The 56,342-nt window shown below is 72.2% G+C and carries 52 protein-coding genes (2 of these 52 only partly in view); 19 read left to right on the forward strand and 33 right to left on the reverse strand.

Features of this window, described 5'->3' with window-relative positions:
* On the reverse strand, positions 1-86 hold the start of the coding sequence (locus ABZ862_RS21545; RefSeq protein WP_360960377.1) for a hypothetical protein. The gene continues 904 nt to the left of window position 1, outside the view; only the first 86 of its 990 coding nucleotides appear in the window; it begins with the start codon at positions 84-86; its stop codon lies beyond the left edge, outside the window.
* Entirely contained in the window at positions 83-517 is a 435-nt protein-coding gene (locus ABZ862_RS21550; protein ID WP_360960378.1) for an Rrf2 family transcriptional regulator, read from the reverse strand. Before ABZ862_RS21550 ends, ABZ862_RS21545 begins: the two co-directional genes overlap by 4 nt.
* A gap of 138 nt (positions 518-655) precedes the next feature.
* Here ABZ862_RS21550 and ABZ862_RS21555 point away from each other — a divergent pair, with 138 nt between their 5' ends.
* Positions 656-1,183: a cupin domain-containing protein gene (locus tag ABZ862_RS21555; protein WP_360960380.1), complete on the forward strand. Its 528-nt coding sequence runs from the start codon at positions 656-658 to the stop codon at positions 1,181-1,183.
* Between the two features lie 16 nt (positions 1,184-1,199).
* Here ABZ862_RS21555 and ABZ862_RS21560 read toward each other — a convergent pair whose 3' ends face one another.
* Positions 1,200-1,730 (reverse strand): nuclear transport factor 2 family protein, encoded by a 531-nt coding sequence (locus ABZ862_RS21560; protein ID WP_360960382.1) that lies wholly within the window; start codon positions 1,728-1,730, stop codon positions 1,200-1,202.
* 251 nt (positions 1,731-1,981) lie between these two features.
* On the opposite strand from ABZ862_RS21560, the gene ABZ862_RS21565 reads away from it, so the two are divergent.
* Together ABZ862_RS21565 and ABZ862_RS21570 are read left to right on the forward strand one after the other, a co-directional pair.
* Positions 1,982-2,818 (forward strand): alpha/beta hydrolase, encoded by an 837-nt coding sequence (locus tag ABZ862_RS21565; RefSeq protein ID WP_360960383.1) that lies wholly within the window; start codon positions 1,982-1,984, stop codon positions 2,816-2,818.
* Positions 2,819-2,840: 22 nt separating this feature from the next.
* Positions 2,841-3,374, forward strand: coding sequence for a TetR/AcrR family transcriptional regulator (locus tag ABZ862_RS21570; RefSeq protein WP_360960577.1), 534 nt, complete (start codon positions 2,841-2,843; stop codon positions 3,372-3,374).
* Positions 3,375-3,423: 49 nt separating this feature from the next.
* Here ABZ862_RS21570 and ABZ862_RS21575 read toward each other — a convergent pair whose 3' ends face one another.
* On the reverse strand, positions 3,424-4,233 hold the full coding sequence (locus tag ABZ862_RS21575) for an IclR family transcriptional regulator C-terminal domain-containing protein (protein ID WP_360960385.1): 810 nt from the start codon (positions 4,231-4,233) through the stop codon (positions 3,424-3,426).
* 156 nt (positions 4,234-4,389) lie between these two features.
* Between ABZ862_RS21575 and ABZ862_RS21580 the strand changes: the two genes are divergently transcribed.
* The 4 genes from ABZ862_RS21580 (at position 4,390) to ABZ862_RS21595 (ending at position 8,885) form a co-directional block, all read left to right on the forward strand.
* A complete protein-coding gene (locus ABZ862_RS21580) occupies positions 4,390-5,271 on the forward strand; it encodes a dioxygenase (protein ID WP_360960387.1) in 882 nt (293 codons plus the stop codon).
* Positions 5,272-5,362: 91 nt separating this feature from the next.
* Positions 5,363-6,874 carry an amidohydrolase family protein gene (locus ABZ862_RS21585; protein WP_360960389.1) on the forward strand — a complete coding sequence of 504 codons (1,512 nt, stop codon included), beginning with the start codon at positions 5,363-5,365 and terminating at the stop codon, positions 6,872-6,874.
* 3 nt (positions 6,875-6,877) lie between these two features.
* Entirely contained in the window at positions 6,878-8,065 is a 1,188-nt protein-coding gene (locus ABZ862_RS21590) for a CoA transferase (RefSeq protein ID WP_360960391.1), read from the forward strand.
* The gene (locus ABZ862_RS21595) at positions 8,058-8,885 is read left to right on the forward strand and encodes a citryl-CoA lyase (protein ID WP_360960393.1); all 828 of its coding nucleotides are present in this window, start codon (positions 8,058-8,060) and stop codon (positions 8,883-8,885) included. Before ABZ862_RS21590 ends, ABZ862_RS21595 begins: the two co-directional genes overlap by 8 nt.
* Before the next feature lie 127 nt (positions 8,886-9,012).
* Here ABZ862_RS21595 and ABZ862_RS21600 read toward each other — a convergent pair whose 3' ends face one another.
* Together ABZ862_RS21600 and ABZ862_RS21605 are read right to left on the reverse strand one after the other, a co-directional pair.
* Positions 9,013-9,459: a hypothetical protein gene (locus ABZ862_RS21600; RefSeq protein ID WP_360960395.1), complete on the reverse strand. Its 447-nt coding sequence runs from the start codon at positions 9,457-9,459 to the stop codon at positions 9,013-9,015.
* 170 nt (positions 9,460-9,629) lie between these two features.
* On the reverse strand, positions 9,630-9,875 hold the full coding sequence (locus ABZ862_RS21605) for a hypothetical protein (protein ID WP_360960397.1): 246 nt from the start codon (positions 9,873-9,875) through the stop codon (positions 9,630-9,632).
* Between the two features lie 1,000 nt (positions 9,876-10,875).
* Here ABZ862_RS21605 and ABZ862_RS21610 point away from each other — a divergent pair.
* Positions 10,876-12,207: an IS701 family transposase gene (locus ABZ862_RS21610; protein ID WP_360960399.1), complete on the forward strand. Its 1,332-nt coding sequence runs from the start codon at positions 10,876-10,878 to the stop codon at positions 12,205-12,207.
* Here the strand turns inward: ABZ862_RS21610 and ABZ862_RS21615 are convergent.
* The 3 genes from ABZ862_RS21615 to ABZ862_RS21625 form a co-directional block, all read right to left on the reverse strand.
* Complete coding sequence (locus tag ABZ862_RS21615) at positions 12,192-13,286, reverse strand: Hint domain-containing protein (RefSeq protein WP_360960401.1); 1,095 nt, start codon at positions 13,284-13,286, stop codon at positions 12,192-12,194. The two genes, ABZ862_RS21610 and ABZ862_RS21615, sit on opposite strands and share 16 nt — an antisense overlap.
* Before the next feature lie 187 nt (positions 13,287-13,473).
* Complete coding sequence (locus ABZ862_RS21620) at positions 13,474-17,022, reverse strand: LamG-like jellyroll fold domain-containing protein (RefSeq protein WP_360960403.1); 3,549 nt, start codon at positions 17,020-17,022, stop codon at positions 13,474-13,476.
* 505 nt (positions 17,023-17,527) lie between these two features.
* Complete coding sequence (locus ABZ862_RS21625; protein ID WP_360960404.1) at positions 17,528-18,016, reverse strand: MarR family transcriptional regulator; 489 nt, start codon at positions 18,014-18,016, stop codon at positions 17,528-17,530.
* 164 nt (positions 18,017-18,180) lie between these two features.
* On the opposite strand from ABZ862_RS21625, the gene ABZ862_RS21630 reads away from it, so the two are divergent.
* Positions 18,181-19,341 (forward strand): PP2C family protein-serine/threonine phosphatase, encoded by a 1,161-nt coding sequence (locus tag ABZ862_RS21630; protein WP_360960406.1) that lies wholly within the window; start codon positions 18,181-18,183, stop codon positions 19,339-19,341.
* A 58-nt stretch (positions 19,342-19,399) separates the two neighbouring features.
* On the opposite strand, the gene ABZ862_RS21635 is transcribed toward ABZ862_RS21630, so the two are convergent.
* The 4 genes from ABZ862_RS21635 to ABZ862_RS21650 all read right to left on the reverse strand — a co-directional run bounded on the left by ABZ862_RS21635 (position 19,400) and on the right by ABZ862_RS21650 (position 25,100).
* Positions 19,400-19,849 (reverse strand): response regulator, encoded by a 450-nt coding sequence (locus ABZ862_RS21635; RefSeq protein ID WP_360960408.1) that lies wholly within the window; start codon positions 19,847-19,849, stop codon positions 19,400-19,402.
* Entirely contained in the window at positions 19,846-21,447 is a 1,602-nt protein-coding gene (locus ABZ862_RS21640; protein ID WP_360960579.1) for a CHASE3 domain-containing protein, read from the reverse strand. Before ABZ862_RS21640 ends, ABZ862_RS21635 begins: the two co-directional genes overlap by 4 nt.
* 181 nt (positions 21,448-21,628) lie before the next feature.
* Positions 21,629-22,852, reverse strand: a complete 1,224-nt coding sequence (locus tag ABZ862_RS21645; RefSeq protein WP_360960410.1) for a fused response regulator/phosphatase — start codon at positions 22,850-22,852, stop codon at positions 21,629-21,631.
* A gap of 124 nt (positions 22,853-22,976) precedes the next feature.
* Entirely contained in the window at positions 22,977-25,100 is a 2,124-nt protein-coding gene (locus ABZ862_RS21650; protein WP_360960411.1) for an MMPL family transporter, read from the reverse strand.
* 175 nt (positions 25,101-25,275) lie between these two features.
* Between ABZ862_RS21650 and ABZ862_RS21655 the strand changes: the two genes are divergently transcribed.
* Complete coding sequence (locus ABZ862_RS21655; protein ID WP_360960413.1) at positions 25,276-25,839, forward strand: MarR family transcriptional regulator; 564 nt, start codon at positions 25,276-25,278, stop codon at positions 25,837-25,839.
* A gap of 99 nt (positions 25,840-25,938) precedes the next feature.
* On the forward strand, positions 25,939-28,398 hold the full coding sequence (pepN, locus tag ABZ862_RS21660) for an aminopeptidase N (RefSeq protein ID WP_360960415.1): 2,460 nt from the start codon (positions 25,939-25,941) through the stop codon (positions 28,396-28,398).
* A 13-nt stretch (positions 28,399-28,411) separates the two neighbouring features.
* On the opposite strand, the gene ABZ862_RS21665 is transcribed toward pepN, so the two are convergent.
* Complete coding sequence (locus tag ABZ862_RS21665; RefSeq protein ID WP_360960417.1) at positions 28,412-29,200, reverse strand: MBL fold metallo-hydrolase; 789 nt, start codon at positions 29,198-29,200, stop codon at positions 28,412-28,414.
* A 14-nt stretch (positions 29,201-29,214) separates the two neighbouring features.
* Complete coding sequence (locus ABZ862_RS21670; RefSeq protein ID WP_360960419.1) at positions 29,215-29,760, reverse strand: ester cyclase; 546 nt, start codon at positions 29,758-29,760, stop codon at positions 29,215-29,217.
* Between the two features lie 188 nt (positions 29,761-29,948).
* Here ABZ862_RS21670 and ABZ862_RS21675 point away from each other — a divergent pair, with 188 nt between their 5' ends.
* Entirely contained in the window at positions 29,949-30,641 is a 693-nt protein-coding gene (locus ABZ862_RS21675; RefSeq protein ID WP_360960421.1) for a TetR/AcrR family transcriptional regulator C-terminal domain-containing protein, read from the forward strand.
* A gap of 103 nt (positions 30,642-30,744) precedes the next feature.
* Positions 30,745-32,595 (forward strand): glycoside hydrolase family 76 protein, encoded by a 1,851-nt coding sequence (locus ABZ862_RS21680; RefSeq protein ID WP_360960423.1) that lies wholly within the window; start codon positions 30,745-30,747, stop codon positions 32,593-32,595.
* Here the strand turns inward: ABZ862_RS21680 and ABZ862_RS21685 are convergent.
* From ABZ862_RS21685 to ABZ862_RS21715, 7 genes are all read right to left on the reverse strand, one after another.
* Complete coding sequence (locus ABZ862_RS21685) at positions 32,579-33,310, reverse strand: 3-keto-5-aminohexanoate cleavage protein (RefSeq protein ID WP_360960425.1); 732 nt, start codon at positions 33,308-33,310, stop codon at positions 32,579-32,581. The genes ABZ862_RS21680 and ABZ862_RS21685 overlap by 17 nt on opposite strands.
* 65 nt (positions 33,311-33,375) lie before the next feature.
* The gene (locus ABZ862_RS21690) at positions 33,376-34,071 is read right to left on the reverse strand and encodes an RraA family protein (RefSeq protein WP_360960427.1); all 696 of its coding nucleotides are present in this window, start codon (positions 34,069-34,071) and stop codon (positions 33,376-33,378) included.
* Between the two features lie 8 nt (positions 34,072-34,079).
* Positions 34,080-34,871 (reverse strand): carbon-nitrogen hydrolase family protein, encoded by a 792-nt coding sequence (locus tag ABZ862_RS21695; RefSeq protein ID WP_360960429.1) that lies wholly within the window; start codon positions 34,869-34,871, stop codon positions 34,080-34,082.
* 136 nt (positions 34,872-35,007) lie between these two features.
* The gene (locus tag ABZ862_RS21700; RefSeq protein ID WP_360960431.1) at positions 35,008-36,111 is read right to left on the reverse strand and encodes an ABC transporter ATP-binding protein; all 1,104 of its coding nucleotides are present in this window, start codon (positions 36,109-36,111) and stop codon (positions 35,008-35,010) included.
* A gap of 1 nt (position 36,112) precedes the next feature.
* On the reverse strand, positions 36,113-37,207 hold the full coding sequence (locus tag ABZ862_RS21705) for a spermidine/putrescine ABC transporter substrate-binding protein (RefSeq protein WP_360960433.1): 1,095 nt from the start codon (positions 37,205-37,207) through the stop codon (positions 36,113-36,115).
* Positions 37,208-37,407: 200 nt separating this feature from the next.
* Positions 37,408-38,229, reverse strand: coding sequence for an ABC transporter permease (locus ABZ862_RS21710; protein WP_360960435.1), 822 nt, complete (start codon positions 38,227-38,229; stop codon positions 37,408-37,410).
* Positions 38,226-39,143, reverse strand: a complete 918-nt coding sequence (locus ABZ862_RS21715; RefSeq protein ID WP_360960436.1) for an ABC transporter permease — start codon at positions 39,141-39,143, stop codon at positions 38,226-38,228. The genes ABZ862_RS21710 and ABZ862_RS21715 overlap by 4 nt, the downstream gene beginning before the upstream one ends.
* A gap of 289 nt (positions 39,144-39,432) precedes the next feature.
* On the opposite strand from ABZ862_RS21715, the gene ABZ862_RS21720 reads away from it, so the two are divergent.
* Positions 39,433-39,924, forward strand: a complete 492-nt coding sequence (locus tag ABZ862_RS21720; RefSeq protein ID WP_360960438.1) for an Lrp/AsnC family transcriptional regulator — start codon at positions 39,433-39,435, stop codon at positions 39,922-39,924.
* Between the two features lie 19 nt (positions 39,925-39,943).
* Here the strand turns inward: ABZ862_RS21720 and ABZ862_RS21725 are convergent, their stop codons facing one another.
* The 5 genes from ABZ862_RS21725 to ABZ862_RS21745 form a co-directional block, all read right to left on the reverse strand.
* A complete protein-coding gene (locus tag ABZ862_RS21725; protein ID WP_360960440.1) occupies positions 39,944-40,414 on the reverse strand; it encodes an Lrp/AsnC family transcriptional regulator in 471 nt (156 codons plus the stop codon).
* A gap of 84 nt (positions 40,415-40,498) precedes the next feature.
* Positions 40,499-41,434 (reverse strand): RNA polymerase sigma-70 factor, encoded by a 936-nt coding sequence (locus ABZ862_RS21730; protein WP_360960442.1) that lies wholly within the window; start codon positions 41,432-41,434, stop codon positions 40,499-40,501.
* Between the two features lie 302 nt (positions 41,435-41,736).
* The gene (gene lgt / locus ABZ862_RS21735) at positions 41,737-42,726 is read right to left on the reverse strand and encodes a prolipoprotein diacylglyceryl transferase (protein WP_360960444.1); all 990 of its coding nucleotides are present in this window, start codon (positions 42,724-42,726) and stop codon (positions 41,737-41,739) included.
* Positions 42,727-42,788: 62 nt separating this feature from the next.
* Complete coding sequence (locus ABZ862_RS21740; protein WP_360960446.1) at positions 42,789-43,511, reverse strand: DUF2993 domain-containing protein; 723 nt, start codon at positions 43,509-43,511, stop codon at positions 42,789-42,791.
* A 23-nt stretch (positions 43,512-43,534) separates the two neighbouring features.
* Positions 43,535-45,820, reverse strand: coding sequence for an MMPL family transporter (locus ABZ862_RS21745; protein ID WP_360960448.1), 2,286 nt, complete (start codon positions 45,818-45,820; stop codon positions 43,535-43,537).
* Between the two features lie 200 nt (positions 45,821-46,020).
* Here ABZ862_RS21745 and ABZ862_RS21750 point away from each other — a divergent pair, with 200 nt between their 5' ends.
* A complete protein-coding gene (locus ABZ862_RS21750) occupies positions 46,021-46,797 on the forward strand; it encodes a response regulator transcription factor (RefSeq protein ID WP_360960450.1) in 777 nt (258 codons plus the stop codon).
* Between the two features lie 38 nt (positions 46,798-46,835).
* Entirely contained in the window at positions 46,836-48,173 is a 1,338-nt protein-coding gene (locus tag ABZ862_RS21755) for a HAMP domain-containing sensor histidine kinase (RefSeq protein ID WP_360960452.1), read from the forward strand.
* Positions 48,174-48,233: 60 nt separating this feature from the next.
* Here the strand turns inward: ABZ862_RS21755 and ABZ862_RS21760 are convergent, their stop codons facing one another.
* Complete coding sequence (locus ABZ862_RS21760) at positions 48,234-48,980, reverse strand: DUF2202 domain-containing protein (protein ID WP_360960453.1); 747 nt, start codon at positions 48,978-48,980, stop codon at positions 48,234-48,236.
* Positions 48,981-49,153: 173 nt separating this feature from the next.
* On the opposite strand from ABZ862_RS21760, the gene ABZ862_RS21765 reads away from it, so the two are divergent.
* Together ABZ862_RS21765 and ABZ862_RS21770 are read left to right on the forward strand one after the other, a co-directional pair.
* Positions 49,154-49,855: a response regulator transcription factor gene (locus ABZ862_RS21765; protein ID WP_360960455.1), complete on the forward strand. Its 702-nt coding sequence runs from the start codon at positions 49,154-49,156 to the stop codon at positions 49,853-49,855.
* The gene (locus ABZ862_RS21770; protein WP_360960457.1) at positions 49,839-51,425 is read left to right on the forward strand and encodes a HAMP domain-containing sensor histidine kinase; all 1,587 of its coding nucleotides are present in this window, start codon (positions 49,839-49,841) and stop codon (positions 51,423-51,425) included. The genes ABZ862_RS21765 and ABZ862_RS21770 overlap by 17 nt, the downstream gene beginning before the upstream one ends.
* 140 nt (positions 51,426-51,565) lie before the next feature.
* On the opposite strand, the gene ABZ862_RS21775 is transcribed toward ABZ862_RS21770, so the two are convergent.
* From ABZ862_RS21775 to ABZ862_RS21795, 5 genes are all read right to left on the reverse strand, one after another.
* Positions 51,566-52,381 (reverse strand): YihY/virulence factor BrkB family protein, encoded by an 816-nt coding sequence (locus ABZ862_RS21775; RefSeq protein WP_360960581.1) that lies wholly within the window; start codon positions 52,379-52,381, stop codon positions 51,566-51,568.
* A gap of 460 nt (positions 52,382-52,841) precedes the next feature.
* A complete protein-coding gene (locus tag ABZ862_RS21780; RefSeq protein ID WP_360960458.1) occupies positions 52,842-53,420 on the reverse strand; it encodes a helix-turn-helix domain-containing protein in 579 nt (192 codons plus the stop codon).
* A gap of 63 nt (positions 53,421-53,483) precedes the next feature.
* On the reverse strand, positions 53,484-54,200 hold the full coding sequence (locus ABZ862_RS21785; RefSeq protein WP_360960583.1) for an ABC transporter ATP-binding protein: 717 nt from the start codon (positions 54,198-54,200) through the stop codon (positions 53,484-53,486).
* Between the two features lie 62 nt (positions 54,201-54,262).
* On the reverse strand, positions 54,263-55,384 hold the full coding sequence (locus ABZ862_RS21790; protein WP_360960460.1) for an FtsX-like permease family protein: 1,122 nt from the start codon (positions 55,382-55,384) through the stop codon (positions 54,263-54,265).
* 42 nt (positions 55,385-55,426) lie between these two features.
* The gene (locus ABZ862_RS21795) at positions 55,427-55,651 is read right to left on the reverse strand and encodes a hypothetical protein (protein WP_360960462.1); all 225 of its coding nucleotides are present in this window, start codon (positions 55,649-55,651) and stop codon (positions 55,427-55,429) included.
* 12 nt (positions 55,652-55,663) lie between these two features.
* Between ABZ862_RS21795 and ABZ862_RS21800 the strand changes: the two genes are divergently transcribed.
* On the forward strand, positions 55,664-56,342 hold the 5' end (the start) of the coding sequence (locus tag ABZ862_RS21800; protein WP_360960464.1) for an FAD-binding and (Fe-S)-binding domain-containing protein. It continues 2,168 nt past the right edge of the window; the window shows 679 of its 2,847 coding nt (coding positions 1-679); its start codon is at positions 55,664-55,666; the stop codon falls past the right edge of the window.

A 56,342-nucleotide genomic window follows, 5' to 3' on the forward strand; every position in this document is an offset into this window, starting at 1 on the left:
ACGGGCTCCGCTCCCCACGCCCAGGGACACAACGGGTCGGTGTACTCGATGACTTCGAGGGCCGCCGGGGCGTGCGGGCGGCTCACGCGACGCCCGTCTCCACCGCCGGCGCGGGCGATTCCGCGGGCAGCAGCGCGGCCAGGGTCACGCCGGCCAGCACGGCGGCAGCGCCGGCCTCCACGCGGCGCCACACACCGGGCAGCGCGGCGGCGGGGCCGGGGTAGTCGAGGCCGGCCAGGGGCTCGCCGCGGAGGGTGATCAGCTCACCGTCGACGGCGCGCACGACGTCCAGCAGGGTGATCTCGGCGGCGGGACGGCCCAGCCAGTAGCCGCCCTCGCAGCCGCGCTGGCTGCGTACGAGACCGGCCCTGCGCAGCTCCCCCACCACGGACTTGAGGAACCGGAACGGAATCTCCTGCGAGGAGGCCATGGCCTCGCAGGTCAGCGGATGCTCGGGGCGACGGGCGAGCTCCAGCAGAGCCCGCGTGGCGTAGTCCGCCTTCGCGGAGATGTGCATGGGCCCATGATGCCGGACGGGTGGCGGCCCGGAGACCCGGCGTATGACTCTTCTCGATCATTGCGGGAGCATTGCCGCAGGTGAAGCATAAAAGACACCTCTTGACATCCTTTTCGCCCCAGCCCTAGCGTCCCCGCCATGAGCAAGCCGCTGACAACCCCTGGTGAGGGTTTCCACCCCCACCTCCACGCCCGGCCCCACACCCCCCAGGCCGACTCCGGGACACCCCTGCGTTCGAGGCTCCACCACATCCGCGCCGACACTCTGGACGGCGACACGGCGCAGACCGGCGGGATGCGCCGCTTCGCCGCCGTCAGCGGGAGGACCGTCGGCTCGGAGAAGCTGTGGATGGGCCAGACCCATGTGGCGCCCGGCACGTCCAGCTCGGACCACCATCACGGGGAGTCCGAGACGGCGATCTACGTGGTCAGCGGGCACCCCGAGTTCGTCTTCCTGGACGACTCCGACGACCACCCGGAGGAGATCCGGCTGCGTACGGCCCCCGGCGACTACATCTTCGTACCGCCGTTCGTGCCGCACCGCGAGGAGAACCCGGACCTCAGGGAGGAGGCCGTGGTCGTGATCGCCCGCAGCACCCAGGAGGCCGTCGTGGTGAACCTGCCCAGGCTGTACGCGCTGCGGCCCGAGGCCCCGGCCGCCGAGTGAGCGAACAGGCCTTTCCCTACTCCCCGTTCACGGGCCGGGTGCCGACGTAGGCGTCCATGCCGATGAAGAACGCGGAGATGCGCCAGCAGCCGTCGTCCTCGCGGCGCAGGTGTGCGTGGTAGATCACGGTGGCGCCCCAGCGCACCGTGCCGTCGGCGGCGACGGAGACCAGCCCGAAGGCGATCGCGGTCGCCGTCCCCGCCGACAGGTCGAGCTCGTCGACGAGCACGTCACCGATCAGGTGCCTGCGCTGGTCCTCCTGCTCGGCGATGACCCGGGACAGCCGTTCACGGATCTCGGCCCGCCCCTCGAAGCGGGCGAACGGCTCGGCACTGGCCTCGGCGATCTCCAGCACCGCGTCCTCGGTGAAGCAGCTGGCCAGCGGCCCCAGTTGGGCCTCGTCGTGAGCGACACCGAAGCGGTGGAGGGCGTCGGCGATGCGGGCCCGGGCGGCGAGGGCCTCGGGGCCGAAGTCGGCGGCCTCCAGCGGGCGCATGGCGATCCTGCCCTGCCGGTGGGCCCAGGCCTGGGGCGGTCGGGGTGGCATGGGGTACCTCCGGTGGTGAGGAACGACAGATCGGTCATGGGCCGGCTTCAAGGCGTCCGACGTCAGACAGTCTCACCTTGTGTCGACAGAAAGTAAATATCCGACACCGGATACATCCGAACGGCCTACATGTGTCGACACAAGACGGATCCACGCCCCGCACTCCGATCCCCCCGGAATCCCGCCGTTGACAGGCTTGGTTAATCACATTAGCTTTTAGCTATCGAGATTAGCCGATGAGGGAGCAGGACATGATTGAGTACCTTGACGTCGACGGCGGCCGGATCGCCTACGAGGTCGCGGGGTCCGGACCGCTGATCGTTCTCGCGCACGGCATGGGCGACAGCCGCGCCGCCTACCGCGCCGTGATTCCGCAGCTGGTGGCCGCGGGCCACCGGGTCGCCGCCGTCGATCTGCGCGGCTGCGGCGAGTCCGACACCGGATGGCCGGACTGGAGCCGCGCCGCCGTCGCCGGGGACCTGATCGCCGTCGTCCGGCACCTGGGCGGACCGGCCGTGCTGGTCGGCCACTCGTTCTCCGGCGGCGCCGCCACCATCGCCGCGGCGCGGGAACCGTCACTGATCAGCGCCGTCGTGGAGCTGGCGCCGTTCACCCGCAAGCAGTCCCTCAGCCTCGGCGACCTGCGCTCGAAGCGCTTCAGGCAGGGCATGCTGCGGCTGCTCGGCACAGGTCTGTTCGGCAGCGTGCGGCTGTGGCGCTCGTACCTCGACGTGGCCTACCCCGGCGTGAAACCGGCCCACTGGGCACAGCGGCTCGGCCGTATCGACTCCCTCCTGCGCGAACCGGGCCGGATGAAGGCCATGCGGGGCATGGGCCGCAGTGCCCCCGCCGACGCCGACGAGCAGCTGGGCAACGTCCGCTGCCCCGTGCTGGTCGTGATGGGCACGCTCGACCCCGACTGGGCCGACCCGCGCGCCGAGGGCTCGGCGATCGTCGGCGCCCTGCCGTCCGGCCTCGGCCGCCTCGAGACGATCGAGGGCGCGGGGCACTACCCGCACGACCAGTTCCCCGACCGGGTCGTCTCGCTCGTGCTGTCCTTCCTCCGCTCGGACACCGCCCGTGCCTAGGGCCGGCCTGGACCCGGCGGCCGTGGTCGCGGCCGGCGCCGCCCTCGCGGACGAGGTGGGGATCGCCCGCCTGACGATGGGCCTGCTGGCCGAGCGCCTGGGCGTGCGCACCCCGTCCCTGTACAAGCATGTGGGCGGCCAGGACGACCTCAACCGGCGTATCGCCGCACTGGCGTTGCGCGAGGCCGCCGACGCCGTGGGCAGCGCGGTCCAGGGCTACGCGGGCCGCGACGCCCTGGCGGCCGCGGCCCGCGCCTTCCGCGCCTTCGTCCTGGAGCACCCCGGCCGCTACGCCGCGACGATCGGCGTGGAACCGGCCGGCCCCGACGACCCGATCGCGGCCGCGGGCGAGCGGACCCTGGCCGCGTTCCGGGCGGTGCTGCGCGGCTACGACGTCCCGGACTCCGACACGGACCACGCCCTGCGCCTGCTCCGCAGCCTCTTCCACGGCTTCGCCACCCTCCAGTCGGCGGGCGGCTTCCAGTGGAGCGCCGACATCGACGAGAGCTTCGAGTGGCTGATCGTCTTCACCGACCGGGGTCTGCGCGCCATGTGAGCATGCCGCCGGAGGCGCCGGGGCACGGCACCGGCCCCCGCTCACCACGTCATTGCGTGCCGCCCTCCACGACCTCCAGCGGGCGCCCCCGCCAGGCCGCCCAGTCGGCGCCGATCGCGCTCGCGGCCCGGAGGAGCAGGGGGAGGTGGTGGTCGACGAGTGTGTCCACGGTGGTCTCCGCCGCGTGGGCGTTGACGTTGACCGCGGCCACGACCCTGCCGTCGCCGTCGCGGACCGGGGCGGCGACGGAGCGGATGCCGAGGGCGAGGTCCTGGTCGGTGACCGACCAGCCCTTGGCCCGTACGTCGCGCAGCGCGGCGTCGATCTCCTCACGGTCCGGCGTCCAGCGGGGTCTCACGCCCGAACGGCTCGGCTCGGCCAGGGCCTTGTCGAGGTCGTCCGGTGCGAGGGCGGCCAGCAGCACCTTGCCGAGGGAGGTCTGGAGCGCCGGGAACCGGGTGCCGACGGTGACGGCCAGGGTCACCAGTTTGGGTACGGCGGCCCGAGCGACGTAGACGACGTCGGCGCCGTCGAGCTGGGCGAGGGAGCAGGACTCGCCGGTCTGCCGGACCAGTGCGCGCAGGTGCGGCGCGGCCAGGTCCCAGAGGCCGAGCGAGCCGACGTAGGCCATGCCGAGGTCGAGGACCCGCGGTGTCAGGGAGAAGCCGCGTTCCTCGGAGCGGACGTAGCCGAGCTGCTCCAGGGTGATGAGGATCCGCCGGGCGGTGGGGCGGGCGAGGCCGGTGGCGGCCGCGATCTCGCTGAGCGTCATCGCGGGGACGCCCGGCCGGAAGCAGCGCAGCACGTCGAGACCACGGGCCAGGGCCTCGATGAACTCCGGGTTTCCGTCTCTGCGCATGTGCTCAGGATAGCGGCAGCCGGACATCCGTCCGGATTCCTGCCCCGGCACACCGTGCAGCAACCTTGATTTAGCGCTCAACCATGATGCATGGTGACCGCTGTACGGACAGTCGTCCGCACGGCGTCCCGGCCGGGCCGGATCAAGGAGGATTCCATGGCCTTCGTGACGGAGGAGAACCTCACCGCCCTCGCGGAGAAACGGTGGGCCACCGCCGCCCCGCCCCGCCTCGCGGAGCTGACGACCGCGCTGGTACGGCATCTGCACGCCTTCGCCCGCGAGGTACGGCTCACCGAGGACGAGTGGCTGGCGGCGGTGGAGTGGCTGGCCGCGACCGGCCGGATCAGCGACGACAAGCGCCAGGAGTTCATCCTCGCCTCCGACGTACTCGGTCTGAGCACGCTGGTCGTCCAGCTGAACAACCGCTTCGAGCCGGAGGCCACCCCGGCCACGGTGCTCGGCCCGTTCCACATCGACGGCTCCCCCACCGTCCCCTACGCCCACGACATGTCCGACGGCGTCGAGGGCACCCCGCTCTACGTCACCGGCCGTGTCCTCGGCCTCGACGGGGTCCCGCTGCCGGACGTCGTCCTCGACGTGTGGCAGGCGGACGCCGACGGCGCCTACGAGTCACAGCTGCCCGAGGTGGACGAGGCTCGGCTGCGCGCCAAGTACCGTACGCGCGAGGACGGTTCGTACTGCGTGCGCACCATCGCACCGCGCGGCTACGCCATCCCGATGGACGGCCCGGTGGGCGACCTGATCGCCCGGACCGCCATCAGCCACTTCCGCCCGGCGCACATCCACTTCCTGATCGAACACCCCGGCCACGAACGGCTGGTCACCCATCTCTTCCAGCAGGGCAGCGAATACCTCGACAGCGACGTGGTGTTCGGGACCAAGGACCGGCTGGTGGTGGAGTTCACCGAACGGCCGGCCGGCCGCACCCCCGACGGCGGCGAGTCCCGAACCCCCTATCTCCAGGCGGAGTTCGACTTCGTGCTCCAGCCCTCGGCCGGGGCCGGGTCACGGCCGTGAGCCTGCCCCGGCCCGCGCCCGCTCGCGCCGCGGCAGCCGCGCCCTCTCTCCTCCTCCGTTCCCGTACCGACCCGCACCACGAGGTGATCCCATGACGACACCGGCCGACGACTCCTCGCAGAACCCGCGACGGCCCCGGGCGGAGGACTTCGTCCCCGGCCGTCCCGTCCTCTTCCGTGACGCGACCGTGCTGACCATGGACCCCGCGATCGGCGATCTCGAGCGGGGCGACGTCCTGGTCCGGGGCGAGCGCATCGAACGGGTCGGGCAGGGCCTGGAGGCGCCCGGGGACGCGCTCGTGGTCGACTGCTCGGGCGGCATCCTGATGCCCGGCATGGTGGACACCCACCGCCACATGTGGCAGACCGCGCTGCGCGGCCTCGGCGCGGACTGGACGCTGTCGCAGTACTTCGTCTTCTACTACCTCAACTGGGGCAAGATCTTCCGCCCGCAGGACATCCACGCGGGCAACCTGCTGTCGGCGGTGGAGGCGCTCGACGCGGGCGTCACCACGACCGTCGACTGGTCGCACGGCCTGCAGACCCCCGAGCACGGCGACGCGGCGGTCGAGGCACTGCGCTCCGTACCGGGCCGCTTCGTGCTCGCCTACGGCAACCTGCTCGGCGCCCCCTGGGAATGGGCCGGCTCCCCCGACTTCCGTGCCTTCGTGACCCGCAACTTCTCCGCACCGGACTCCCGCGACGACCTGCTCGGCCTCCAACTGGCCTTCGACGTCACCGGAGACGCCGCGTTCCCGGAGAAGGCGGCCTTCGAGGCGGCCCGTGAGCTCGGCCTGCCCGTCACCACCCACGCCGGTGTGTGGGGCGCCACCGGCGACGACGGCATCCGGCTGATGTGGGACCACGGCTTCATGACGCCGGACGTCACCTACGTCCACTCCGCCACCCTCAGCGAGGACTCCTACCAGCGGATCGCGGCGTCCGGCGGCTCGGTGTCCGTGTCCACGGAGAGCGAGCAGAACGCCGGTCAGGGCTACCCGCCCACCTGGCGGCTGCGCCGGCACGGCATACCGGTGTCGCTGTCGATGGACACCAGCGTGTGGTTCAGCGCCGACCTGTTCTCCGCGATGCGCGCCACGCTCTCCGCCGACCGGGCCCGCGAGCACCTGGAGGCCCACGCCGCCGGGGAGACGGTCGTGCACCACCGGCTGCGCGCCCGTGACGTCGTCGAGTGGGCGACGATCGGCGGCGCCCGCACGCTCGGTCTCGACGACCGGACCGGCTCGCTGACGCCGGGCAAGCGGGCCGACGTCGTCCTGCTCCGCAACGAGCGCAACCCCGCGATGTTCCCGCTGCTGCACCCGTACGGGCACGTCGTCTTCCAGACGGGCCGCGCGGACGTGGACACGGTGCTCGTGGACGGGCGGCCGGTGAAGTACGCGCACGAACTGGTCGGCGTGGATCTGGGGCGGGCCCGGGACGCGGTGGCGTCGACCGTGTCGTACGCGCGCGGCACGCTCGGCGAGGAGGCGTGGCAGGAGTCCATGGCCCCGGAGATCCCGCGGACGGAGCCGATCTCCAACCCGTACACGTACAGCGAGTACCGCGGCGAGGGCGTCGCGGTGCGCCAGGAGGAGTCGTAAGCCATGTCCGAACGCACTCCTGGGCCCCTCGACGGACTGCTGGTGGCGGACTTCTCCCGCGTCCTCGCGGGCCCCTACGCGACGATGCTGCTGGCGGATCTCGGCGCCGACGTGGTCAAGGTCGAGGGCCCGGGAGGCGACGACACCCGCTCCTGGACGCCACCCGTACGGGACGGTGTGTCGACGTACTACCTGGGCGTCAACCGCGGCAAGCGCTCCATCGTCCTCGACTTCCGCGACGAGCGGGACGCCCGCCTGGCCCGTGAACTCGCCCGCCGCGCCGACGTGCTGATCGAGAACTTCAAACCGGGCGGCCTCGCCCGCTACGGCCTGGACCACGACACGGTCAGCGCGGCGAATCCCGGCGTGGTGTACACGTCGATCAGCGGCTTCGGTACGGGCCCGGGGCGCGCCGTCCCCGGCTACGACCTGATGGTGCAGGCCATCTCCGGGCTGATGAGCCTCACCGGCGACCCGGACGGGCCGCCGTACCGGGCGGGCATCTCGGTGTTCGACGTGATGGCCGGCAACCACGCCACCATCGGCATCCTCGCCGCACTGCGGCACCGGGACGCGACCGGCCGGGGCCAGCTCGTCGAGGTCAACCTGCTGTCCTCGGCGCTGACCGGGCTGGTCAACCACAGCTCCGCGTACGTCGCCGGGGACACGGTGCCGTTCCGGATGGGCAACGCGCACCCGAGCGTCTTCCCCTACGAGCCCCTGCCGGCGGCCGACCGGGACCTGATCGTCACGGCCGCCAACGACGCGCAGTTCAGGCGTCTCTGCGAGGTACTCGGCATTCCGGAGACGGCCGACGACCCCCGCTTCCGCCACAACGCCGACCGCACGGCGCACCGTGAGGAGCTGCGCCCGGTCCTGGTGGAACGCCTGCGCACCCGGCCCGCGTTGGAGTGGTTCGACCTGCTGGTCGAGGCCGGGGTCCCCTGCGGCCCGATCAACACCATCGACGGCGGCTTCGCGATGGCGGAACGCTTCGGTCTGGACCCGGTGGTGACGGTCGGCGAGGGCACCCGCGCGATCCCGACCACCCGCCACCCGATCAGCTTCTCCGCCTCCCCCGCCGCGTATCACCGTCCGCCACCCGAACTGGACGAACACGGAGCCGAGTTGCGCAAGTGGCTGAGCGACGGCGAGGGCGGCGCCGACCACCCGGGAGACACCCGTGCCTGACTACCCGACGGCTCTCGGAGCCTCCTCCCTGGACAGGATCACCCTGCTCGGCGAGGACCTGGCCACCGACGTGATGGGCGAGGTCGGCTTCGGTGCCCTGGCCTTCTGGTTGGCGACACAGCGCCGCCCGACACCGTCGGAGACCCGGGTCTTCGAAGCGGTCCTGGCCGCCCTGGCGGACCACGGCTTCACCCCGACGGCCATCACCGCCCGCCTCACCTATCTCTCGGCCCCGGACTCGGTCCAGGGCGCCCTGGCAGCGGGCCTCCTGGGCGGCGGCTCCCGCTTCCTGGGAGTGACGGAGGACTGCGGCCGCTACCTCCACGACGTCCTGGAGGAGGCGAAGGCGCCGGCCGGCAGCACCCTGCCCACCACCGAGGAGGACTGGAACGCCCTGGCCCTGAAGGCACTCCGCTCGACCAGAGCAGCGAACGCACTCGTCCCGGGCCTCGGCCACCACGTCCACAAGAACGGCGACCCCCGCACGCCCCGCCTCTTCGAGATCGCCACGGAGGAGGGGTTGTTCGGCCCCCATCTCACCCTCTTCGCCGCCATCGGCCGAGTCCACCCCGAGGTCCTGGGCAGAACCCTCCCCCTGAACGGCGCCGGGGTCTGCGGCGCCGCCCTGGCCGACCTGGGCCTCCCCCTGGACCTCCTCCGCGCCTTCGCCCTCCTGGCCCGCACGGCCGGCCTGATCGGCCAACTGGCGGAGGAACTCCGCAACCCGGTCGCGAACGACATCTTCCTGTCGGTGGACCTGAACAACAGACCGATCGCACCGAGTCCGTACGCCCCGGAAGCGCCCTCCGACGGCCCCTGACGCCAACGGCGCCGCAGGCCGGGCAGCAACCGGCCTGCGGCGAATCCGACGGACTTCGCGGTCACAAGTGTCGCCGTCACGCAGTGGTGATCAGCTACCACATGCCCGTCGCCGCAGTTCCAGAGTTCTACGAGTCCTGCGCCGCGAACGCGTACTGAACCAGCGCCGCATCCTTCTTCGGTACCGCCAGATCGAATGTTCCTTGACTCGTCACCAATTCATAACCTTCGAACTTCGGCGCCAGTCGGACCTTCTTGGGCACGGACCGCAGCGTGAAGGGCGACTGCAGCCGCGCGCTCCTGCCACCACGCCGATCCGTCCAGACCGGCGCCTCACCGGCGACAAGCCGCAGATACCCTTGCCTGAGCCGAGCTATCTGTTTCCCCTTACCCACCGAAACCAAAATCTCCCCGCCAATGGTCTGGGTGAACCCTACGACCAGAATCGGTTTACTGTTCCGGAAATCTTCGATGTCCTGCGCGGACGTTCGCCGTCGGATCCGCATCCAGCGGAGAAGCACATCTAACCCCGTTTGAGTACCTGCAGCTCGCCGTGCGGCCTGTGTGGCGGTCATTTTTCAGCAATCCTCACTCAGCGACTTGAACCCAATAAATAGTGGAACGGAAATCGCCCAGAAGAGCAGCCACCGAATCGACATCACGCGCCCCATCACACCCTTCCACCCTTCGAACACTGGACTCCCACAGTTCAAAGATCTCCCCGGCGCAATCATCACTAACAAAGTCACCGATAGAGTTTCTCCTGGATTCGCCTAATATTGGACACCTCCTCCTGAAGCACACCAGAAGAAATGCTGCCGTGATTCGCATTAAGACCGGTAAGATCAATATCCAGGCTGGCCAGCGCCACGAAGTCCGCGGCTGCGAAAGCGCATGAACTGCTCGACCACGCCCACGCCGGCTTCATTGCCGGCACCCGCGCCCGCATCTGGCTCCATGAACTCTCATCGACATCAATGCCGATGAGCACTTCCTCGCACTGCTACCAGATTTCGGTAACTCAGCCTGAATCACGGAGAAATAGTCGACACATTCCATCCGGCGCACTCCGCTACGACTCGAGCAACCTGCCGACGCTTCGGATAATTAAATTGAACCCTGGAGAGGCGTTCTGCATAAATTTCAGCGACATCAGCCCCCTCTTGAGACAATAGGCGGATATCCTCACCAAGCCAGATATCCTCAACTCCCCGCAGAGTTGTCTTAATTCCCCGAAGCTCGGCCCGCGAGTATCCACCGCCCGCATGCACCAGGTCATCACAGGAATCCCAGAAGTTTCCCACGCCAGACCTGATCCTCCATAGGCGATCGCTTGCAGACAACTCTTGCGAGGCCACCAGTATCGCTATGCCGGCAGCCGTCGATTGAAAATAGACCGGGGTGGACGAATCCTCTAGTGGGCCAATCTCGCTTCGCCAGCCTCTCAACGAAACGATCGTCTCGGCACCTCCAGGCCCCCCCGAAGCACTGCACGCAGCGACGATGTCATCGATCTCTGCGAGGAATGCAGTCCCAGCAACCTCAAGAACAGGGCGCATTCTGGCGAGGGAGAGCCCTCCTACCAGACTCGACGAGTCCATTAGCCACCATCCCCAAGTACCACTCGCCATGGTGTATTTCCAGTGCTCGATACGCCAACTCCCTTACCAGTGGAACTCGACTTAAGACCCATCCCTGTTGCTTGCGCATAACACGGTGGGCACATTCTAGTCGACGAAGCCATCCCTACAATCTTCCATTCACTACCCAAGCGATTCATGATCGTGGCCTCTGCATGCCCCTGCCCAGAGATGTAGCGCTCTCCGCGGAGCGGTGCGTTGCCTCCCTTCCATTCGTCAGGGAGACCAGTGCGCTCAGTCACGGCAGCTGTAGTTCCAGCGTCTGGGCTGGTCAGCGAGTCGCCGGGGCGGATGTGGGCATGAGTACGGCCACCGTGATCATGAACGTTTGTGACGACGTATCAAGACGCGGTGGCCGTGGAAGCAACGATAGCCGAGCGGGCGTGGGGCGAGGTGTTCGGGAGGGCGATGCGGGCGGTCGCGGGCTGCTTCGCACGACGTGAAGCCCGGGCGACGGCGGCGGAGTTGGTCGCGGGGCTGTTGCTGGAGGTGGACACGCGGAACTGCTGGACGCTCGCGCAGGTTCTGGGACATCCGGGCCCGCACCGGCTGCAGCACCTGCTCTCGCGCGCCCGGTTCGACCATGAGCGGGCCCGGCAGGAGATCGCGTGCCTCGTGATCGATGAACTCGCCGGTCAGAGCGTGGTGTTGGTGGCGGACGAGACGGGGGATGCGAAGTCGTCCACGGACTGCGTGGGCGCCGGCCGGCAATACTCCGGTGCAATCGGCGGTGTCGGACTGTGCCAGGTGGCGGTGCACCTGGCGGCGGTCACCGCGACGACGAAGGTGATCATCGATCGGGCCCTGTATCTCCCGGCGGACTGGGCTGCGGACGAGGAACGCCGCGAGGTCGCCGGAGTGCCGGAGGAGATCGCCTTCGCGACGAAGCCGCAGCAGGCGCTGGCCATGGTCACCGACGCGTTCGCCGCCGGCCTCAAGGCCCGCTGGTTCGCGGGCGACGAGGTGTACTGCGGGCGCGAACTACGCCGGGGCATACGGGCGCTGGGGCTCGGCTACACCGTTGGCATCGCCGCCACCTACCAGGTCATCGACGGGACCGGACGCCGGTGGGAGGCCCGCAAAATGATCAACAAGGTGCGGCCCGGGCAGTGGATGCGCCGGCAGACCGGACACGGCACCAAGGGCACCCGCGAGTACGACTGGGCCTGGCTCGATGTCCGCGCCGACGACGCTCCCGACGAGAACCGGAACGAGAAGGAGCCCGGGACGAGTGTGCTGGTCGCGCGGCGGCACCGCTACACCGGCGAAGTGTCCTACTTCCGCTGCTGGGCACCCGGCGACGTCTCACTCGGCACGCTGGTGGAAGTGATCTGTCGCAGGTGGCGGATCGAGGAAACCTTCCAACTCGCCAAGGGTTTCACCGGACTCGACCAGGGCCAGGTGACCTGCTGGAACTCCTGGATGCGCTGGTCACTGTTCTCCCTGATCGCCGCCGCCGTCCTTGCTCTCACGGCCGCCGCCGTCCACGACGCCGCCGAGGACGAGCCCGCGCTCGTCCCGCTGAGCTGCCCCGAGCTCATCCGGCTCCTGCGAGCCGTCGTGCTGCCGCCACCCGTCCGCGACCGCGAGCACGTCCTGCACTGGACCGCCTGGCGACGCCATCACCAAGCCGTCGCGACCGCCTGCCACCAGCAACGACACCACCGTCACGACCAACCGTGATCAAGAACTACAGCTGCCGTGTCAGTCGCTACCCACGTTTCGACCTTGTCCGGATTATTCACGTTCCGAACTCGGGCAACTGCAACCGTGGATGCCTCGTCGGCCCGAGTTCCATAAAGCTCGCGAGCCCTGCGGAGCAGATCACCGCCGCAGTTGTGAACCAGGACCGGCGTCTTCCCTGCCAGCACATAGTACGTGTGTGTGAAGCCAACCGTCAGATCATGCGTCAGGTGCTGACGATGCCATATCTCGACTGCCGACACCACGACTGCCGCACCCGAGGCAGACAGGAGGCGCATGCCGGGTTGGATGTTGCCAGCCTTGGTCCAGGTGGCCTTGGAAGTGATCCAGAAGGGGTGGGTGACCGTTGCGGTGATCTTCGAGGACTTGCCGCCGCTCCGGACGGTCAGGGTGGCGAAGTCCTTGTCGTGCCGCGTGGTGATGAGCTTCTTGACAGGTCGGCTCTGGGTCTTGCCTGTCTTGGGGTCGGTCGCCCGGACCTTGTCACCCGGTTCGATGTCCTTGATCTTCTTCTCGTGGCCGTCGGCCATGAGGACCTTGGTCGCTGGCAGGAAGCTGTGGTCACAGCTGCCGCTCTTGGGAGCAGCGGTCTCGGCTCGCTCGCTTCCCCTCGCCGCTCCGGACCGCGCCGTTCCTTCCGCCACCTCGTCAGCGGCCTTCGCACCGGATTCGGTGGCGGCCTTGGACGCCGTTGCTGTCTCGGCTCCTTCGGCTACAGCGGCTGCCCCTGTGCCTGCGATGCCCATCGCTCCCGCGATGACAGCGCCGCCTTCGCCTATTACTCCGATGGACGCCCCGACGGCGGCGACTCCAATACTGCCTGTTTCCGCACCGGCCGTGAACCCTGTGGCACCGGCCATGAGAACCGCCCCGCAGCCACCGGCTGTAAGTGCGACACATGCGATAACACCGACGACGACTGCGGTCGCTACAACTGCTGCTATCACGGGGTGGCGCTGGACAGACCCGGCGTCGGCTGCCTTGACCGGGTCCTGCCGAGTTGTCTTCCTGGCCTTGAAGTCAACGGCCTTGCCGCTCCGGGTCGACGGCAGATGCACGGTGTGATGGCCGTGCCGCTGCGACGCCCACACGGCCGGTGCTGTGCCCAGTCCCGTTGCGACCAGTGCGCTCGTTGTGACGGCAACGACCCACATCCGTGTCCGCCGTAACCCACCCATGACTGCACTCCCCGCTTCTTGTGAAGCCCGCCGAACCCGGACTGCCGCTTGTGTGACGTGGCCGCTGTTACAGCGGGATGGGTACTTCGTTGACGTAGAGCTGGCTGATGGCGGTGTCGGACATCACGCCGGTCCACACCCTCACGTCGTCCACGAGGCTGTGTGCGAAGTCGCTGTACGCACCCGTGCTGATGCGGCCGCGTCCGATGTTGAACGTGCCCGTGGCCTGCCAGGGGCTGGTGAAGACGACTCCGTCACCGGTGTCGTCGTCGGTGTCGGTGTCGCCCTGGGCGCCTTGCCGGACGCCGTTGACATAGAGGAACAGTTGATGGTGGGCGCCGTCGTAGACACCGGTGAGAAGTGTCCAGTCGCCCGGGTCGACCAGCTGGGCGGAGGCTACGGTGGCGGGCACCTTGACGACCGAGCCGCTGGTGCTGTCCGCGGTGGTGCGGCCGAACACCCACATGCCCTGGGAGGAGCCCGCGGCCTGGTCGTACCAGAGACCCCATGAGTCGCGTACGCCACCGGACTGGGTGGCGATCCTCATGTGATGGGCGACAGTGGTGTCGGACAGTGCCGAGGCGTCGAGCTTGGCCCAGGCTGCCACGGTGAAGTCGCCCTGGGAGTCCACGATGGGCCCGGAGGCGGTGCCGTTCGCCGTGGATGTGCCGTTGAGGGACAGGACGTTGCCCTTGCCTCCGTCGTCGTCGGTGGCCCAGGTGCCACCGGCGGCGACCGTGGCCGGGTGACCGTACCCGGACGAATCCGAGGCACTGGTGCCTGTGGTCTCCGACATATCCCAGTCGGCGGCGAGCGCGGGTTGCGCCTCGCCGGTGTCGGCGTTGGTCATGGCTTGGAGGTCCGCGACCTCCTCGGCGGACATGACGCGATTCCAGAGCGTGACCTCGTCGACACTGCCGGCTGTGAACTCCGCGCAGGTGTTCTGGTACAGACGGCAGCCGATGCCGACCGGGCCGGCTGCCTGCCACGGGGTGGTGAACGACGCGTTCAGCGATGCGTCGTTCACCCCATTGACGTAGAGACGGACTTCCTGCTCCTGAGCGTCGTAGACGCCGAGCAGATGAGTCCACACGCCGATCACGGGGGTCGCGTCGGACAGGGCACGCACGATCGTCGGCGATGTCACGTCGGAGGCATGCCGGTTGAAGACCCAGCCGTAGGTACTGGAGTAGTAGAGCTGGAAGCCGTCGGCGTTCGTACCCTCCTGCGCGACGAACGTGCTGTTGGAGGCAAGTGAGGTGAGCCGCACCCACACAGACACGGTGAAACTCTTCGTGGTGTCCAGGGCGGAGGAATCCGTCACCGCGTACGCGGAGGTTGCATTGCCCTGCAGGGCCTGACCGAGCCGGGCCTTGCCGGTCCACCCTGCGCCACCCTTCAGGGTGGCGTTCTTTCCGCCGGCCGAATCGACGGCGGTGGAACCGGTTCCCTCATCCATGGACCAGTGATCGACGGGTCCGGCGCCCGCCGCCACCTTGAACGTGTAGGTGTAGCTGGCAGAAGCGTTCCCCGCAGAGTCCCAGGTCTGCACGGTCAGCGTGTTCACCCCTCGCACATCAGGAGCGAAGGTACGGGTGTAGCTGGTGGTCGCTGTCGAGAACGTCTTGGTGCGGACAGCGTCGTCGTTCAACTGGTAGGTGTACTTGACGACATCGGAAGCTCCATTGGCCTTGAGCGTGAAAGCGCCGGGGCGGCCCACCCCGTCGGACGCCGTACAGACATCGGGGTTGTCGGGACTGGCGCACTCCGGGTAGTCGGTGGAATCCACGTCCGGGGGGACCGGTCGGGTTGTGTCGATCGTGAACCAGCACGCCGAACTCCAGCCCGAGTACATGTATCCGGTCGTGCCGTTGAAGGAGTACTTGTACTGGGTGCGGGCCCGGTACCAGTATGTCTGCCCGTTGGTGAGCGTCGGCGTGGTCCATGTCCCGGCCGTACCCGAGGCCGTCCAAGCAGACGGGCTTCCCGACCCGGCCGAGGGATCGGTCACGTCAGGGTCGTATTTGTACACCTGGAAATTCGGGCGCAGGGTGGACTGTGAGCCGTCCGACGACTTGGGCACCGCAGTCAGCGTCGGTGTCGTGTCACGAATCACCGCTGCCGTAGCCCTGGTCGTGGCACAGGCCAGGCTGGGATTCGACATCTTCACGCTGGCCGGAGTGCTGGGTTTCGACACGAACGTCACGGACAGCGTGGGTTTGTGATCGGACGGCGAGGCAAACTGCTTCCACGCGATCTCGTCGTCCTCGTCACTGGCCTGCAGGCCGAGAGTAGTGGTCGAGGCGGACTCGGCCGCGGTGTAAGTCACCGCGTCGGTCGCGTCGAAGGACACGTTTCCGCCAGGGCAGGAGGAGGAGTAGCCCTTGGCGGTCGTCACCGTGTCCACGAGTTTGGACCACGCAGGCTGCGCAGACCACTTCGTCGACGACGAGATCGAGCCGGTCCGCCACAACTCCACCGGCTTGTCCGTACAGTTCGCCGACCATACCTCGAGTGCCGCGAAAGTGGCCGAGAGGATCTTCTTGTCGCCCAGGGTATGGGTGTCGAACTGGTACAGCGATCGGGCCTTCTTGTTGTCCACCCACGCGTCATAGCCGACACCCAGCGCATGCGAGGTCTTCCAGAACGAGGTAGAGCTTTCGGTCGACCAGACGGTCGTCCAGCCCGACAGTGATGCGCTCGTGGTCTGGGGATCCAGCACCACGGGGTACGTTGTGGCGGGGTCGTCCAGGAAAGAACGGTCGGGCTGAAGGGTCAGTGCGTCGTCCGAGACCGTCATGTCCATCGCCACCGACCTGGCGCCCGGGTCCGGATCCGCCACCACACCTGGATCCGCAGCCACGGATCCGGCGGAGGCCGTGACGCGGTACGAGGCGGCGTCAACTGCCGAGCCGGCGGCTTCGGCCGCTGCCGAGGAGTCGTACATCAGCGCGGTGCCTGTGGTGAACACAGGTCGTCCCTGACCGTCGACAAAAGCCGCGCCACCGCTGTGGGTGTCATACGCGGAGACGCCATCGACCGATACCGGGAACCGGATACTCGACAGATCCGCGTTCTGAGCCGCCTCGCGGGTCTTGACCACGAGGTTCTCGCTGAAACCGTCCGGCGTGGCCTGCACCACCAGGTCTGTCCCCGGTACGACATCCGGGTAGGTGGCCGTGGAACCGGACAGTGTCGGCGTGGGCAGGGTCCAGGGCGAGCCGATGCTGTATGACTTCCCGTCCCTGGTGATCTTCGCCAGCGGAGTGCTCGAACCACCTCCGGAAAAGGTCATGTCTGCCGCCGCCGCCTTCGGCGCGATTCCTCCGGATGCGGTGGTCACCAGATCCGTGTCGACCGGGACCCAGTTCCCTGCCTGCTTCACCCTCACCGGCCCGGGATCGAACTCCACCGTGAAGGTGCCGTCCGGCTGAGCAGTGACCAACTGGGTGGGGGTCGTCTCCTCGTTCACCGCGACCGGGGCCCCCGACGCTGCCGCCTTCTCCGACGCAGACGCCTCAGGCGACAGATCGTGATCACCGGCGTCCGCCGACGCGGACTGAGACATGTCCGCTGCAACCGCCTGAGAGCCGGCAGCACCCAGCAACTGCACCACGAGCAACGGCGCGACCAGCCGAGCACAAGCGGTGAGCCGACTCCCGCCATGACTCTTCACTCTGGCAGCACTGCGCACTCTCGCCCACCCCATGTCCCCGCCCCGTGATCACAGATTTTTCACAGCCGGGTGATCAAAACCTGCGTGATCTTTTACGTCAACGTCGCGCAGGCCGGAACCGGGCAGCGACCAAACCCGCTCATGACCGCGATGTCGGGCGGGCTCTCACACACGGGGAGTGCAACGGTCAGGGCAAGAATGACCCATCGACGAGTGATCGAAGATCAAAAGCAGTGGCAGGGGCATGGATCCAAAATGGTTCAAGTCACCATCGTGATCCCGGTAAACGAAAACTTCCTTCAAGGATCTGCCGTGGACGACCGACTGCTCCGCGCACGGCGCGATTCGGCGGGAAATCGGTTCTCTCCGGGGATGCGGCGCACCGGCAGACGTCCGGGCGGAAGGCGCTGCGGGCCGACCGGGGTTCCCGCGGCGGGAGGGGCGCTTACGCTGTGCGGTGCTCCGCTGCCGGGGGTCCTGCGGTGAGCTGGGTCGTTGCCGCTTCGCAGAAGGAGCGGAGGCCGGTCAGGAGGGCGTGGCGGGCTGTGGGGGGCATGTGGTCCAGCACCGTGCTCAGGGCGGCCTCGCGGCGGGTGCGGAGGTCGGTGAGGAAGGTGCGGCCCTGCGGGCTCAGGCGGAGGCGTACCTCGCGGCGGTCGGTCTCGCACACCTCGCGTTCGACGAAGCCGGCGGCCTGGAGGCGGTCGCACAGGCGGCTCGTCGAGGGGGGTGTGGAGCCGAGGTGGTCGGCGAGGGTGCGCAGGTTGATGTCCTCGTGGGCGTCCAGGGCCAGGAGCACACGCAGCTGGGAGGACGAGACCGGTGCGATGTCGGCGCGGCCCCACAGCACTTCCAGCAGTTCCGCGGCCATGGCGGTGACACCGGCGGCCTCGCCGGGTTCGGGGCGGGGGCGGAAGGGCTTCGTCACGGACACCCTCTCGCCGACACCAGGACGTCCCTCAGGGTACTCGGGGCGCGCGGGTGCGCCGCGATGCCGTCCGGCTGCGATGCCGTCCGGCTGCGAGGGTGTCCGGCTGCGAGGGCGGTCACACCGGTGGGCGTGCAGCGGAGGCGGGCGGAGCGGGCATAGGGAGGTGCATGGACAGATTCGTCGCCGTCGAACGCGCGCTGCGTACCGCCGCTCCCCATGGGCTCCTCGCCGCCGTCCGCCGGGAGCTGGAGCGGGGGTACGGAGCGACCGGGACGGACCTGCTGCTGGCCGACTACGCCACGGCCGTACTCCTCCCGGTGAACGGGCCGACGAGCGGGCGTGCCCCGGTCCCCGTGCACGGCAGCCCGGCCGGCCGCGCCTTCGGCGCTCAGGAGCCGTTCCTGGAGGAGCCCGCGAGGGGCACGGTGCGGGCCCATCTGCCGGTCACCGTGCGCGGGGACCGGATCGGGGTGCTCTGCGTGGATCTTCCCGACGGGGAGCGGGCCCGGAGGGATCTCGGTGAGCTGGCCGAGATCGCCGAGGTCCTCGGGCACGCGCTGCTGGTGGCCGAACGGGACACCGATGTGTATGTGCGGGCCCGGCGCAGGGACCGGCTCACCCTCGCCGCCGAGATGCAGTGGCAGCTGCTGCCGGGCCGGTCCTGCTCCCGGCCGGAGTTCGACCTGGGGGCGCAGCTCGAGCCCGCCTACGCCGTGCACGGGGACAACTTCGACTGGTCCGCCTCCGGGGACCGGCTCACGCTGTACGTCACCAACGGCACGGGCGAGGGCATCGAGGCGGCGCTGCTGACGAACCTCGCGGTCAACGCGCTGCGCAACGCCCGCCGCGCCGGGATCCCGCTCTCCGAGCAGGCCGCCCTCGCCGACCAGGCGGTCTACGGCCACTACCGCGGACGCAGTCATCTGGCGGTGCTGATGCTGGAGTTCGATCTCGCCACCGGGCAGGCCCGGGTGGTGGACGCGGGCTCGCCGTGGCTGCTGCGGCTGCGGGCGGGGGTCGTCGAGCCGGTGCCGCTCGACGCCCAGCTGCCGCTGGGCATGTTCGAGGAGACGGAGTACGTCGCCCAGGAGTTCCGCCTCGAGCCCGGGGACCGGCTGGTCTTCGCGAGCGACGGGGTCTACGACGTCGTCTCGCCGAGCGGCGAGACGTACGGCGACGCCGCGCTGGCCCGGGCGGTACGGGCCACCCGGCTGCTGCCCGCCGCCGAGGTGCCGCGGGCCGTGCTGCGGGAACTGTCCGGCCACCGGGGCACCCCGGAGGTGAAGGACGACGCCCTGGTCATGTGCCTCGACTGGCGGGGACGGTGACCGCCGGTCGACCGCCGGTCGACCGCCGGTCGACCGCCGGCTCAGACCGCGACGGCGGTCAGCGGGCGTTGCGGGGCAGCTTCACCACCTGGACGAAGAAGTCGTCGATCTGGCGGACCGCCGCGATGAACTGGTCCAGGTCGACCGGCTTGGTGACGTACGCGTTGGCGTGCAGCCGGTAGCTGCGCAGGATGTCCTCCTCCGCGGCCGAGGTGGTGAGGACGACCACCGGGATGAGCGAGAGCTCCGCGTCGGACTTGATCTGCTCCAGGACCTGCCTGCCGTCGTACTTGGGCAGGTTGAGGTCGAGGAGGATCAGGTCGGGGCGGGGCGCGCCCGCGTGCTGCTCCCGCTGGTAGAGGAAGTCCAGGGCCTCCTCGCCGTCGCGGACCACGTGGAGTGTGTTGCCGATCTTGTTGTCCTCGAACGCCTCGCGGGTCATCAGCTCGTCACCGGGGTCGTCCTCCACGAGGAGCACGTTGATCGGGGTAGCGGCGGGGGTCGTCATGCCAGGGCCTTAGTGTCGTCGTGGAGGCCGTCGCCCGCACCGGGCGGGGTGTCTGCGGCGGCCGGAAGGGTGAAGCAGAGGCGGGTGCCGTCGGTGTACGCGGTGTCGATCCAGATGCTGCCGCCGTGGTGTTCCACGATCTTCTTGCACAGCGCCAGGCCGATGCCGGTGCCCTCGTAGGCGTCGCGGCTGTGCAGTCGCTGGAAGATGACGAAGACCTTCTCGGTGAACTGCTCGGGGACGCCGATGCCGTTGTCCGTGACGCACAGCCGCCAGCCGGCCGGGGTGTCCGGGTCCCTCTCGCAGGTGACGGACACCCGGGGGGCGCGGTCGGGCCGGCGGAACTTGACGGCGTTGCCCACCAGGTTCTGCCAGAGCATGGTCAGCAGGGTCGGGTCGCCGGTGATCTCGGGCAGCCGTTCGGGGCGGTCGATCCGCGCGCCGGTCTCCTCGACGGCCGTATCGAGGTTGCTGAGGGCCTTGCTCAGGGTCTGGCCGAGGTCCACGGGTTCGCGGGCGTCGTTGAGGCGTCCGACCCGGGAGAAGGTCAGCAGGTCGTTGATGAGGATCTGCATGCGCTTGGCGCCGTCGACGGCGAAGCCGATGTACTGGAGCCCGCGTTCGTCGAGCTTGTCGCCGTAGCGTTTCTCCAGCAGCTGGCAGAAGGAGGCGACCTTGCGCAGCGGCTCCTGGAGGTCGTGGGAGGCGACGTACGCGAACTGCTCCAGTTCGGCGTTCGAGCGGCGCAGCTCGACGGCCTGGGCGTCGAGGCCGGCGGCCTGGCGGGCGAGGATCTCCTCCTGCTCGCGGGAGGCAGCGAGGGCCTCGACGATCCGCCTCCGCATGCCCTCGACGTCGCCGGCCACAGCGGTCAGGTCGGCGGGGCCGGTGACGGTGATGACGTGGTCGAAGTCGCCGCCCGCCACGCGCCGTGACGCGGTGCGCAGCGCGTCCAGCGGGCGGGCCACCAGCTGCCGTACCAGCAGGGCGAGCACGAGGCCGGTGAGCAGGAAGGCGGCGACCATGGCGGTCAGGACGGTGTTGCGGATCGCGCGTTCGTGTTCCACCCGGGCCGTGCCGTCCGCGACCGCGTTCCTGAGGTCGCCGTTCTGCTTGGCCCACACCTTGCGCAGCTGGTCGAACTCGGTCTTGCCGAGCGCGGCCGAGCGCTCGTCGCCCGTGTCGGGGTGACCGGGGCTGATGGCGGAGGCGAGGGGCTCCGCGTAGTCGCGGCGCCAGTCGGCCGCGCCCCGCTCGACGGTGCGCAGGTCGGCGAGCAGGTCCGGGCGGTCGTGCAGCAGGGTGCGCAGCCGGGCGGCCGAGCGGGCCTCGTCCTGCTTGCCCTGGACGTACGGCGTGAGGAACTGCTTGTCGGCGGCGATGGCGTAGCCCCGGATGCCGGTCTCCTGGTTGACCAGGGCCGCCTGGAGCCGGTACGCCTCGGTCTGGGCGGGCTGGACACGCCGGAGGAGGTCGTCGGTGGCGCGGGCCGTCTGGTTGAGCAGGTTCGTCCCGATCACGCTGCCGACGGCCACGAACAGGGCCATGAGGGCCAGCACCAGGAAGAACCAGCTCTGTACCGTCAGCCGGTCGCGCATCCGCCGTGTCCCGTCCTTCGTGTCGTTCACCCGCAGAACCGCCGTCTCTCCGCTGTGCCGGTCGTGGCCATGTCTTTCCGGTGCCCCGTCGTCGCCGTGTCCTTCCGGCGCCTTCCCGACGCCCCGGTCCTGCCGCCTTCGTACGGCCGCGTCCCCCGTCCCGCCACCCTCGCACGGGTGCTCAGGTCCAGCTGAGATGGACCACCGCCACGTCGTCGGCCAGGCCGCCGCGCGGCTCGGCCAGGGCCTCGGCCCCGTCGATCAGCCCGTCGACGAACGCGTCCGGCTCCAGTCCGGCCCGTTCCCGCGCGAGGGCCAGCAGCCCGGCCTCGCCCAGCCGCTCCGGGCGGTCGCCCGCGTGGCCCTCGAACAGTCCGTCGGTGAACAGCACCACCGATCCGCCGGCCGGTACCCGCAGTCCGGCCACCGGCCAGCGCCCGCCTCCGGGGACCACACCCAGCGCCGGACCGGCGGCCATCTCCACCCACTCGATGTCCGCGCCGTGGCGGACGAGCACGCCGGGGTGTCCCGCCCGTACCGCGCGGGCCTCCTCGGCGCCGGGTGTGGCGGTGATGCTGACGAGGGTGGCGAAGACGTCGTCCCGGCCGCGTTCGGCCAGCAGGATCTCCTCCAGACGGGCCACCTGCTCGACGCCGGTGACGCCGCTGAGCACCAGGGTCCGCCAGGCGATCCGCAGCGCCACTCCGAGGGCCGCCTCGTCCGGGCCGTGCCCGGACACGTCACCCACCAGGGCGTGCACCGTGCCGTCGGTGCCCTGCACGATGTCGTAGAAGTCGCCGCCCAGCAGTGCCTGGGCGCGGCCCGGCCGGTAGCGGGTGACGACCCGTACGCCCTCGCCGCCGAGCAGCGGGCGGGGCAGCAGGCCGCGCTCCAGGCGGGCGTTCTCCCGCGCCTGCATCCGGCTGGCCTGGAGGGCCGCGGCGGCCTGTTCGGCGTGTTCGCGCTGGATGGCGTACCGCACCGCGCGTCCGAACAGTTCCGGCTCGACCCGGCCCTTGATCAGATAGTCCTGCGCGCCCACGGCGAGGGCGGCGAGGCCGGTCTCCTCCTCGGCGAGGCCCGTCAGGACGACGACCGCGACGTGCTCGGCGCGCGCCCGCAGCAGGGAGACCGCCTCGAGCCCCTGGGCGTCCGGCAGATGCAGGTCGAGCAGCACGCAGTCGGGGACCTCCGTGGCGAGCACCTCGGCGGCCTCGGCCATGGAACGGGCCCAGCGCAGGCGGATCTTGAGAGCGCTGTCGGCGACCAGTTCCTCGACCAGCAGCGCGTCCCCGGGGTCGTCCTCGACGAGCAGCACGGAGGGCTCGGTCGCCGGCCACGGCGGAACGACGGGCTCCTCGCCCTCCGGCAGCAGATCGCCGTCCCGTGCCCGCGACATCACCATGGCCCCACCCCTCCGCCCCGCGCCCGAGGGGCCCGCGGTCACAGTTGCCGGAAGACAACTATCGAGAGGATACCCATAGGTCCCGGCGGTTCCGGCGGCGGCCGCCGTACCGGTCACGTACCCGTCAGGTACGGGTCGGCGCGGGCGTCCGGTCGGTCGCCCCCTCCTCGTCCGGGGAGCGCCGGGCGAGGCCGCTGGGCCACCATACGGCGGGCCCGATGTCCCTGACCAGGGCGGGTACCAGGAGCGAGCGGACGACGACGGTGTCGAGCAGGACCCCGAAGGCGACGATGAAGGCGATCTGCGCGAGGAACGCGAGCGGGATGACGACGAGCGCCGCGAAGGTGGCGGCCAGCACCACCCCGGCGGACGTGATGACGCCGCCGGTGGCGACGAGGCCGCGCAGCATGCCCTGCCGGGTGCCGTGGCGGACGGTCTCCTCCCGGGCCCGCGACATCAGGAAGATGTTGTAGTCGACGCCCAGCGCGACCAGGAAGACGAAGCCGTAGAGCGGCACCGAGGCGTCGGTCCCGGAGAAGCCGAAGCCGTGCCGGAACACCAGGCCGGCGATCCCCAGGGTGGCGAGGTAGCTGAGCGCGACCGTCGCCACCAGCAGGACGGGCAGCAGCAGGGCGCGCAGCAGCAGGACCAGGATGACCAGGATGATGGCGAGGACGACGGGGATGATCACGGTCCGGTCGTGCTCGGCGGTGCGCTGGGTGTCGTACTGCTGGGCCGTGTAGCCGCCGACGAGGGTGGCCGGGTCCGCGGCGTGCAGGCGGTCGCGCAGCAGCCGCACGGTGTTCTTCGCCGCGTCGCTGTCCGGCGCGGCGGTCAGGGTGGCGTCGATGCGGACGCGGCCGTCCACGACGAGGGGCTCGCCGCCCGGACGGCCCTCGGCGCTCACCGCCGCCGCGGAGGCCACTCCCGGGGTCCCGGCCGCGATCCGCGCCGTACGGGTGCGGCCGTCCGCGTCCGCGATGATCACGACGGGCTGGCCGGAGCCGCCGGGGAAGTGCCGGCCGAGGGTCTGCTGGGCGGTGACGGACGGCGCGTCGTCGACGAAGAGTTCGTCGAGCGGTACTCCCTTGGACTGCAGGGCGGGGAAGAAGGCCGCGCCCGCGAGCAGTACCGCCGCCGTGCCGGCCCACAGCCGGCGGGGGTGGGTGTCGACCTGGTGGGCCACGCGGCGCCAGATGCCGTGGCCGCCGGTCTCGGCGTCGGCGGAGCGGGGCCGGGCGGGCCAGAAGGCCTTGCGGCCCATGAGGGCGAGCGCCGCGGGCAGGAAGGTGAGCGTGGTCAGGACGGCGCACACGATGCCGATCGCTCCGACGGGACCGAGCGCCCGGTTGTTGGTGAGGTCGCTGATCAGCAGGGCGAGCAGCCCGAGGGCCACGGTGGCGGCGCTGGCGGTGATCGCGCCGAAGGAGCCGCGCAGCGCGGTGCGGGCGGCGGTGAACCGGTCGCCGTGCAGGGCGAGTTCCTCGCGGAAGCGGGCGGTGAGCAGGAGGGCGTAGTCGGTCGCCGCGCCGATCACCAGGATGGAGAGGATGCCCTGGACCTGGCCGTCCACACGGACGACGCCGTGGTCGGCGAGGACGTAGACGACGGCGCAGGCGACCCCCAGCGCGAACACGGCGCTGACGATGATGGTGAACGGCAGCAGCACACTGCGGTAGACCAGCAGCAGGATGACCAGGACCGCGGCCAGGGCGACGCCCAGCAGGATGCCGTCGATGCCGGAGAAGGCGTCGGTGAGGTCGGCCTGGGTGGCGGCGGGTCCGGCGATCTGGACGCGGGTGCCGTCGACGTTCCCGGCGGTCCGCTCCACCCTGTCCAGCACGCCGGTCAGCCGCTCCCCCAGGGCGGGGTCCAGGGGGACCACGCCCTCGAGCGCGGCGCCGTCCTTGGAGGGCAGGGCGACGGACGGCCGTGCCGCGATGCCGGCGGTGTCCGTGAGCGAGGCGAGGGCACGGGTCGCGGCGTCCTGCTGGGCGGCGGTGGTCCGGCCGCCGTCCCGCGCGGTCCAGACGATCACGGCGGGCACGGTCTCCCGCTCGGCGAACGCCTTCTGCGCGGCGATGACCCTGGTGGACTCGGCGCCGCGCGGCAGGAAGGAGGCCTGGTCGTTGGTGGCGACCTCGCCGAGCCGCCCCGCGTAGGAGCCGAAGGCTCCGCCGAGGCCGAGCCAGACGATCACGAGGGCGAGAGGGACCAGCCAGCGGACCGGTCGGCGTGCGGTGTTCATTCACTTCCCCGGGGTACGCGAAGGGGCGCGGGAGCGGTCGTGGGAGCGCGGGAGGACCACGGTCCTCCCGGCGGGTTCTTCCGACGACTCTTCCCGGTGGACCCTCCCGACGGATTCACCTCAACCATAGAGTATCTCGATGATTGAGAGATCTTCGGGACACTATCCTTGCGCAATGCAGTCCGACACCCCGGAAAGCCCCGCCGGCCCGGAGAACCCCGCCGGCCCTCAGAGCCCGGAGAGCCGCGAGAGCCCCGGGAGCCCGCGCGGCACCGGGAACCGCCCCGGGGCCCCCGCCACCGACCTGCGGGGTTTCGCCGTCCTGCTGCGCACGCTGAACAGCGAGTTCAACCGCATCGCGCACATCTTCGCGCAGGCCAACCACCTGCACGCCACGGACGTCCACGCGCTCGCCGCGATCATGGACGCCTCCGCCACCGAGGGCGAGCCCATGACGCCCTCCCGGCTGCGCGAGCGTCTCGACCTGACGTCGGGCGCGGTCACCGCCTGCCTGGACCGGCTGGAGCGCGCCGGGCACATCAGCCGGGCCCGTGACAGCGCGGACCGCCGGGTGGTCCATCTGCACTACAACCAGGCGGCCCGGATCCTGGCCCGCCAGTACTTCAGCCCGCTGTCCCGCAGCACCGACGCGGCGCGCAGGCAGTTCACCCCGGAGCAGCTGGAGACGGTCGCGGCCTTCCTGGACGCGCTCAACCGGGAACTCGCGGCGGAGCGCTGACCCGGCCCGGACACCGCGCGGCACCTGCCTGCCGTTAATCGCCTGCGCCGCCGTGATCCACGTCGTAACCTGACGGCCGCCGACGACGAGAGGACACCCATGGCAGTCCGGACCCTGACGCGCGAGGAGGCCGAGCGGCGGTCCGCGCTGCTGTCGGTCGAGCGCTACGACGTGGACATCGACTTCACCGCGCTGCCCGGCGGGCCGGAGGTGCGGTGCGTGTCCACCGTGGCCTTCACCTGCCGCGAGCCGGGTGCGGAGAGCTTCGTGGACTGTGCGGCCGAGGTGCGGACCGCCACGCTGAACGGCGTCCCCCTCACGCCCGGCGGCGACGGCCGCATCCCCCTGACCGGCCTCGCCGGACGCAATGTGCTGCGCGTGGAGAGCGTCCAGGCCGAGACGACCGCGGGCGAGGGCGTGCACAGGGCGGTCGATCCGGCCGACGGCGAGGTCTATGTGTGGACGAGCTTCGAGCCCGACGAGGCCCGGTTCGTCTGGGCGTGCTTCGACCAGCCCGACCTCAAGGCACCGCACGCCTTCACCGTGACGGCGCCCGCCGCCTGGACCGTCACCAGCAACTCCGGTGGCGCGCACGTCGAGGAGCTGGGCGCGGCCCGCCGCTGGACGTTCCCGGACACGCCGCCCCTGTCGGTCTACAACACCGTCGTGAACGCGGGCCCCTTCCACGAGATCCGCCGCGAGGCCGACGGCCACGACCTCGGTCTGTACGCCCGCCGTTCCCTCGCCCGGGTCCTCGAACGCGACGCCGACGACATCTTCACCCTCACCCGCCAGGGCCTCGCCTTCTACGGCGAGGTCTTCGCGATGCCGTTCCCGCAGCGCCGCTACGACCAGGTGTTCATGCCCGAGTTCGGCGGGGCGATGGAGAACTACGGCTGTGTGACCTGGTCGGACGTGTTCCTGCGGCGGGCCGCGCCGACGCCCGCCGAGCGGGAGCTGCTGGCCAAGGTGCTGCTGCACGAGATGGCGCACATGTGGTTCGGCAACATCGTCACCATGCGCTGGTGGGACGACCTGTGGCTCAACGAGGCGTTCGCGGAGTTCGCCTGCCACTGGGCCGCGGAGCGCGCCACCCGTCACACCGAGGCGTGGGCGGGTCATCTGGCGGACGAGAGGCTGAGGGCCTATCTGGCCGATCAGGGCCCCGCCTCCCATCCCATCCACCAGCCCGTCGCCGACGTGGCCCAGGCCGCGTCGATCTTCGACAGCATCACCTATCCCAAGGGCGCCGCCGTCCTGCACCAGCTCATGACGTACGTCGGCGAGGACCGCTTCCGGGCCGGCATGGCCGCCTACTTCGCCCGCCACGCCTGGGGCACGACGACATTGCGGGACCTCGTCCGCGCCCTCGCCGAATCCAGCGGGCGCGACCTGGACGCCTGGCGTGCCGCCTGGCTGGAGGCGGAGGGCACCGACCGCTTCGTCCTGGAGCCGGACGGTGGTGACGGCGGCGGTGCGCTCACGCTGGTGTCCGCCGCTCCCCCGCGTCCGCAGGTCCTCGCGATCGGCGCGTACGGCACCGCCGACGGCGCCCCCGGCGGCGCGCTCGAGCGCCGGGCTCTGGTCCGTGTCGAGGTGACCGGAAGCCGTACCGAGGTCACCGGGCTCCCGGCCGGGGCGGAGGTGCTGCTGGTCAACGACGAGAACCTGGCCTTCGCCCACGCCCGTCCCGCGCCCGGGACCGAGGAGTCGCTCTTCCGGACCGCGCACCGGCTGCCCACGGCCGTCTCCCGGGGTGTCGCGGTGGCCACCGTCTGGGACATGCTGGTCAACGGTGACACCACCGCCGTCCGGGCGGGCCGCTGCGTCACGGCGGTCCTGGCGGCCGAGACGTCCGACGCGGTGATCGAGCCGTATCTGGCACTCGCCGCCGACATCGCCGAGCTGTGGGCACCGCCCGCCGGACGCGCCGACCTGACGGCGGAGCTGGCCCGGACCTGCCGGCGTCTCGCCGAGGACCCCGGCCGGCGCCGGGTGGCGCTGCGCGGCCTGGCCCGTACGGCGACCGAACCGGACGACCTCGCGTGGCTGCGCGCGCAGGCCGAGGACGACGTCGATCTGCAATGGCGGCTGCTGGCGCGGGAGTCGGAACTGGGCGCCGGCACCGCGGCGCGGGCCGCCGCCCTGCTCGAACGCGACCCCGACCCCGACGCCTGGGTACGCGCCCTCGCCGTGCGGGCCGCCGCGCCGGACGCCGACGCGAAGGCCGAGATCTGGAACAGGCTCGTCGTGGACCGCGAGGGCCCGGTCCACGCCGTCCGGCAGGTCGCGGAGGCCTTCTGGCGCCCCGGCCAGGACGAGGTCCTCGCCCCGTACGCCCCGCTCTATCTGGAGGCGCTGCCCGTGCTGCACCACGGCGGGATGATCCCGGCGATGGGCCTGAGCGGCCGTTTCTTCCCGCGGTACGGCATCGACGCCGCGTACATCGACAAGGCGCAGTCGGCGGCCCGGGACGTGGCGCCGGTCGTCCGCGCCACGCTCCTGGAGCAGTCGGACAAGGTGCGCCGGATGCTGCGGGCCCGCGGCCGGACGGAATGACGGGCCCGGGACGTCAGTCCGCGGCGGCGCGCGCCCTCTCGTAGAGCACGCGATCGTGCGCGCAGACGACGGTGAGGCCGGGGTCGGCGCGGTGGTGGAGTCCGGCGAGGCGGGCGTGGTTGGCGCGGACGGCGGCGCGGTCCCAGGCGACGAAGGTCTCCATGGCGCGCAGGGCCAGGGGGACGGGCGTGCGGCCGTCGAGGGTGCCGTGGTGGTAGAAGGCGTCGCCCGCGTGCAGGATCCAGCGGGTGCCGGTGTCGACCGCCACGGCGGCGTGCCCGCGGGTGTGGCCGGGCAGCGGCAGGAGGACGATCCCCGGGGCGATGGCGTCGAGTTCGCGTGCGGCGGCGAATCCGCGCCAGCTCTCGCCGCCGGGGCCGTGTTCGACGAGTTTCGGACCGTGCTCCCACTGCGCCGCGCGGAAGCGGGCCCGCTCGCGGCGGGTCGGTGGGCGCAGCGCGCCGAGTGCCTCGGCCGCGGTGACGTGGACGGTGGCGGCGGGGAAGTCGGCGAGGCCGCCGATGTGGTCGGAGTCGAAGTGGGTGATCACGATGTGGCGGACGTCGTCGCGCCGGAAGCCGAGCCGCTCGATCTGGCGTACGGCGGTCTCCTCGGCGCGCAGGACGGGCCGGACGAGGTGCCGGGCCGCCCCGAGCCGCCGTACCGGGTCGGCGATGTCCGCCAGGCCGAACCCCGTGTCCACGAGGGCCAGTCCGTTCCCCGTCTCGACGAGCAGGACGTGGCAGACCAGGGGCGCGGTCGGCGTGGCCAGGGTGCCGCAGTTGAGGTGGTGGACCTTCATCGGGGCCGGTCCGGTCAGTCCGTGAGAACGGGCGGGGTGGTGCGGAGCAGTGTGGGGTGGGGGTCGGCGCCGGCCTCCTTGAGGAGGCCCCGCAGGAAGCGGGCCGCCAGGAGCCAGTTCTTCGGGTTCCTCATGTTCACACCACCGATGAGCTGTTTGAGGAGGGTGAGGCTGTCGAAGTAGATACGTTCGCAGACCAGGTTCTCGTCGGCGTCGAAGAGGAAGTACGCGGTCATCCGGACCCGGAAGCGGCTGCCGGTGGGCGGGATCGCGCCGAGGGGGCCGCGGTGGGTGCCCAGCAGCCAGAACTCGACGACGACCGCGTCGTCGGTGTGGCGGAAGGCGATGATCTCGTGGTCCTGGTCGGGGAAGGCGGTGCGGCTGTCGCGGTAGTAGCCGCGCACGGCGGCGTCGCCGTCGTGGACCGTCATGGTGGGGATCAGCTCGTAGTGCGGGTGGGGGAAGGTGGCCAGGACGTCGTCCCACTCCTGGCGGACCTCGTCGTGGAAGTGGTCGAGGACCAGTTTCCGGCGGGCCTTGCGGACTTCTTCGGTGATCAAGGGTGGGGTCCCGTCTGTCGGTGGCCCGCCGCACCCCGCGAGGGCGGTGGGGGTCCGGCCTGAGCCTGCGCACGGCACGACACTTGCGGTGTACGTGCCGGGTTCCCGGCGAAGCTAGGCTTGGCCGCCAAGTGGTGTCAAGGAGTCCTGGAATCAAGGCACTTGCGGACACGCGAAAGGGGAACGGGGTGGCCGTCGGGGGTACCGGCCGGGGCAGGCGGCTCGGGCTGACGCGGGAGAAGGTGATCGCCGCCGCTCTCACCATGATCGACCGGGACGGGCCGGAGGCCTTCTCGCTGCGCAAGCTGGCCGCCGCCCTCGACGTCGAGGTCATGTCGCTCTACAACCATGTGCCGAACAAGGAGGCCCTGCTGGACGGCGTGGCCGAGAGCCTGCTCGCCGGGATCGACTTCTCCGGGGCCGCCGACGGCACCTGGCAGGAGCGGGTCCGGGCGCACGCGGCCGCCTTCCGTGCCGCCGCCGGGCGCCACCCCGGGGCGTTCCGGCTGGTGTGCACCCGGCCCACCCGCTCCCCGGCCGCCCCGGAGGCCGTCGCCTCCGCGCTGCGCGCCCTGTCCGGACTGGGTCTGCCGGCCCGTGAGTCGGTCCATGTGCTGCGTGCCTACGCCGCCTTCGTCATCGGCGCCCTGCTGCGCGAGCAGGGCGGCATCCCGGCCGCCGGCACGGCGGACCCCGGCCGGGTGCGGCGCCGGATCGACGAGCTCGCCGCGCACGGCGACCCGGTCCTGACGGCGACCGCGCCCCATCTCGCCGTCGCCGACGACGACACGGAGTTCCGCTACGGCGTCGAGCTGCTCATCTCGGGCCTGGCCGCGCGGTGCGGACTGCCCTACGACGGCGGGCCCGCGACGAACCGGTAATTCCGGCCACTCGGGCATCAGGTCTGGACAGAGCCCCGCCCGAGGTGCTGTCGTGCTCATGATGACAACGTTTTCCCTGTCGGAGACGGACGGACGATACGTCATGACGGTACGGACCCACCGCTTCCTCGGCGGGCTGCTGGCCCTGGCCCTCGCGCTGGCCGGTCTGCTCGCCCTGCCCACGCCCTCCCGCGCCGCCGGCCAGGTGTGCGCGCTGGCCTGCGACACCCTCGACCCCTCCAAGGCGAAGCAGGAGACCTTCCCGGTCGCCGACCGCACCGTCAACGGCCGCCTGCTGCGGCTGCACGTCTCCGAGGCCGACGACATGGCCTGGGCCAGCATCGACAGCGGCACCACGGGCGACGCGGTCTGGCTGGACCGCTCCTGGGACCGGGGCGCGAGCTGGGACGGGCTGCTCGGCAAGGCGTCGGTCCCGTCCACCTGGACCGGCACCCGCACCCTCATGTACAACGTCACCGACCCGGTCGGGCACCGCCGCGGCTGGATCCGCGCCTGCGGCGACGCGTCCGGGGTGACCTGCACCGACTGGTTCCGTCCCACGGTCTGCGACGGCTCCTCCTGCGACGGCGCCGACCCGGCGGCCGCGGCCGGCGACACCGTCCCGGTACCGGCGACGACGCTCTACGGGCGCACCATCAGCCTCCACATGGACCAGACGGACGGCACGGCGTGGGGCGTCATCCAGAACGGCGGCGCCGGCGACGAGATCTGGCTCGACCGCTCCTGGGACGAGGGCGCAAGCTGGCCGGAGGGCTCCTCCCTCGGCCGCACGAGCGTGCCGTCCGGGGCGGCGTCGACCCGCACCGTCATGTTCCCCGCCCGTGACCCGCGCGGTCTGCTCTACGGCGGCGCCGTGCGCGCCTGCGGACGCGAGGCGAGCCACCAGGAGGGCAGCTGCACCGCCTGGGCCCGGCCCGCCCCGACCCGGGCCCGCGCCGCCGCCGACGCGCTCATGGCGTCGTACCGGACCGACGAGGGCTGGTGGCGCAGCAGCTGGTGGAACTCGGCGGTCGCACTGACGGCCGTCGTCGACTTCGCACAGCGCACCGGACGCCACGACTACGACTGGGCGATCGCCCGCACCTTCGAGCAGAACGACGGGGTCTTCGCGGCGGGCACGCGCAGTTCGGACGCGATCGAGGGGCACTTCGTCAGCCGCGCGATCGACGACGCGGGGTGGTGGGCGACCGCCTGGGTGGCCGCCTACGACTACACCCACGAGCAGCGTTATCTCGACGAGGCGGTCACCATCACCACCTACATCCAGCAGTACTGGGACACCGGCACCTGCGGCGGCGGTGTGTGGTGGAACCGCGAGCGCACCTACAAGAACGCGGTGACCAACGGCCTGTACCTGTGGCTGACCACCGCGCTGCACCGGCGTGTCTCCGGGGACACGGTGTGGGGCGCCCGCGCGGTGACGGCAGCCGACTGGTACCTGAACAGCGGGCTGATCGGCTCCTCGGGCCTGGTCAACGACGGACTGACCTCGTCGTGCGCCAACAACGGCCAGACCGTGTGGAGTTACAACCAGGGCCTGGCCGTCGGCGCCTTCACCGAGCTGTGGCGTTCGACGGGCGACAGCCGGTACCTGTCCACCGCCCGGCGCCTGGCCGACGCCGCGCTCTCCTCCACCGCCCTCACCCGTGACGGGGTGCTGACCGAGTCCTGCGACACCGGCACGAACAGCTGCGACGACAACCAGAAGCAGTTCAAGGGCGTCTTCGTACGGCATCTGGCCGACCTGGCGGACGCCACCGGCTCGGCCGCCTACCGCGCCTACCTCACGCAGCAGGCCGACTCGGTGTGGGCCGCCGACCGCGACCCCCTCAACCGGCTCGGCGAGCGGTGGGCGGGCGCGGGCACCGGGACGAACGTGCAGGACTGGCGCACCCAGGCCGGCGCCCTGGAGGCACTCACCGCGGCGGGGTGAGCTCCGGGACGAGCAGGGCGGCACGGACCAGGTCCGCGTTGTCGCGGGCCAGGGCCCCGTCGGGCAGGTGGAGACCGTCCTCGAAGCCGATCCGGGCCTGGTGACCGTCCTCGACGGCGGCCGCCAGCACCGGCCAGGTGGTGTCCGCCTCACCGTGGTAGAGGAGGGGGCAGGTCACCCCGGCGGCCCGGATGCGCCCGGCCATCGCACGGGCGTGGTCCACGGCGGTGTCCGGGTCCTCGTCCATGGGCTCGATGAGGATGCGGACGTTGGCGCCGAGGGTCGGGGAGGCGAGCAGCGCGGGGACGTCGTCCAGGCTCCACACCGCGCTCTCCAGGACCATGCCGCGCGCCACCACCAGGGACGCCGTCTCGGCGGCGCCCTCCTCGCTGAACGCGACGGAGGCGAAGTCGGGGAGCACGTCCCAGGACTTGACCAGGTCGTAGCGCTCCTCGGGGCCCGAGCAGGTCCACAGGCCGGTGGTGGTGCCCACGACCGCGCCGGGCGCCACGGCCCGCACCTCGCGCAGCACCTCGGCGAGGGCGCCGGGTTCGATGGTCTGGCCGCCGTCCCGGTCGCGGACGTGGAGATGGACGACGTCCGCTCCGGCGGCGAGCACGGCGGCGGTGTCCGCCGCGAGTTCCCGCGGGGTGAGGGGGACCGCGGGGTGCTCGGTCTTGCTGCGTCCGCCGTTGACGGCTGCCTTGAGGAACACGGGGATCTTTCCTAACAGGTATGGGGGGTCTGGTACAGGGGCCGGGTCTCAGCGGGGGCCGGCGGTCACAGGTGCTGCGAGGGCTGTGCGGCCCGCAGCTTCCGTACCGTCTCGGTGGCTCCGGTGAGGTCGCCGAGCCGGGCGCCCGCGTGGAGTTCGGCGATCAGGCCGGGTTCCTCGGCGTCGTCGGCGAGTGCCTCGTCGACGACGGCGGCGAGTCGGTCGGCGGGGGCGATGAGCAGGCCGTTGGCGTCGCCGAGGACGAGGTCGCCCGGGGTGACGGGGACTTTGCCGGCGACCACGGGAACGTTGAGTCCGCCGTCGGGCAGGCCGTGCAGCTTGGTGGTGAGCAGGGAGGTGCCGTAGGCGTAGACCGGGAGGCCCAGGTCGCCGAGCGCGTCGAGGTCGGTGCAGACGCCGTCCACGACGGCCGCCGAGGCGCCGCGTGCGACGAGGGCGTTGACGACGACCTCGCCCAGCGGGGCGTGCCGGCGGTCCCCGCCGCAGTCGACGACCACCACGTCACCGGGGCCGACCAGGCCGGCGATGTGGTGGAGCAGGGTGGAGTCGGTGGGCGTGAGGCGCACGGTCACCGCGCGCCCGACGACCTTGCCCGAGCCGGCGAACCGCCGCAGGGCCGGGTCGCAGAAGCCCTCCTCCAGGTAGTGGCCGAGGGTGGCGAGGTCGACGGCGGCCAGGCGTCCGGCCAGCCCGGCGTCGAGCGCCGGGAGTCGGTCGAGTTCGCGGATGTTCAGCGGCATGGCGGTGGTCACCTCGGTCCGATGATGATGCGGCGGTTGCGCAGGACGGGCAGGACGGTGCGGGCCCGGTCGATGCGGTGCTTGTCGGCGTCGACGACGAACAGCGCGCGCTCCTCCTCGCCGAGCGCGCCGCGGACGACGCCCAGCGGGTCGACGGCCATGCTCATCCCGATGCAGTCAGGTGTGGTGAGCGAGGCGGCCACCACCCAGACGGTGTTCTCGATGGCCCGGGTGCGCAGCAGGGTCGTCCAGTGGTCCTCCTTCAGCGGGCCGCGCACCCAGGCGGCGGACACCGACAGCAGATCGGCGCCCATCTCGACCAGGGAGCGGGTGAATTCGGGGAACCGGATGTCGTAGCAGTTGACGAGGCCGACGTTGAACTCGCCGATGCGCACCACGACGGGTCCCTCGTCGCCGCGCTGCACCTCGCGGGACTCGCGGTAGTCGAAGGCGTCGTAGAGGTGCATCTTGCGGTAGCGGCCGAGGAGTTCGCCGTCCGCGTCGACGGCGGCGATCGTGTTGTAGGGGAGGGCGGCGCCGCTGCCCTCGTAGCCGCCGGCGATCACGGCGACACGGTGCCCGGCGGCGATGCGGGACAGGCCGGCGACGAACTCCGGCCAGTGGGTCTCGGCGACCTCGCGCAGGGGCTGCGCGGCGGCCTCGGCGGGGATCATCGACTCCTCGGGGAAGACGACGAGTCCGGCGCCGGCCGCCGCGGCCTCGGCGGCCATCTCCTCGATGACGGCCAGGTTGCCGCCGATGTCGGCGGTGGGGGCGAACTGGGCTGCGGCGACCTTCACGGCCGTATCTCCTTGCTGGGCTGGGGTGTCACGGCGGGCTGCGGGGGCCGTACGGCATCCGGGTGCGGGCGCGGACGCCCGTCGCGGGTGTGCCGGTGCCGTACGGCGTGGGGGTGCGGCATGGGAGGGCCTGCCGCTACTCGGTGAGGAAGCGGGAGGCGGCCGGGTCCCAGTGGACGCGCACCGGGCCGCCCGCGGTGATCCCGACGGGCACCGCGCCGTGGGTCTCGGCGACGAACGGGCCACCGTCGGCGAGGGCGAGGTGGTAGCGGGTGGCGCTGCCGAGGTAGACGACCTGTTGCAGGGTGGCCGGCAGCGCGGCGTGGCCGGAAGGCGGTTCGGCTTCTCCGGCGCTCAGGCGGACGTTCTCGGGCCGTACCGCGAGATGCCCCTCGCCGGCCGGGCTGCCCGCGGGCAGCGGCAGGGTGCCGAGCCCGGGGGCCGTCAGCCGGCCGTCGGCCGCCTTTCCCGCGACGAAGTTGGAGGTGCCGATGAACTCGGCGACGAAGCGGGTCGCCGGGCGCTCGTAGATCTCCTCCGGGGCGCCGACCTGGACGACCCGCCCGCCGTGCATGACGGCGATGCGGTCGGACATGGTCAGGGCCTCCTCCTGGTCGTGGGTGACCGTGACGAAGGTGACGCCGACCTCGCGCTGGATCTTCTTCAGCTCCAGCTGCATCTCGGCGCGCAGCTTCTTGTCGAGGGCGCCGAGCGGTTCGTCCAGCAGGAGCAGGGAGGGGTGGCCGATCAGGGCGCGGGCGATGGCGACGCGCTGGCGCTGGCCGCCGGACAGCTGGGACACGGCCCGGTCGCCGTAGCCCTCCAGGCGGACCAGGGCGAGGGCGTCGCGGACCGCCTGCGGGATCTCCTTGCGGGGGCGGGACCTGCGGACCTTCAGCTCGAAGGCGATGTTGTCGTGGACGCTCAGGTGCGGGAAGAGGGCGTAGCTCTGGAAGAGCATGTTCAGGTCCCGCTTGTGCGGCGGGACACCGGTGGCCGGGAGGCCGCCGAGGGCTATCTCGCCCTCGGTCGGCTCCTCGAAGCCGGTGATCATGCGCATCAGGGTGGTCTTGCCGCAGCCGGACGGGCCGAGGACGGAGAAGAACTCGTTCTGCCGGATGTCGAGCGTCACGTCGCGCACGGCCTGGTGGTGGCCGAACCGCTTGCCGACGCCCCTCAGCCGGACCGCGGGTACGGCCTCCGCGTCCCGGGGGACGGTCGTTTCCTGGGTGACGGTCATGTCAGGAGGCCTTCACCTTGGTCCAGCCCTGCTGGAAGTACTGCATCGCGGTGCCCGGGTCGAGCAGGAAGTCGGCCTTGGAGATGGCGTCGTCGGGGGCGTAGATCGCGGTGTTCTTCAGCGCGTCCTTGTTCTTGATGTGGGCGCGGGCCGTTTGGTTGGCGCTGGCGGAGGAGCCGTCGTCGGTGGCCTTGGCGGCGACCTCGGGGCGCAGCAGGTAGGTGATGAACTTGTAGGCCGAGGTGGTGTTCTCGGCGCCCTTGGGGACGGCGAGGCCGTCGGTCCAGACCGAGCCGCCCTCCTCGGGGATGACGTAGTGGACGTGCGGGTTGCTCTGCACGACCTTGGCCATCGCGGTGCCGCTCCACGCCTCGGCGGCGCACGCCTGGCCGCTGGAGAGCAGCTGCGCGTAGTTGGTGGAGTTGTAGCCGGCGAGGATGCCCTTCTGCTTCTGGAGGGCGGCGGTGGCCTCGGCGATCTCGCCCTTGTCGGTGCTGGTGGCCCGGTGGCCGGTGACCTGGAGGCCGGCGATGTAGGCGGCGAGCATGTTGTCGAGCATGTAGAGCTTGCCCTTGTGGGCGCTGTCGAACAGGGTCTTCCAGCTGGTGGCCGACTTGATACAGGTGTCGTTGTAGGCGAATCCGGTGGTGCCCCAGATCCACGGGACGCTGTACTTGTTGCCCTTGTCGTAGGACGGGTCGCGGAACTTGGCGGCCAGGTTGTCCAGACCGTCGATCTTCGAGTGGTCCAGGGGCTGGATGAGCTTCTGGCCGATGAGCTGCTGCACCGTGTACTGGCTGGGCTCGACGAGGTCGTAGCCGGAGGCGCCGGAGCTGAGCTTGGCGGTCATGGTCTCGTTGCTGTCGAAGGTGTCGACGGTGACCTTGATGCCGGTCTCCTTCTCGAAGCCCTTCACCACGCTGTCCGGTATCTCCCCGGCCCAGGCGTAGACGTGCAGGTTCTTCCCGCCGCCGGAGGAGGACACAGCCTCGGAGCCGGAGCCGCCGCAGGCGGTGGCGAGCAGGGCGGTGCCGGTGACCACGGAGGTGGCGAGCAGGGTTCTGGAGACGGCGCGGCGGGACACACGACGGGACATGAGCGGGCCTTTCGAAGGCGTGCGGGACTCGCACGTCGGGCAGGTGAGGGCGGTACGGCGCTGCGGGCACGGGTGGGGCGGGAGGCGGGTGGGAGGCGGCGGCCCGGGTACGGCCGCTGCCGGCGGGGACGCGGAGGGGCCGGGGTGCGGACCGGCAGGGGTGCGGTCGGCGGGGTGCGGCCCGGGCCGGGGTCGCGGCGTCAGCCGGGGATGCGGTCGCCGGGGTCGCGGTCGCCGCCGACGAGGATGCGGCGCATCTGGCGCAGCCCCGCGCCGAGGATGATCAGGAAGGTGAACAGGACGAGCAGGGTGCCGAGCGCGTTGATCTCGGGGGTGAGCCCGGTCTTGAGCAGCGAGTAGACGCGCAGCGGGAGCGTGGTGGTGCCGACGCCGCTGGTGAAGGTCGACATCACGATGTTGCCGAAGGAGATGGTGAAGCAGAGCAGCCAGGCCGCCACCAGCGACTGCCGCAGCAGGGGCAGGGTGACCAGGCGGAAGCGCTGCCAGGCGTTGCAGCCGAGGTCGGCGGCGGCTTCGTCGAGCGCGGGGTCGAGGGCGCCGTGCGCGCCGAGGACGATCAGGGCGGCGTACGGCAGGGTGACCACGAGGTGTCCGAGGACCAGGGTGGTCATGCCGAGGCTCGCGCCGAGGGTGCCGAAGACGGACAGCAGGGCCACGCCGAGCACGATCTCGGGGATGACCAGCGGCAGGAAGAGACCGCCGGAGAACACCGCGCGGACGCGGGGGCCGAGCCGGGCCATGCCCATCGCGGCGAGCAGTCCGCCGGCGGTGGCCAGGGTCGCGGAGGCGACGGCGGCCTCGGCGCTGATCCTGAGCGCGGTCAGCAGGTCGGTGTCGGCGGCGAGGACGCCGTACCAGCGGGTGCTGAAGCCGTGCCACCGGTAGGTGACGTCGGAGTCGTTGAAGGACAGGACGACGACGGCGACGATCGGGATGTAGAGGAAGACGATGACACCGCGGGCCAGCCAGTGGGTGGCGCGGTCGGGCAGGGACCTCATCATGACGTCTTCCTCCTCAGCCGCCCGGCGGCGGTGCCGAACACCGCGATCGAGGCGATCATCAGCGCGAGCAGGACGACGGAGGCCGCGGCGCCCATGGGCTGGTTCCGGAACTCGGTGTAGAGGGTGACGATGAGGTTGCCGACGAGTTCGTTCTTGCCGCCGCCGAGCAGGACCGGGATGACGAAGACCCCCAGGGTGGGCACGAAGGTGAGCAGGGCCGCCGCCAGCAGTCCGGGGCGCACCATGGGCAGCAGCACCTTGGTGTGCACTCCCCACCAGCCGCAGCCCAGGTCGCGTGCGGCCTCGCCGAGGGCGGGGTCGACGCCGCGCAGGACGGCGTAGACCGGGAAGATCGCGGTCGGCAGGAAGGCGTAGACGAGGCCGACGAAGGACGCGCCCTGGCTGGGGATCCAGTGGGCCGGCCCGTCGGTCAGCCCGATGGCGTCGGTGAGGCCGTTGACCGGTCCGCCGGGGCTGAGCAGATTGATCCAGGCGAAGGTGCGCACCAGGAAGTCGGTCCAGAAGGGCACGACGATCAGCAGGAGCAGCAGCCCCTGGCGCTGCGGCGGCCGGCCGGCGAGGTAGTACGAGACCACGTAGCCGAGGACCAGGCACACCACGGTGTTCAGGGCGGCCATGCCGAGGCTGTAGCCGAACACCTTCAGATAGACCGGGTCGAGCAGCGCCTGGTAGTTCGCGAGCGTGAAGCCCCCTCGTATGCCGCCGTACGGGTCCGCGGCCGCGAAGCTGTTGCGCACGACCAGGGTCAGCGGAGCCAGCACCAGCGCGGCGATCGTCAGCCCGGCGGGGGCGAGGAGTGCCACGGTCACGGCGGTGTGCCGCAGGCCGGAGCGTCGTACGGGGGTGGCGGCCGGGGCGGTGACGGGGGCCGGCGCGGTCGCGGTGTCCGTCACCGCGGCCTCCGTGCCGGCGGGGCGGGGGGTGCGTGCATGGGCGGTGCCTCCTTGGATCTCGGCCGGTGGGCCGTTGCGGTCGCCACGGTCTTCCTCGTTGCGCTACAGCTTCTGTCAGGGGTACGTCCGGTGAACAGCCGCGGGGGCGTCGAATCGAGTGGAAACAGCCGCCTCGTTCCACGGATCTCGCACCGGACCCCGGCCGTCCGCTTCGTCCGGCCCCGGGAGATGATGACAGCCGGGGCACGAAAGGTGCGTCGCGGTCCAAAAAGGGAGACACGGAGGACGCATGAGCGTGATCGACGACCTGGACCGGCAGATCATCGACCAGCTGCGGGTCGACGGGCGGCGGTCCTTCGGGGAGATCGGCCGCTCGGTCGGCCTGTCCGAGGCGTCCGTCCGGGCCCGCTACCAGCGGCTCCAGCGCCGCGGGGTGATCCAGGTGGTCGGCATGACGGACTCGGTGAAGCTGGGCGAGGTGGAGGTGCATCTGGCGGTGCGCGTCCAGCACATCCCGGTGTCCCTGGTGGCCCGCGAACTGTCCCGGATGCCGGAGGTCCGCTACGTCGCCTCGTGCGTCGGGCCCTACGACCTGATCACCGACGTCCGCTGCCGGGACCTCGCCCATCTGTCCGAGCTGCTCACGGAACGGGTACGGCGGGTGAACGGCGTGGCCCACGCGGAGGCGCTGACGGTGCTGGAGGTGGTGAAGGACTCGTACCTGTGGGCGGGCTTCCGTGAGCTCCCGGCGGGGCCCGGCGACCGCATCCTGCCGCCGTGACGGGTCCGCCCCGCTGTCGTCAGGTGGCGGTGTCGCTCTGTCCGACGGAGGTGGCCAGGCCGTTCCACGAGTAGTCCTTGAACAGCTCGAGCAGCAGCAGGACCTGCACGTTCGACACGCCGGGCAGCATCCGGATGTCGTCCAGGAGCTGCACCAGCTGCGCCTGGTCCCGGCAGGTGCCCTCCAGGAAGATGTCCTGGCTCCCGGCGCACAGCGCGACGTGGTTGATCATCGCCATCCCGGCGAGGCTCTTGGCGACCGCGCGGGGGGTGAGATCACGGACCCGGACCATCAGCCGCACCGACTGGTGCCCGAGTGTGAGCGGGTTGCACAGCGCGACGATCCGCAGCGCGCCGCTCTCCTGCAGCCGCGACACCCGCTGCCGGACGGTGGCCTCGGACACGCCGAGCTCCCGGGCGAGCGCGGTGTAGGCCGTCCGCCCGTCGCGGGTGAGCGTCTGCATGATCTTCTGGTCGAGCTCGTCGATCACAGTGGGTGAACCTCCGCTGCGATCCTACGGGGCCGGTGCGGAGGGAGGGCTTCCGGCCCCGCGCGACGTCACGGCGTGGCGGCGTCACTGCGTGTCGCGCGCCGCCGACCGGCGGGCCTCCTTCGTCTCGCGGGAGATCTGCCAGGGGTCCGCCACCGGGCCCAGGTGGGCGAGTTTGTCGGGGTTGAGGACGGTGCGGATCGTCTGGATGCGGCCGTCGAGGACGTCGAGGGTCCAGGCGTTGACGATCCTGCCGTCGCGGTCGCGGAAGATCGCGCCCGGCTGCCCGTTGAGCCGGTGCGGTTCGCACACGACGCCGATCGCGTCGAGCGGCGGCACGATCGCGGCCAGCACCCGGGCCACGTTCCCGGCGCCCAAGACTCCCCGGGGCCAGCTCGGGGCCTTGCCGCCGCTGTCGCCGACCAGCTGCACATCGGCCGCGAGCAGCTCCCGCAGGCCGTCCACGTCGCCTTCCCGGAAGGCGTCGAGGAAGCGGCCGGCGAGTTCGTCACGCTCCTGGCGGTCCGCCTCGAAGCGGGGGCGGCCGGCGTCCATGTGGCGGCGTGCGCGTACCGCGAGCTGGCGGCAGGCCGCCTCCGAGCGGCCCGTCGCGGACGCGATCTGCGGGAAGTCGAACCCGAACACCTCGCGCAGGACGAAGACCGCCCGTTCCAGCGGGGTCAGCCGTTCGAGGAGGAGCAGGGCCGCCGTCGAGAGGGAGTCGGCGAGCTCGGCCGAGCGTTCCGGGTCCTCGTAGGGGTCGGTCTGCAGCGGTTCGGGGAACCAGGGGCCGACATAGGCCTCCCGCCGTACCCGGGCCGACCGCAGTACGTCGATGGCGATGCGGGTGACGACCGCCGACAGGTACGCCTTCGCCGACCGGGGCTCGGCCGCCGCCGTCTCCCAGCGCAGCCAGGTCTCCTGCACGGCGTCCTCGGCCTCGCTGACGCTGCCCAGGATCCGGTAGGCGATCGCGAACAGCAGCGGCCGCAGTTCCTCGAACTCCTCGGTCCGGGTCACACCGGGCTCCTTCCCGTGGTCCTCGGTCCGGGTCACGGTCGCGCGGGCTCCGCCCCGGGGTTCGCGTGCCACGAGGGGTGGCGGGGTTCCCGGTCCGGTGCCCGCCCGGCCCCGGCGTCCAGGGGCCGGCGGCCCCGCGTCCTCATCGTCGCCGCCCCGTGCCGTCATCGCCACCGTCCCTTCCCCGGTCCGCCGCATCTGCGCTTCACGGGATGGGACGAGACAGGGGCGCCGGATGTGACATCCGGCGGGACCGGGGGTGAGGGACGGGGCGGGCGGCCTGTGACGGGGAGGGTGTCAGCTCACCGCGGGGCCGGCGTCTGCTCGGGTTCGGGGTCCTGCGTCGCGGATGGTTCCGGGCCGGTGTCCTGCGTCGCGGACGGCTTCTCCGCCGGGGCCGGCGGTTCCTCGGCCGCCCTTTGCTCCGTCTCCCCCGCTGTGTCCTCCGCCGTCTCCCCCGCCGTCCCCCGCGGGTACGGCGCGTCGTCGCCCGGGCGGGGTGCGCGGGAGAGGATCAGGTAGCCGAGGGCGCCCAGGAACAGGACGAGGGACACGTAGTCGTTCAGGCGCAGACCCAGGAAGTGGTTGGCGTGGTCGATGCGCAGGGCCTCGATCCAGGCGCGGCCGACGGTGTAGACGAGGACGTACGCCGCGAACAGGCGGGCGCGCCTGAGGCGCTGGTGGTGGCGGGAGTCGAGCCACAGGAGCAGGGCCATGACGCCGAGGTCCCAGAGGGACTCGTAGAGGAACGTCGGGTGGTAGTACGCGGTGGAGAGGCTGTCGGCGGGGCGGTGCGCCAGGTCGATGTGCAGGGCCCAGGGCAGGTCGGTGGGGCGGCCGTAGAGCTCCTGGTTGAACCAGTTGCCCCAGCGGCCGATCGCCTGCGCCAGCACCAGGCCGGGGGCGACCGCGTCGGCGAAGTCGGCGAGCCGGATGCCGCGCCGGCGGCAGCCGAGCCAGGCGCCGACCGCGCCGAGGGCCACCGCGCCGGGGATGCCGAGGCCGCCGTCCCAGATGTACAGGGCGTGCAGGGGCTGCTTCCCCGCCGCGAAATACAGCTCGGGGTCGGTGATCACGTGGTAGAGACGGCCGCCGAGGACACCGAACGGCACCGCCCAGATCGCGATGTCGGCGATGTCGTCGCGGTGTCCGCCCCGGGCGGCCCAGCGGCGGCCGGTGAGCCAGACGGCGGTGAAGATGCCGGCCAGGATGCACAGGGCGTACGCCCGGATCGGCACCGGCCCCAGGTGCCAGACCCCCTGGGACGGGCTGGGCAGGTACGCCAGGTTCATGGGCTCGACCGTTCTGTGCACATGCGGGGCCGGCGCGCTGTCCGGCGAGGACCCCGCCGACCTTACCGGGAGGGCTGTGGCTTCTTCTTCGCGGGCAGCTTGCTCGCGCCTCCCTCCAGGGTGACCGCCAGGCCGGTGGCGGTGACGTCGGCCCTGGTGACGCGAAGGTCCAGCGGGTAGGTGGCCTCGGCCCGGTCGGTCAGCCGGGACTCCAGGCGGTCCACGAGGTTCTGCGGGGCGGGCCGGCCGAAGATCTCCACTCCCGTCAGGCGCATGGCCAGACGGCCGTCCTCGACGCGCGGCTCCAGCACGGCCCGGCCGAAGCCGCCCTGGAGGTCGAGGGTGACGGTGTCGGCCTCGTCGTCGAGCCGTACACCGGTGACCTGGAGGCGGCTGCCCGGGCCGCTCACCCCGTCCTTCAGGGCGTCGGCCGGGATCACAAGGTCGCAGTGCGTGTGGGCGACGGTGCCGGAGCGGGCGCCGGTCATCCGGATGCCGTCGAGGCGGGCGTGGACGGACACCCCGTGGAGACGGCCCATGGTGGCGTCGTCGTTGCTGATGTCCACGGCGTCCAGACGGCGGTCCAGGAGGTCGAGGAGGGCGGGTCCGCCCTCGACCTCTATGTCGCTGCCCCTGCCGAGCGACCGGCCCGCGGCGGCGGCCAGACGGTCGTGCAGCAGGGCGCGGGCGGTGAACTCGGCGGCGGCGGTCGTCAGCAGCAGGGCGGCCAGGACGGCCCCGGTGACGGTGCGGGCGCGGTGGCGCCGGAAGACGGACCGGAGCATGGGCCGGAGTGCGGGTCGGCGCGTCACGGCTGGTCCTCCGAGGCGATCGGCCCCGCGGACCGGGGGTCGGGGGGCCCTGACACCGGTGTGCCCTCCGGGTCGAGGTGCGGCAGCAGGCGGTCGAGCCGGCCCGGCAGCCACCAGTTGGCGCGGCCCAGCAGGTACATGCTGGCGGGAACCAGCACCAGCCGGACGAGGGTGGCGTCCACGACGACGCTCACGCCGAGGCCCAGCGCCAGCATCTTGATCACCACGTTGGTGGAGAGCAGGAAGGCCAGGAAGACGCTGGTCATGATGAGGGCGGCGCAGCTGATGACCCGGGCGGTGCCCGCCAGACCGGTGGCCACGCTGCGATGGTTGTCCCCGGTGCGCAGCCAGGACTCGCGGATGCGGGAGAGGAGGAAGACCTCGTAGTCCATGGACAGGCCGAAGACGATGGCGAACATCATCATCGGCACGTACGACTCCACCGGTACGGTCTCCTCCACGCCGAGCAGCGGACCGCCCCAGCCCCACTGGAAGACCGCGACGACGACACCGTAGGCCGCGCCGATGGAGAGCAGGTTGAGCAGGGCCGCCTTCAGCGCGACGAGCAGGCTGCGGAAGACGGTGAGCAGCAGCAGGAAGGCGGCCGCGACCACGACGGCGACGATGTACGGCAGCCGCTCGGCCATCACGTCGCGGAAGCCCAGCTGGGCGGCGGTGACGCCGGTGACGTAGCCGCGGGCGCCGGTGCCGTCGAGGGCGTCGGGGAGGGTGTCGTCCTCCAGGCGGTGCAGGAGGTCGCTGGTGGCCCGGTCCTCGGGGCCGGAGGCGGGGGTGACGGTGGCGACGAGCAGGGCGCCGTCGTCGCTCGGGACGGGGGTGGACGTCCTGGCGACTCCGGGCGTGGCGGCCAGGGCGTCGTGCAGGGACGCGGCGAGCGCGGTGGTGTCGGTGGCCGGGCGGACTCCGGTGAGGTCGGTGACGACGGTGAACTGGCCGTTGGTGCCGGGGCCGAAGGCGTCGGAGATCAGGTCGTAGGCGCGGCGGTCGGTGTAGGTGGTGGGGTTGGCGCCGCTGTCGACGTGGCCCAGGCGGAGGGAGGCGGTGGGGATGCTCAGCACGCCGAGGACGACGAGTCCGGCGACGAGGAACAGCCAGGGGCGGCGGCCGACGACGGCGGCCCAGCGGTGCCAGGCGTCGGCGGTGCCGGCCCGCTCCGCGTCCGGCTCGTCGTCGGGTTCGTCGGCCGGGGTGCGGACCCGCCAGCGGTCGATATCGCGGCCGGTGATGCCGAGGAAGGCGGGTGCGAGGGTGAGCGCGGCGACGGCGGCCGTGAGGACGGTGATGCCCGCGGCGGCGCCGAGACTTCCGATGAAGCCGACGCCGGACGCGTAGAGGCCGGCCAGGGCGAGGGCGACGGTGGCGGCGGCGACGAGCACCGCGCGCCCGCTGGTGGCGACGGCGCGGCCCGCGGCCTCGGCCGGATCGCCGAGCTCGCGCAGCAGCCGCCGGTGACGGGTGATCAGGAACAGCGCGTAGTCGATGCCGACGCCCAGGCCCATCATGACGGCGAGGGTGGGCGCCGCGTCGCCGAAGCTGACGGCGGCGGCCAGCAGCCCGAGCAGGGCGATCCCGGTGAGCAGCCCGAACACGGCGGTCAGCAGGGGCAGTACGGCCGCGGCGAGCGAGCCGAAGCCCAGGAGCAGCACCACCACGGCGGTGGCCAGGCCGATGCCCTCGGAGAGCCTGTCGGCGGCCTTGGGGCGGGCCAGCCTGCCGAGCGGACCGCCGTACTCGACCTGGACGCCGTCCGCGCGCAGCGGCCGCACGGCGTCGTCGACGCGGTTCAGGTACGACGTCTCGAACGTGCCGGGGTTCTCCGTGAAATGAACGGTGACGATGCCGGTGGTGCCGTCGGCGGAGACGGCGCCGGAGCCCGGGGTGTCCAGGGGGTCGGTCACGGACAGGACGTCGGGCAGCTTCCGCAGTGCGTCGACCGCCTCGGTGACCGTGTCCCGGTGCGCGGTGAGGGAGCCGGTGCCGGTGTGCAGCACGATCTGGGAGGCGGTGCCCCGTTCGGCCCGGGAGCCGTGGGCGTCGAGCAGGTCGGCGCCCGTCTGCGCGGTGGTGCCGGGCAGCGTGAAGTCGTCGTCGAACGTGCCGCCCCACGCCCGGTCGGCGGCGACGGCGGCGAGCGCCACCAGCAGCCAGGTGCCGAGCACCCACCAGGCCCGGCGGGCACACCAGCGGCCGAGGCGGTGCAACCGGCCTGCGGGGACGGGGGGTCGGGTGGGCCGCGCGGGCGGGTCAGTCGGTTGTGTCATTCCTTCGTTCCTTCGGTGCCGTCCGGATCACGGCTCAGTGTGACGCGGCTGTGCGAGCGGAGCGTTCGGTGATTGTTCGGGGCGTGTAAGGACTGGGCTCATGGGCGCGGCGGAACAACGGAGGGTGGTTAGCATCGGTGGCCAGGGCCGTGATCCGGGGTGTTTCAGGGCCCGGTTCACGGGCGCGAGGAGAGGGACACATGCCGGAGAGCGACGAGCCCGGGCCCGGCCCGCAGGACCGGGGGCCCGGGGCCGGAGTCGGGCCCGGGGCCGGGGCCGGGGCCGGCCCTGTGGGCAGAGGGCTCGTCCTGGTCGTCGAGGACGAGCGGAACATCGCGGACCTCCAGCGGCGCTATCTGGTCCGGGACGGCTTCGGCGTCCATGTGGAGACCGACGGCGGGGCGGCCCTGGCCGCCGTACGCCGGATGCGTCCCGCGGCGATCGTGCTGGACATCGCCCTGCCGGGCATGGACGGCCGGGAGGTCTGCCGGCGGCTGCGCGCGGAGGGCGACTGGACGCCGGTGCTGTTCGTGACCGCCCGCGACGAGGTCACCGACCGCGTCCTGGGCCTGGAGCTGGGCGGCGACGACTACCTCACCAAGCCCTTCTCGCCGCAGGAGCTCGTCGCCCGCGTCAAGAGCCTGCTGCGGCGGGCGGCGGGCCCCGGGCAGGACCCGGTGCTGCGGGTGGGGCGGCTGGTCCTGGACACCGGGCGCCGCACCCTGCGGGTGGACGACGCGCCGGTGGAGCTGACCACCACCGAGTTCAATCTCCTCGCCTTCCTGATGAGCCGTCCGGGACAGGTCTTCAGCCGTGAGCAGTTGCTGGCGCAGGTGTGGGGCTACGCCGGGTACCGGGACACCCGGGTGATGGACGTCTACGTCTCCCAGCTGCGCGCCAAACTCGGCGGGGCGAGCCCGATCCGCACCGTGCGCGGGGTCGGCTACGCCGTCGCGGACACCGACACCGTCCGATGAGACGGCCGCGCCGCCGTGGCTCCCTGACCGGGAGCATCGTGCTGCTGACGACGGCCGTGGCCGCGGTGGCGGTCCTGGTGACCGCGCTGGTCGCCTGGCGGATGATCCGTACGAACGCCGAGGCGCAGGAGCGCGACCAGCTCGCCCGGCAGGCGGAGGTGCTGGCGCGCACCCCGCCGCTGGCGTCGTGGATGCTGGCGCGGCAGGAACGCATCGCCGGTCCCGACGACATCCGGCTCGCCCTGGTCCGGCCGGCCGGCATGGTGCAGGGTCCTGCGTCGGCCGCGGTCACCGGTGCCACGCGCACCGCCCTGCTCGCGGGTCACGACGTGTCCGCCACCGCGGAACTGGGCGGCCGGGAGGTGCTGGTGGAGGCGGCGCCGACCCCGACCGGCGGCGGTCTGGTGCTCACCCAGCCGATGAGCGCCGTCGACGAGGCCACCGCGCGGATGCGCGCCGCCCTCGTCGTGCCCCTGGTCGTCGGCCTGGCCGGTGCCGCCGTGGCCGGCGCGCTGCTCGCCCGGCGGCTGGCCCGCCCGCTGGTCTCGGCGGCCCGCGCCGCGCACCGGCTCTCCGAGGGCGAGCGCGGGGTGACGGTGCCCGCCGCCGGTCCCGCCGAAGTGGCCGAGCTGGCGGGTGCGTTGAACACGCTGGACGCGGCGCTGGCGCACAGCGAGCGCCGCCAGCGGGACTTCCTGCTCTCCGTCTCCCACGACATCCGTACCCCGCTGACCGCCGTGCGCGGCTACGCGGAGGCGCTCGCCGACGAGGTGATCACCGGCGACGAGGTGCCCGGGGCGGGCCGGATCCTGGGCACGGAGGTCGCGCGTCTGGAGCGGTTCGTCGGCGATCTGCTGGCCCTGGCACGGCTGGAGGCCGACGACTTCCGTCTCGACACCGGTGCGACCGACCTGGACGCGCTGGTGACGGAGGCGGCCGTCACCTGGTCGGCGCGCTGCGCCCGGCACGGTGTCGGCTTCCGCGTGGAACGGCCGGGGAGCCCGCTGGAGGTGGTCACCGACGGTTTCCGGGTGCGTCAGCTGATCGACGGGCTCGCCGAGAACGCCCTGCGGGTCACCCCGGCGGGCCGGCCGCTCGTCCTGGCCCTGCGTGCCGACGGCGGCGGGGGCGCCGTGCTGCAGGTGCGCGACGGCGGCCCCGGGCTGACCGACGACGACGTCGCCGTCGCCTTCGAACGCGGCGCGCTCACCGAGCGGTACCGGGGCGTGCGGGCCGTCGGCAGCGGGCTGGGGCTGGCCGTCGCGCACCGGCTCACGACACGGCTCGGCGGCACGATCGGCGCCGAGGGACACGCCCCGGAGGGCGGCGCGTCGTTCACGGTCCGGCTGCCGGGAGGGCCGGGCGGCGGGGTGTGAGCCCCGGGACGGCCGTCGCGCCGGCTCGTCGCGTCTGTCCGGCGTGTCTGTCCGTCGCGTCTATTCGTCCTGGCCGTCGGCGGTGAGCCAGTGCTCGAGAGCGTCCTGGTGCCGCTGGGAGGCGGTCAGGAGGCTGCCGTAGACCTGGCGGGCGTCCGGGGCGGTGAGCCCCTTCAGCGCCTTCGTCAGCGCCGCGATGTCGTCGGCCTCCACGGTGCGGCCCGCCTTCAGGGCCGCCTCCTCGCTGCCCTGCCCCTGCCCGAGCAGCCGGTCGTAGGCGGCCTTGACCGCCGGGTCGGCGAACTCACCGGTCTTCCTCCCCGCCGTGGGGTCGGTGACGTCGTAGCGGTCGAGGAGCGCGCGGACGGCGGTCAGGTGCCGTGTCTCGGCCGCCGCGAGCCGCGAGAAGACCGGCGTGTCGTAGCGGTCGGCGAAGGACGCGTACAGGTCGTGGGCGAGCTTCTCCTCCTCGGCCGTACCGGCCAGGGTCTCCTGCTGGGCGGCGCTGAGAGTGCCCTTCGCGGCGAGGGTGCCCGTCCCGCCGCAGGCCCCGGTGCCCTCGGTGCCGTCGCCGCCGTTCATGTGCCGGGCCATGCCGCCGCCCATGCCCATGTGCCCCGTGGAGCCCATCGACCCCATGGATCCCCTGTGACCCGTGTCCGTCGAGAACCCCGACGCCGTACGGGCGGTGGCCGCCGTGCCCGGGCCCGCGCCGGAGTCCGCGATCACCGGGGTGACCGCCAGCACACCGCCGACGGCGAGCACACCCGCGGTGAGCACGGTCGCGATCCTGACGTTGCGTTTCATCTCGGCCTCCGAGTCCGTCGCGGGACGCCTCCCGTCCCGCACCGTCACCGTCGTGCCGCGCCCTGCAGGCACCGTGCCGGGGATGTGGAGACGGTGTGGAGACGGCCGGGCCGGGGCGGCTCTGGGCTGTTCGGCCCTCGCGGGGCCGGACCGGGGCACGTAGATGTGGGGGTATGGCCGCCACAGTGCTTGTAGTCGAGGACGAGAGGGAGATCCGTGATCTCCTGCGCCGTTATCTCGAGCGCGCCGGGTTCGGGGTGCTGACGACGGGTTCGGGTGCGGAGGCGGTCCGGCTGCTGGGGGAACGCGCGGTCGATCTGACGCTGCTGGACCTCGGGCTGCCGGACGTGGACGGCGAGGAGGTGCTGCGGGAGGCCCGGGAGCGCGGCCGGATCCCCGTGGTGGTGCTCACCGCGCGCACCACCGTGGAGGACCGTATCCACGGGCTGCGGCTCGGCGCGGACGACTACGTGACCAAGCCGTTCAGCCCGACCGAGGTGGTGCTGCGGGTGGGCGCCGTCCTGGAGCGTGCCAGGGGTACGGCCACGGGCGCGGCGCCGGTCCCGTCGTACGGCGAGGGCCGGCTGCGCATCGACGAGGCCCGGCACGAGGCGGTGCTGGACGGTACGGCTCTGGAGCTGACGCCGACCGAGTGGGGGCTGCTGACGGCGCTGGCGTCGGCGCCGGGGCGGGTGTACTCGCGCTACGAGCTGGTCAACCGGGTGCGCGGCTACGAGTTCGCGGGCTACGAGCGCACCGTCGACTCGCATGTGAAGAACCTGCGGCACAAGCTCGGGACCGCCGGGCCGGGCATCGTGGAGACGGTGCTGGGCGTCGGCTACCGGCTGGGGTGGTCCCGTGACCCGTACCCGTGACCACGGCCCGGTGTCCGCGCAGCCGCCCACCGCACCGCCGCCCGCCATGTCCCGGGGACCGGAGGTGCCGCGGCGGCCGGGGCGCGGGCTGGGCCCGCTCGGGCACCGGCTGTTCCTGGCGTTCGCCCTGGTCGCGCTGGCGTCGGTGGCGTTGCTGACGGCCGCCGCGCTGGTCGGCACCGACCGGGGGCTGAGCAGTGCCCGCCAGTCGGACCGGCAGAGCACGGCGTCCCGGGTGGCGGTGGCCGCGGCGGACGCCTACCGGCGGGCGGACGGCTGGACGGGCGCCGATCTCGGCAAGGCGCGTTCGCTGGCCTCGGGGGCGGGAGCCGGTCTGACCGTGCGGGACGCGGAGGGCCATGTCGTCCTGACGACCGTCACCGGTTCGGGCTCCGGCTCCGGCTCCGGCTCCGGGGACGACGATCACGGCATGGGCATGTCCGGCGGCATGTCGGGGGGTCAGGGGCACGGGTCCGGGATGGGCGCTGCCGGCGGCGGTCCGACCGCGAGCGCGTCCGTGGTGGCGGGCGGCGGCACCGTCGGTTCCGTGCTGCTGCGGTTCCCGGCCGGTGCGGGGACGACCGGGCGGTCGGTGGCCTGGGGATGGGTGACGGCCGCGGCCGTGGGGGCGGTCGCGCTGGCGCTCGCGGTGAGCTGGTTCGTGACCCGCCGGCTGACGGCCCCCGTGGTCCGGGTCGCGGCCAGTGCCCGCGCGCTCGCCGCCGGGGACCGGGCGGCCCGCGCCGGCATCGACGCGCCGGGCGAACTGGGCGAACTCGCCCGCGCCTTCGACGCGATGGCCGACGACGTCACGCACGCCGAACAGGCCCGCCACCGACTGGCCGCCGACATCGCCCATGAACTGCGCACCCCGCTCGCCGCGTTGCAGGCGGGGCTCGAGGAACTGCGGGACGGGTACGCCGAACCGGCCCCGGAACGACTGGCCGCGCTGCACGACCAGGCCCTCCGGCTGGGCAGGGTCGTCGGCGACCTCGGAGAGCTGGCGGACGCCGAGTCGGCCCGGCTGTCGCTGCGCCTGGCGAAGACGGATCTCGCGGCCGTGGTCCGGGCCGCCGTGACGGACCGGGAGGCGGAGCTGCGGACGGCGGGGCTGACCGTGCGCACGGCACCGGCCCCGGACGACGGGTCCGGCCCCGGTCCCGCTCCCCTGCCGGTGCTCGCCGACGCCGACCGGCTGCACCAGGCGCTCGGCAACCTCCTCAGCAACGCCGCCCGCCACTGCCGCCCCGGCGACACGGTCACCGTGACCGTGTCCGCGACGGACACGGAGGCGCTGGTCGAGGTCGCCGACACCGGCCCCGGTATCCCCGCCGACGAACTCCCCCATGTCTTCGAGCGCCTGTGGCGGGGCGGGCGGGCCCGGACGACCGGCGGCAGCGGCATCGGCCTGGCGGTGGTGAAGGAGCTGGTCACGGCCCACGGCGGCACGGTCGGCGCCGCCTCGGGCCCGGACGGCGGCACCCGTATGACACTGCGCCTGCCCCGGGCGGACGGTGCGCGCCCGCGGTCCGGTTCCCACGGACCGCGCCCGAAGCCGGGCGTCTCCTGAGGAACCGCCCCGGCTCCGCCGGTCCCGGCGGCGAGGCCCCGGGCGATGACGTCCCGCCGAAGGCACGGCGGGGTGACGGTCCGGCCCGCCTCGTCGAGGGTGCCCGTCGTGCCGGCGGAGCGTGGCGGGCCGCCCCGGTGTCAGTCCAGGTCCTGCCCCGGCGCGGTGGCCGCGGCGCCGTCCGCCGCGCTCAGTTCGGCCGCGAACTGGGCACCGGCGAGCAGCGCGAGGTTGGACAGCCACAGCCAGATGAGGAAGACGACGATGCCCGCGAGCGGGCCGTAGAGCCTGCTGTAGGTGCCCCACGCCGACACGTACGCGGCGAAGCCCGCCGAGGCGACGATCCAGAGCCCGGCGGCCAGGGCGCCGCCGGGCAGACTGTGCCGGCGCTGCCGGGCCGGGACGGGCCCGGTGTGGAACACGACGACCACGAGCAGCGCCACCAGGCACAGCAGCAACGGCCAGCGCAGCAGGTTCCAGGCCCAGGCGGCCACGGTGCCGAACCCCAGGAAGCGGCCGAGGGACTCGGCGAGCGGTCCGGTCAGCAGCAGGGCGAGCGCGCTGACGGGGAGCAGCGCGAGCAGGGCCAGCGCGGTGAGGACGATGCGGTGGGCCTTGCGCCAGGGGGAACGGTGGTCGGGCAGCCGGTGCATACGGTGCAGGGCGCGGCGGAAGACGGCGAGGTAGCTGAAGGCCGACCACAGGGCGCTCGCCGTGCCGACGCACAGCAGCGTCCAGGCGGCCGAGTCGCCCTGCAGGGTCCGGGCCAGGACGTCATGGAGCTGGCCGCCCGACTGGCCGGGGGCGTAGGCGGTGACGTGGGTGACGAAGTCCTGTGCGGTGCCGGGGCTGATCAGGCTGAACGCGATGACGGCGACCAGCAGGGCGGGCAGGACGGTGAGGATGGCGTAGTAGGTGAGGGCGGCGGCGAAGTCGGAGATGTCGTCGCGCCACATCGCCAGGGGTGTGCGCCAGAGCGCGGGCCCCCAGGCCGCGGGCGTCCGCGGCGCACACCGGGCCGGGGCGAGGACGGGGCCGCCGGGGCGGACGGAGCGGGGTTCAGCGGACATGCGTCCTCCGGCGTGCGTGCGGGTCGGGGCGGCGAGCGGTGCGGACAGTGCGGCCATGGCATGGGCGTTCCGTCGGCCGGTGACCGGTCTCACCGCGTACAACCGCTTCCGGACGCGTCTGTCACGCGGATACCCGGAAGTTCCGCGCTCACCGTCCTCCGTCGGAACCAGGACGGCCGGAGTTCGGTGCCGGGCCGGAGGCGTCTCTCCGGGGCGGTTCCTCGCCGCCCGGGTGGCCCGCCGCCGGGTCTGCGCGTCGGGCCTGCGCGTCGGGCCTGCGCGTCGGGCCTGCGGCTCGGCCGCCGTTCCTCCGCGGCCGGACGGTCCGGCTCCGGCGGGCCCGCGGTCAGGGTCCGGTCAGATACGGCGCCAGGAGCTGGTGGGTGAGGTCGCGGGCGTGGGCCTCCGGGGTGCCGTCCTCGATCATGCGGCTGGCGGCGAGGACGACGGCGTGGACGAGGTCGGAGAGGCCGTCCGGGTCGGGGGCGCCGTGCCGGGAGAGCGCCTCGGTGAGCGGGACGCGCAGCTGTTCGTGCAGTTCGCGGCTGCTCTCGGCGAGGCGCTCGCCGGGGAGGGCCGCGGCGAGGCCGCGGACGACGGCGTGCTCGCCCGCGGCGACGAGGTGCAGATTGGCGTCGACGTAGGCGAGGACGCGGGCACCGGGGCCGGCGGCCTTGTCCATCTCCGCGCCGACATGGGCCGACCAGCGCGGGAAGCTGTCCGCGATGACGGCCTCCAGGAGGTCCTCACGGGAGGTGAAGTAGCGGTAGACACTGGGCCGGGCCAGCCCGGTCCGCTCCGCGACGGCGGCGAGACCGGGCGGTTGCGCGCCGCCCTCGGCGAGGAGTTCGCGGGCCGCGTCCAGGATGGCCCGGCGCTGCGCGGCGCGGTGCTCCGCGACGGTGGCTGCCTGGATCTTCGGCATCGGCTCGCACGTCACTCTCCGCCGGACGCGGCGCACCACGGCGCACGGCCCGGCTGCTCGGGGCTACTCGATCTGCCCGGCCTCCGCGGTCCGCCCGGCCTGCTCGGCCCGGTCGGTCTGCTCGGTCCTGGTCAGTCTCCCATCGATCATCTCGTACACGGTGTCGCAGTGGGCCAGGACGTCGTGGTCGTGGGTGACCATGACGGTGGCGGTGGCGTGCTCGCGGGTCTCGCGGGCGAGGAGGGCGACGATGTCGTGGCTGCGGCCGCGGTCGAGGGCCGCGGTGGGTTCGTCGACGAGCAGCAGCCGTGGCGCGGCCATCAGGGCGCGGGCGATGCCGACGCGCTGGCGTTCACCGCCGGAGAGCTGGTGGGGGCGCCGGCCGGCCTTGCCGTCGAGCCCCACGTCGGCGAGGAGGGCGAGCGGGTCACGGCCGGCGGCTCCCGCGCGACCGGTGCGGAAGCGGGCCGGCAGACGCAGTTGCTCGACGGCGGTGAGCGCCGGGATGAGGTTGCCGGTCTGGAAGACGAAGCCGACGAGGTCCCGCCGCAGCGCGGTGCGTGCCCGGCGCCCCGGGACCGTCATGTCGTGCCCGTCGAGACACACGGACCCGGAGTCGGGCAGTGCCAGCGCGCCGGCGACGGCGAGCAGGGTCGACTTGCCCGAGCCGGACGGGCCGACCACGGCGGCCAGTTCGCCGGGGGCGACGGTGAGCGAGACGTGGTCGAGCGCGGGGACGGTGGTGTCGCCGTCGTCGTAGGACAGGACGACGTCCCGCATCACCAGGCCGGTGCGGGGACCGGGGGCGGCGGCGGGCGCCGTCGCGGGGTCGGGGAGCGTGGTCACTGGTTGCCTCCCAGTGCGGTGATCGGATCGACGGCGGCGATGCGGACGATCGCGGCGGCCGCGCCCGCGACGCCCAGCACCACCAGCAGGACGGCGGCGAGTCCCACGGCGGTCGTGGTCATCTCGAACGGCACGGCGGATCCCATGAGCCCGCCGAGCCCGACGCCCGCGCCCACCCCGGCGGCGGTACCGAGGGCGAGGACGACGGCCGCCTGGGCGAGTCCGTCGCGCAGCAGATAGCGGGTGGGGGCGCCGATGGCGCGCAGCACGGCGAGTTCCTGACGGCGCTGGATGGTCCAGACGGTGAAGAACGCGCCGACGACGAGGGCCGAGATGGCGTAGAGGAACACCTCGATGAGCGTCAGGGTCGTGGTCTCGGCGGTGTAGCCGGGGGACGCGTCGAACGAGGCTTCCAGGGTGAGGCTCTTCGTGCCGGCCGCCCGGTCGCCCGCGGCGAGGGAGGTGCCCCCGGCGGACCGCACGGCCACGGCGGTGATCTCCCGGCGCACATGGGCGGGGGCCCTCTCGCCCTGCCGCACCCCGGCGTGGATCCGCTGCCACAGCGGCAGCGGTACGTAGGCCACCTCGACGTGCCCGAAGGTGTGCTGCCCGGCCATCACGCCGACGACCCGGAGCCTGGTCCCGAGCGTGTCGACGGTGACGGTGTCGCCCAGCCGCAGTCCGGCCCTGAGCGCCGTCTCGCCGACGACGATCCCGTCGGCCGTGCCCAGCCGCTCGCCGTGCGCCACGGCGGGCGCCAGGAAGGAGTGCGGCTCGACGCCGAAGAGGGCCAGGTCGACGGCGACGCCGGTGCCGCTCTTCGCGTTGACCAGCGTGTTGCCGAACGGTGTGGCGTGCCGGACGCCCGGCTGCCGCTGCCACACGGACACCGCCCCGGTGTCCACGACACTCCGGGAGAAGGCCGAGCTCTCCTGTACCCCGGCCGCGAAGGCGAACGAGGTCACCGGCATCCGCTTCAGCCCGGACACGCCGTCGCGCACCAGCCCCTCGGAGAATCCGGACAGCATCACCATCAGCACGGCGATCAACGCCACGACCGCCCCGACGAGCGCGAACCGGGCCCGCGCGAAACGTAGTTCTCTCACAGCCAGGTACACGGGAACCGCCTCGCCACCACACTTGGAAACATCATGTCTGCATCATAGCGACACGACGTTGCCAAATATCAGGGCGGGGTCCTCGTACTCGGGCGTGGGGCACCGCGACGGCCGGCGCCGTGGCACATACTCGTCCGAGGCGGTGAGCAGGCCCTGGGTGCGCGTGGCCACGAAGGAGTGAGTGCGGTGACCGGGAACGGGGGTGCCGCCGGGCGGGGGCCCGGTGGGCGTGACGGGGGTGCCGCCGGGCAGGGGGACGGCGGGCATGACGCGGAGGCCGTGGCCGAGGCTCTGCGGGAAGGCGGGTGCGGGGAGGTCTCGGCGGGAGCGGGACGGCGGGCGCAGTACGCCGCCGACGCCTCCAACTACCGGCAGGTGCCGCTCGCCGTGGTGTTCCCCCGGGAGCGGGGGGACGTGCTCCGGGCGCTGGCCGTGTGCCGGCGGCTGGGGGTGGCGGTCACCTCGCGCGGGGCGGGGACCAGCACGTCGGGGCAGGCCGTGGGGCGAGGGGTCGTGCTCGACTTCTCCCGGTACCTCAACCGGCTGCTCGCCCTGGATCCCGGGGCGCGGACGGCGACGGTGGAGCCCGGGATCGTCCTGGACGACCTCCAGTCGGCGGCGGCCGCGCACGGGCTGGTGTTCGGGGCGGATCCCTCCACCCACAGCCGCTGCACCCTCGGAGGCATGATCGGCAACAACGCGTGCGGGACGCATTCGCTCGCCTGGGGCCGGACCGCGGACAACGTCGAGGAACTGGAGGTCGTCACCTACCGCGGCACGGTGCTGCGGCTGGGCCCGATGACCCGGGAGGAGATCGGCGCGGCCGTCGCCGCGGGCGGTGAACGGGGCCGGATCATCGGGGCGCTGCACCGGCTCGCCGAACGGCATCTGGCCCTGCTGCGGACCGAGTCGGGCAGGTTCCCGCGTCAGGTGTCCGGTTACGGGCTCGAACATCTGC

The organism is Streptomyces sp. NPDC047000, from assembly GCF_040644295.1.
In the GTDB taxonomy this organism is placed as follows: domain Bacteria; phylum Actinomycetota; class Actinomycetes; order Streptomycetales; family Streptomycetaceae; genus Streptomyces.

Bases quoted from the DNA above. Each gene is read 5' to 3' on its own strand.
- ABZ862_RS21680 (WP_360960423.1), top strand. From the start codon at position 30,745: ATGACGGTACGGACCCACCGCTTCCTCGGCGGGCTGCTGGCCCTGGCC.
- ABZ862_RS21665 (WP_360960417.1), bottom strand. From the start codon at position 29,200: ATGAAGGTCCACCACCTCAACTGCGGCACCCTGGCCACGCCGACCGCG.
- ABZ862_RS21575 (WP_360960385.1), bottom strand. From the start codon at position 4,233: ATGCGCAGAGACGGAAACCCGGAGTTCATCGAGGCCCTGGCCCGTGGT.
- ABZ862_RS21690 (WP_360960427.1), bottom strand. From the start codon at position 34,071: ATGCCGCTGAACATCCGCGAACTCGACCGACTCCCGGCGCTCGACGCC.
- ABZ862_RS21740 (WP_360960446.1), bottom strand. From the start codon at position 43,511: ATGCTCCGGTCCGTCTTCCGGCGCCACCGCGCCCGCACCGTCACCGGG.
- ABZ862_RS21650 (WP_360960411.1), bottom strand. From the start codon at position 25,100: ATGAACACCGCACGCCGACCGGTCCGCTGGCTGGTCCCTCTCGCCCTC.
- ABZ862_RS21600 (WP_360960395.1), bottom strand. From the start codon at position 9,459: ATGACCGCCACACAGGCCGCACGGCGAGCTGCAGGTACTCAAACGGGG.
- ABZ862_RS21585 (WP_360960389.1), top strand. From the start codon at position 5,363: ATGACGACACCGGCCGACGACTCCTCGCAGAACCCGCGACGGCCCCGG.
- ABZ862_RS21710 (WP_360960435.1), bottom strand. From the start codon at position 38,229: ATGATGAGGTCCCTGCCCGACCGCGCCACCCACTGGCTGGCCCGCGGT.
- ABZ862_RS21560 (WP_360960382.1), bottom strand. From the start codon at position 1,730: ATGCCACCCCGACCGCCCCAGGCCTGGGCCCACCGGCAGGGCAGGATC.
- ABZ862_RS21635 (WP_360960408.1), bottom strand. From the start codon at position 19,849: ATGACGACCCCCGCCGCTACCCCGATCAACGTGCTCCTCGTGGAGGAC.
- pepN (WP_360960415.1), top strand. From the start codon at position 25,939: ATGGCAGTCCGGACCCTGACGCGCGAGGAGGCCGAGCGGCGGTCCGCG.
- ABZ862_RS21785 (WP_360960583.1), bottom strand. From the start codon at position 54,200: ATGCGGGACGTCGTCCTGTCCTACGACGACGGCGACACCACCGTCCCC.
- ABZ862_RS21705 (WP_360960433.1), bottom strand. From the start codon at position 37,207: ATGTCCCGTCGTGTGTCCCGCCGCGCCGTCTCCAGAACCCTGCTCGCC.
- ABZ862_RS21550 (WP_360960378.1), bottom strand. From the start codon at position 517: ATGCACATCTCCGCGAAGGCGGACTACGCCACGCGGGCTCTGCTGGAG.
- ABZ862_RS21590 (WP_360960391.1), top strand. From the start codon at position 6,878: ATGTCCGAACGCACTCCTGGGCCCCTCGACGGACTGCTGGTGGCGGAC.
- ABZ862_RS21565 (WP_360960383.1), top strand. From the start codon at position 1,982: ATGATTGAGTACCTTGACGTCGACGGCGGCCGGATCGCCTACGAGGTC.
- ABZ862_RS21760 (WP_360960453.1), bottom strand. From the start codon at position 48,980: ATGAAACGCAACGTCAGGATCGCGACCGTGCTCACCGCGGGTGTGCTC.
- ABZ862_RS21780 (WP_360960458.1), bottom strand. From the start codon at position 53,420: ATGCCGAAGATCCAGGCAGCCACCGTCGCGGAGCACCGCGCCGCGCAG.
- ABZ862_RS21655 (WP_360960413.1), top strand. From the start codon at position 25,276: ATGCAGTCCGACACCCCGGAAAGCCCCGCCGGCCCGGAGAACCCCGCC.
- ABZ862_RS21750 (WP_360960450.1), top strand. From the start codon at position 46,021: ATGCCGGAGAGCGACGAGCCCGGGCCCGGCCCGCAGGACCGGGGGCCC.
- ABZ862_RS21555 (WP_360960380.1), top strand. From the start codon at position 656: ATGAGCAAGCCGCTGACAACCCCTGGTGAGGGTTTCCACCCCCACCTC.
- lgt (WP_360960444.1), bottom strand. From the start codon at position 42,726: ATGAACCTGGCGTACCTGCCCAGCCCGTCCCAGGGGGTCTGGCACCTG.
- ABZ862_RS21775 (WP_360960581.1), bottom strand. From the start codon at position 52,381: ATGTGGCGCGACGACATCTCCGACTTCGCCGCCGCCCTCACCTACTAC.
- ABZ862_RS21745 (WP_360960448.1), bottom strand. From the start codon at position 45,820: ATGACACAACCGACTGACCCGCCCGCGCGGCCCACCCGACCCCCCGTC.
- ABZ862_RS21630 (WP_360960406.1), top strand. From the start codon at position 18,181: ATGGACAGATTCGTCGCCGTCGAACGCGCGCTGCGTACCGCCGCTCCC.
- ABZ862_RS21640 (WP_360960579.1), bottom strand. From the start codon at position 21,447: ATGCGCGACCGGCTGACGGTACAGAGCTGGTTCTTCCTGGTGCTGGCC.
- ABZ862_RS21645 (WP_360960410.1), bottom strand. From the start codon at position 22,852: ATGGTGATGTCGCGGGCACGGGACGGCGATCTGCTGCCGGAGGGCGAG.
- ABZ862_RS21765 (WP_360960455.1), top strand. From the start codon at position 49,154: ATGGCCGCCACAGTGCTTGTAGTCGAGGACGAGAGGGAGATCCGTGAT.
- ABZ862_RS21580 (WP_360960387.1), top strand. From the start codon at position 4,390: ATGGCCTTCGTGACGGAGGAGAACCTCACCGCCCTCGCGGAGAAACGG.
- ABZ862_RS21700 (WP_360960431.1), bottom strand. From the start codon at position 36,111: ATGACCGTCACCCAGGAAACGACCGTCCCCCGGGACGCGGAGGCCGTA.
- ABZ862_RS21720 (WP_360960438.1), top strand. From the start codon at position 39,433: ATGAGCGTGATCGACGACCTGGACCGGCAGATCATCGACCAGCTGCGG.
- ABZ862_RS21795 (WP_360960462.1), bottom strand. From the start codon at position 55,651: ATGCCCGCCGTCCCCCTGCCCGGCGGCACCCCCGTCACGCCCACCGGG.